The sequence below is a fragment of the Formosa sp. S-31 genome, assembly GCF_051172795.1.
Lineage (GTDB): Bacteria > Bacteroidota > Bacteroidia > Flavobacteriales > Flavobacteriaceae > Formosa.
In genome coordinates, this window is the sequence record NZ_JAENDK010000008.1 from 92,874 (window position 1) to 150,544 (window position 57,671).

Annotated in this window: 54 protein-coding genes and 1 tRNA gene (1 of these 55 only partly in view); 4 read left to right on the top strand and 51 right to left on the bottom strand. The window is 34.3% G+C overall.

What is annotated here, in order from left to right; all coding sequences use genetic code 11:
* The 38 genes from I3217_RS10025 to I3217_RS10210 all read right to left on the bottom strand — a co-directional run.
* A partial coding sequence (locus tag I3217_RS10025; protein WP_435049623.1) for a GumC family protein occupies positions 1-2,389 on the bottom strand: 2,389 nt, incomplete at its 3' end.
* Between the two features lie 3 nt (positions 2,390-2,392).
* Positions 2,393-3,157 (bottom strand): polysaccharide biosynthesis/export family protein, encoded by a 765-nt coding sequence (locus I3217_RS10030; RefSeq protein WP_435049624.1) that lies wholly within the window; start codon positions 3,155-3,157, stop codon positions 2,393-2,395.
* 79 nt (positions 3,158-3,236) lie between these two features.
* A complete protein-coding gene (locus tag I3217_RS10035; RefSeq protein ID WP_435049625.1) occupies positions 3,237-4,385 on the bottom strand; it encodes a glycosyltransferase family 4 protein in 1,149 nt (382 codons plus the stop codon).
* Between the two features lie 190 nt (positions 4,386-4,575).
* Positions 4,576-5,331, bottom strand: coding sequence for a glycosyltransferase family 2 protein (locus tag I3217_RS10040; protein WP_435049626.1), 756 nt, complete (start codon positions 5,329-5,331; stop codon positions 4,576-4,578).
* Positions 5,331-5,876, bottom strand: a complete 546-nt coding sequence (locus I3217_RS10045) for a WcaF family extracellular polysaccharide biosynthesis acetyltransferase (RefSeq protein ID WP_435049627.1) — start codon at positions 5,874-5,876, stop codon at positions 5,331-5,333. Before I3217_RS10045 ends, I3217_RS10040 begins: the two co-directional genes overlap by 1 nt.
* A gap of 39 nt (positions 5,877-5,915) precedes the next feature.
* Positions 5,916-7,010: an acyltransferase family protein gene (locus I3217_RS10050; protein WP_435049628.1), complete on the bottom strand. Its 1,095-nt coding sequence runs from the start codon at positions 7,008-7,010 to the stop codon at positions 5,916-5,918.
* A 367-nt stretch (positions 7,011-7,377) separates the two neighbouring features.
* Positions 7,378-8,316: a UDP-glucuronic acid decarboxylase family protein gene (locus tag I3217_RS10055; protein WP_435049629.1), complete on the bottom strand. Its 939-nt coding sequence runs from the start codon at positions 8,314-8,316 to the stop codon at positions 7,378-7,380.
* A gap of 18 nt (positions 8,317-8,334) precedes the next feature.
* Positions 8,335-9,474, bottom strand: a complete 1,140-nt coding sequence (locus tag I3217_RS10060; protein ID WP_435049630.1) for a glycosyltransferase — start codon at positions 9,472-9,474, stop codon at positions 8,335-8,337.
* Positions 9,467-10,459 (bottom strand): glycosyltransferase family 4 protein, encoded by a 993-nt coding sequence (locus I3217_RS10065; protein ID WP_435049631.1) that lies wholly within the window; start codon positions 10,457-10,459, stop codon positions 9,467-9,469. Before I3217_RS10065 ends, I3217_RS10060 begins: the two co-directional genes overlap by 8 nt.
* An 87-nt stretch (positions 10,460-10,546) precedes the next feature.
* On the bottom strand, positions 10,547-11,944 hold the full coding sequence (locus I3217_RS10070) for a hypothetical protein (RefSeq protein WP_435049632.1): 1,398 nt from the start codon (positions 11,942-11,944) through the stop codon (positions 10,547-10,549).
* Between the two features lie 10 nt (positions 11,945-11,954).
* On the bottom strand, positions 11,955-12,674 hold the full coding sequence (locus I3217_RS10075; RefSeq protein WP_435049633.1) for a sulfotransferase family 2 domain-containing protein: 720 nt from the start codon (positions 12,672-12,674) through the stop codon (positions 11,955-11,957).
* Positions 12,675-12,682: 8 nt separating this feature from the next.
* Positions 12,683-13,681, bottom strand: a complete 999-nt coding sequence (locus I3217_RS10080) for a glycosyltransferase family 2 protein (RefSeq protein ID WP_435049634.1) — start codon at positions 13,679-13,681, stop codon at positions 12,683-12,685.
* Positions 13,682-13,684: 3 nt separating this feature from the next.
* Positions 13,685-14,851 (bottom strand): glycosyltransferase family 4 protein, encoded by a 1,167-nt coding sequence (locus I3217_RS10085; protein WP_435049635.1) that lies wholly within the window; start codon positions 14,849-14,851, stop codon positions 13,685-13,687.
* A 91-nt stretch (positions 14,852-14,942) separates the two neighbouring features.
* Entirely contained in the window at positions 14,943-15,998 is a 1,056-nt protein-coding gene (locus I3217_RS10090; RefSeq protein ID WP_435049636.1) for an acyltransferase family protein, read from the bottom strand.
* Between the two features lie 63 nt (positions 15,999-16,061).
* Entirely contained in the window at positions 16,062-17,306 is a 1,245-nt protein-coding gene (locus I3217_RS10095) for a hypothetical protein (RefSeq protein WP_435049637.1), read from the bottom strand.
* 81 nt (positions 17,307-17,387) lie between these two features.
* Positions 17,388-18,494: a glycosyltransferase gene (locus I3217_RS10100; protein WP_435049638.1), complete on the bottom strand. Its 1,107-nt coding sequence runs from the start codon at positions 18,492-18,494 to the stop codon at positions 17,388-17,390.
* Between the two features lie 23 nt (positions 18,495-18,517).
* Entirely contained in the window at positions 18,518-19,489 is a 972-nt protein-coding gene (locus I3217_RS10105) for a glycosyltransferase family 2 protein (RefSeq protein ID WP_435049639.1), read from the bottom strand.
* Positions 19,479-20,231, bottom strand: coding sequence for an acyltransferase (locus tag I3217_RS10110; protein WP_435049640.1), 753 nt, complete (start codon positions 20,229-20,231; stop codon positions 19,479-19,481). Before I3217_RS10110 ends, I3217_RS10105 begins: the two co-directional genes overlap by 11 nt.
* The gene (locus tag I3217_RS10115; RefSeq protein ID WP_435049641.1) at positions 20,228-21,100 is read right to left on the bottom strand and encodes a glycosyltransferase family 2 protein; all 873 of its coding nucleotides are present in this window, start codon (positions 21,098-21,100) and stop codon (positions 20,228-20,230) included. Before I3217_RS10115 ends, I3217_RS10110 begins: the two co-directional genes overlap by 4 nt.
* Positions 21,101-21,111: 11 nt before the next feature.
* Complete coding sequence (locus I3217_RS10120) at positions 21,112-22,038, bottom strand: sulfotransferase domain-containing protein (protein WP_435049642.1); 927 nt, start codon at positions 22,036-22,038, stop codon at positions 21,112-21,114.
* Positions 22,035-22,982, bottom strand: coding sequence for a glycosyltransferase family 2 protein (locus I3217_RS10125; protein ID WP_435049643.1), 948 nt, complete (start codon positions 22,980-22,982; stop codon positions 22,035-22,037). Before I3217_RS10125 ends, I3217_RS10120 begins: the two co-directional genes overlap by 4 nt.
* Before the next feature lie 10 nt (positions 22,983-22,992).
* Entirely contained in the window at positions 22,993-24,102 is a 1,110-nt protein-coding gene (locus I3217_RS10130) for a glycosyltransferase family protein (protein WP_435049644.1), read from the bottom strand.
* Positions 24,096-25,118, bottom strand: a complete 1,023-nt coding sequence (locus tag I3217_RS10135; RefSeq protein ID WP_435049645.1) for a glycosyltransferase family 2 protein — start codon at positions 25,116-25,118, stop codon at positions 24,096-24,098. Before I3217_RS10135 ends, I3217_RS10130 begins: the two co-directional genes overlap by 7 nt.
* Complete coding sequence (locus tag I3217_RS10140; RefSeq protein ID WP_435049646.1) at positions 25,097-25,855, bottom strand: glycosyltransferase; 759 nt, start codon at positions 25,853-25,855, stop codon at positions 25,097-25,099. The genes I3217_RS10135 and I3217_RS10140 overlap by 22 nt, the downstream gene beginning before the upstream one ends.
* Before the next feature lie 15 nt (positions 25,856-25,870).
* Positions 25,871-26,662, bottom strand: coding sequence for a glycosyltransferase family 2 protein (locus I3217_RS10145; protein ID WP_435049647.1), 792 nt, complete (start codon positions 26,660-26,662; stop codon positions 25,871-25,873).
* 33 nt (positions 26,663-26,695) lie between these two features.
* Complete coding sequence (locus I3217_RS10150; RefSeq protein ID WP_435049648.1) at positions 26,696-27,907, bottom strand: glycosyltransferase family A protein; 1,212 nt, start codon at positions 27,905-27,907, stop codon at positions 26,696-26,698.
* A gap of 20 nt (positions 27,908-27,927) precedes the next feature.
* Positions 27,928-28,704: a putative capsular polysaccharide synthesis family protein gene (locus I3217_RS10155; RefSeq protein ID WP_435049649.1), complete on the bottom strand. Its 777-nt coding sequence runs from the start codon at positions 28,702-28,704 to the stop codon at positions 27,928-27,930.
* A 304-nt stretch (positions 28,705-29,008) separates the two neighbouring features.
* Positions 29,009-30,145, bottom strand: coding sequence for a polysaccharide pyruvyl transferase family protein (locus tag I3217_RS10160; protein WP_435049650.1), 1,137 nt, complete (start codon positions 30,143-30,145; stop codon positions 29,009-29,011).
* Entirely contained in the window at positions 30,146-31,228 is a 1,083-nt protein-coding gene (locus tag I3217_RS10165; protein WP_435049651.1) for a nitroreductase family protein, read from the bottom strand. It lies immediately after the preceding gene.
* On the bottom strand, positions 31,228-32,499 hold the full coding sequence (locus tag I3217_RS10170) for an ABC transporter ATP-binding protein (protein WP_435049652.1): 1,272 nt from the start codon (positions 32,497-32,499) through the stop codon (positions 31,228-31,230). The genes I3217_RS10165 and I3217_RS10170 overlap by 1 nt, the downstream gene beginning before the upstream one ends.
* A gap of 27 nt (positions 32,500-32,526) precedes the next feature.
* Positions 32,527-33,387, bottom strand: a complete 861-nt coding sequence (locus I3217_RS10175) for an ABC transporter permease (RefSeq protein ID WP_435049653.1) — start codon at positions 33,385-33,387, stop codon at positions 32,527-32,529.
* An 8-nt stretch (positions 33,388-33,395) separates the two neighbouring features.
* Positions 33,396-34,439: an NAD-dependent epimerase gene (locus I3217_RS10180; RefSeq protein ID WP_435049654.1), complete on the bottom strand. Its 1,044-nt coding sequence runs from the start codon at positions 34,437-34,439 to the stop codon at positions 33,396-33,398.
* A gap of 137 nt (positions 34,440-34,576) precedes the next feature.
* Complete coding sequence (locus I3217_RS10185) at positions 34,577-35,968, bottom strand: UDP-glucose 6-dehydrogenase (RefSeq protein WP_435049655.1); 1,392 nt, start codon at positions 35,966-35,968, stop codon at positions 34,577-34,579.
* Positions 35,969-35,974: 6 nt separating this feature from the next.
* Positions 35,975-36,931: a GDP-L-fucose synthase family protein gene (locus I3217_RS10190; protein WP_435049656.1), complete on the bottom strand. Its 957-nt coding sequence runs from the start codon at positions 36,929-36,931 to the stop codon at positions 35,975-35,977.
* Positions 36,932-36,958: 27 nt separating this feature from the next.
* Positions 36,959-38,077 (bottom strand): GDP-mannose 4,6-dehydratase, encoded by a 1,119-nt coding sequence (gmd, locus tag I3217_RS10195; protein ID WP_435049657.1) that lies wholly within the window; start codon positions 38,075-38,077, stop codon positions 36,959-36,961.
* A 126-nt stretch (positions 38,078-38,203) separates the two neighbouring features.
* Positions 38,204-38,674 carry a UpxY family transcription antiterminator gene (locus tag I3217_RS10200; protein ID WP_435049658.1) on the bottom strand — a complete coding sequence of 157 codons (471 nt, stop codon included), beginning with the start codon at positions 38,672-38,674 and terminating at the stop codon, positions 38,204-38,206.
* Positions 38,674-39,162 carry an ArsR family transcriptional regulator gene (locus tag I3217_RS10205; RefSeq protein ID WP_435049659.1) on the bottom strand — a complete coding sequence of 163 codons (489 nt, stop codon included), beginning with the start codon at positions 39,160-39,162 and terminating at the stop codon, positions 38,674-38,676. Before I3217_RS10205 ends, I3217_RS10200 begins: the two co-directional genes overlap by 1 nt.
* A 347-nt stretch (positions 39,163-39,509) precedes the next feature.
* Complete coding sequence (locus tag I3217_RS10210; protein ID WP_435049660.1) at positions 39,510-40,199, bottom strand: zinc-dependent peptidase; 690 nt, start codon at positions 40,197-40,199, stop codon at positions 39,510-39,512.
* A gap of 475 nt (positions 40,200-40,674) precedes the next feature.
* On the opposite strand from I3217_RS10210, the gene I3217_RS10215 reads away from it, so the two are divergent.
* The 4 genes from I3217_RS10215 to I3217_RS10230 are packed head-to-tail and all read left to right on the top strand — an operon-like array spanning position 40,675 to position 45,431.
* Complete coding sequence (locus tag I3217_RS10215) at positions 40,675-42,900, top strand: T9SS type A sorting domain-containing protein (protein ID WP_435049661.1); 2,226 nt, start codon at positions 40,675-40,677, stop codon at positions 42,898-42,900.
* A gap of 38 nt (positions 42,901-42,938) precedes the next feature.
* On the top strand, positions 42,939-43,205 hold the full coding sequence (locus I3217_RS10220) for a hypothetical protein (RefSeq protein ID WP_435049662.1): 267 nt from the start codon (positions 42,939-42,941) through the stop codon (positions 43,203-43,205).
* Positions 43,206-43,218: 13 nt separating this feature from the next.
* Complete coding sequence (locus I3217_RS10225; protein ID WP_435049663.1) at positions 43,219-44,349, top strand: hypothetical protein; 1,131 nt, start codon at positions 43,219-43,221, stop codon at positions 44,347-44,349.
* Between the two features lie 11 nt (positions 44,350-44,360).
* Positions 44,361-45,431, top strand: a complete 1,071-nt coding sequence (locus tag I3217_RS10230; protein ID WP_435049664.1) for a nucleotidyltransferase family protein — start codon at positions 44,361-44,363, stop codon at positions 45,429-45,431.
* 16 nt (positions 45,432-45,447) lie between these two features.
* Here I3217_RS10230 and I3217_RS10235 read toward each other — a convergent pair whose 3' ends face one another.
* From I3217_RS10235 to I3217_RS10295, 13 genes are all read right to left on the bottom strand, one after another.
* A complete protein-coding gene (locus tag I3217_RS10235) occupies positions 45,448-46,149 on the bottom strand; it encodes a thioredoxin domain-containing protein (RefSeq protein WP_435049665.1) in 702 nt (233 codons plus the stop codon).
* Positions 46,150-46,267: 118 nt separating this feature from the next.
* Positions 46,268-46,341, bottom strand: a tRNA-Arg gene (locus I3217_RS10240).
* A gap of 107 nt (positions 46,342-46,448) precedes the next feature.
* The gene (locus I3217_RS10245) at positions 46,449-46,580 is read right to left on the bottom strand and encodes a GIY-YIG nuclease family protein (protein WP_435049666.1); all 132 of its coding nucleotides are present in this window, start codon (positions 46,578-46,580) and stop codon (positions 46,449-46,451) included.
* Positions 46,581-46,660: 80 nt separating this feature from the next.
* The gene (locus I3217_RS10250; protein WP_435049667.1) at positions 46,661-47,110 is read right to left on the bottom strand and encodes a GatB/YqeY domain-containing protein; all 450 of its coding nucleotides are present in this window, start codon (positions 47,108-47,110) and stop codon (positions 46,661-46,663) included.
* A gap of 98 nt (positions 47,111-47,208) precedes the next feature.
* A complete protein-coding gene (gene ftsZ, locus I3217_RS10255; protein ID WP_435049668.1) occupies positions 47,209-49,188 on the bottom strand; it encodes a cell division protein FtsZ in 1,980 nt (659 codons plus the stop codon).
* Between the two features lie 91 nt (positions 49,189-49,279).
* Positions 49,280-50,626: a cell division protein FtsA gene (gene ftsA / locus I3217_RS10260; protein WP_435049669.1), complete on the bottom strand. Its 1,347-nt coding sequence runs from the start codon at positions 50,624-50,626 to the stop codon at positions 49,280-49,282.
* Between the two features lie 3 nt (positions 50,627-50,629).
* Positions 50,630-51,355 carry a cell division protein FtsQ/DivIB gene (locus I3217_RS10265; protein WP_435049670.1) on the bottom strand — a complete coding sequence of 242 codons (726 nt, stop codon included), beginning with the start codon at positions 51,353-51,355 and terminating at the stop codon, positions 50,630-50,632.
* Complete coding sequence (gene murC, locus I3217_RS10270) at positions 51,345-52,697, bottom strand: UDP-N-acetylmuramate--L-alanine ligase (protein WP_435049671.1); 1,353 nt, start codon at positions 52,695-52,697, stop codon at positions 51,345-51,347. The genes I3217_RS10265 and murC overlap by 11 nt, the downstream gene beginning before the upstream one ends.
* Positions 52,697-53,794 carry an undecaprenyldiphospho-muramoylpentapeptide beta-N-acetylglucosaminyltransferase gene (gene murG / locus I3217_RS10275; RefSeq protein ID WP_435049672.1) on the bottom strand — a complete coding sequence of 366 codons (1,098 nt, stop codon included), beginning with the start codon at positions 53,792-53,794 and terminating at the stop codon, positions 52,697-52,699. The genes murC and murG overlap by 1 nt, the downstream gene beginning before the upstream one ends.
* Position 53,795: 1 nt before the next feature.
* Entirely contained in the window at positions 53,796-54,989 is a 1,194-nt protein-coding gene (locus I3217_RS10280) for an FtsW/RodA/SpoVE family cell cycle protein (protein ID WP_435049673.1), read from the bottom strand.
* Positions 54,989-56,320, bottom strand: coding sequence for a UDP-N-acetylmuramoyl-L-alanine--D-glutamate ligase (gene murD / locus I3217_RS10285; RefSeq protein WP_435049674.1), 1,332 nt, complete (start codon positions 56,318-56,320; stop codon positions 54,989-54,991). The genes I3217_RS10280 and murD overlap by 1 nt, the downstream gene beginning before the upstream one ends.
* 1 nt (position 56,321) lies before the next feature.
* On the bottom strand, positions 56,322-57,554 hold the full coding sequence (gene mraY, locus I3217_RS10290; RefSeq protein WP_435049675.1) for a phospho-N-acetylmuramoyl-pentapeptide-transferase: 1,233 nt from the start codon (positions 57,552-57,554) through the stop codon (positions 56,322-56,324).
* Between the two features lies 1 nt (position 57,555).
* A protein-coding gene (locus I3217_RS10295; RefSeq protein WP_435049676.1) for a UDP-N-acetylmuramoyl-L-alanyl-D-glutamate--2,6-diaminopimelate ligase crosses the window boundary here: on the bottom strand, positions 57,556-57,671 show its 3' portion. The gene runs 1,348 nt beyond the window's last position; the window shows 116 of its 1,464 coding nt (coding positions 1,349-1,464); its start codon lies off the right edge, out of view; its stop codon occupies positions 57,556-57,558.

Genomic DNA, 57,671 nt, shown 5'->3' on the forward strand with positions numbered 1-57,671 from the left:
TTCTTAGCTTGTTTTTTATTACCGTTTTAACCCCTGTCCAGGAATATTTATTAACTACGGTCTCATTGTTATACCCATAACCATACCCGTAGTTATAGCCATAACCACGAGAGGATTTTGCCTCACTAATATCATTTACCACGTAGGCCATATTATTCAATTTATTGTGATTATATATTTCTTTGGAAAAACCTAACAATTTTTTCTCCGTATACCCCGCACGAACAACATATATAGAAACATCAGCGTACTGAGAAATCAATAGTGTGTCTGTTACTGGCACTACTGGTGCTGTATCTATAATAATATAATCATACTCTAATTTAGCCTCTTCTATTATTTGTTTCAATTTCCCATTAGACAATAATTCAGCTGGGTTAGGAGGTATCGTCCCGGCAATCAATACATCTAAATGGCTCTTGTTATAAGAACTATCTTGTAAAACAGATTTCCAATTTAACTCACCGTCATACAATACATCCGAAAGCCCTTTATCATGTTTCTTTTGTCCCGTTACTTTAATTTTAGGATTACGCAAATCAGCTCCGATTAAAAGAACTTTTTTACTTATACTTGAATAGGCTAAAGCTAAATTTACCGACACAAAGGTTTTCCCTTCCCCTTTAATAGAAGACGTTACATATATAACTTGTGCCTCCGCTTTATTTTCATTAACTGGCAATATAAAATTTAAGTTTGTACTTAAAATCCTGAAGGATTCGGCTAACATGGTACGATCATGTGGGTTTGAAAATAATTTATCATTTCCAATCATTTTAGGAATTTCTCCTGCTATAGGTATATTTTTAGAAGATTTTACAACATCTGATTTATCATGTACTTTAGTATCTAATTTAAATAGTAAAAATATAATTCCAAAAGGAATAACAAGCGCTCCTAAAATAGATTTTATGTAGATCCCCTTACTATCTGGACTGACAGGTTTTCCCGAGCTAGCCGCATATTCTATCACCTTTATTGAAGGCGCAGTAATAGCCAGATTTATAGCAGCCTGTTCTCGTTTCTGAAGTAATAACAAATATAGGTTTTCTTTTAAGTTTTGCTGTCGTTCAATAGATCTTAAAATCTTTTCTTTTTCCGGCATATTCTTCACCAATCCTATAGCTCCTTCTTCAGCTATTTTAAAACGTGTTAAAGATAGATCTAACTGCTTTTGATAAACTGCCAGCGATTTATATAAATTAGTCCTCAATTCTTCTAATTGTTCATTAAGCGCAATTACTTTAGGGTTATTATCACCTGCACTTGTAATTAAAGCTTCTCGCTCTAAAATCACTTTATTATATTGATCAACTAATCCATTAGCACCAACACTACCCAAACCAATACTTTGCGGCAGTAAAGTTCCTAAATCGTTATCAGATAAAGTATTTATCAATAATTTAGATAAAGCAATTTGATTTTCGACATCCAGTACAGCACTTTCAGTTCCCGTTTTCTTCGACATGCTATAACCTATATCGGAATTAAAAGACACCATATTATTGTGTTGCTGAAATTCTTTCTTATCCACTTCGATAGAGTCTAATTCTTCAGCTAAAAACACAAAACGTTCATCTACAAAATCAATAGTCCGTTGAAATACCAATTGACGATCTTCTACTCCATCTCGATTAAATTGTTCTGCTACCTTATTTAAAATAGCTTCGGAACGCTTTCTATTTTCTCCTACTAGATTAAGTTGTAATATATCGGTAGCTCCAACGCGATTAATACCTATTTGATATGATAACGCCGCTGCAGCAGAAGCTATTGATTGCACGTCTATTCTAAATAAAAAACCTATATAATTTTTAATATTAGGATTTGAAGTAATTAAAAAAGGAAAATCTTTTAAAGGGTTATTTACATTATAGCTATCTGTTATAAATTCGGTATCAAAATCCTCACCTTTTCTTATTTTAAATCCGTGTTCTAATACTTCCACATAAAACCTTCCACCCCTTATTGCTTCATTAGGTAAAACACTTATAAATTTAAAGGGTATTCCCCAGGCCTCCTGCTGTTTGAATTTTCCTTCGAAAAAATATCTGATATGTAAATCTAAACTATCAACAACTTTTTCCAATAGCCGCTTTGATCGAATCACCTCTATTTCGTTATCTAGGTTTTTGGTATCCGAAAACAAACTTCCTCCCTTTCCTGTAGACAATTCCAGACTAGACGATTCATCCAAAATTTTAATTTTGGCAAAAGATCTATAGGTTTCTGGCGTAAATCTTAAATATACAAATGCCAGCAAAGTGCCAATACAAGCAGCCAAGACAAACCACTTCCAAAACTTTAAATATTTTAAAATTTCATCTTTAATATTAACGCCTGTATCCTGAGCCTCTTGCTCTAATTGAACCTGTTGTTGTCCACTCATATATTATCTTTGGATTAATAAAATTAAAGTTATGATAAAGGAAATAGCCCCCATTAAACCTCCAATATTGGAAATATATCCTGCAGATTTCACTTTAGGTCCATTAGGGTTTACCACTATAACATCATTTTGTTTAATATTATAATATGGACTCGTAAACCAATCTGTTTTTGTCATATCAATATGTCCAACGGTTCTCACTCCATTTACTTCACGAATAATCATGATATCATTTCTAACACCTGACATTTGTAAATCTCCGGCTATACCGATGGCCTGAGGTAAAGTCAAAGTTTCTTCATCAAATTCTTTAGTTCCAGGACTTTTCACCTCACCTAAAACTGTAAATTTTGCATTTATAATGCGAACGATTACAGTAGGTTGCTTTAAATGTCCTCCATCTACTAATAAATCGTGAATTAACTCCTGAAGTTCTTTAGTAGTTTTATTACTCACATGTATATCTCCTAAAATAGGGAATGTTATTCTCCCATCTGGTCGTACTAAATACCCTTGTAATTTCATCATCCCGGTATTATTACCTCCTCCACTGGTTCTATTTGATCTATTATAAGGTTCAGCTGCCTCTGCATCTATAGTTTTAACCGTAATATTTAAAATATCATTAACTTGAATTCGTGTCATATTTCGAATAACATCTTCCGGTATATTTTCATAATCCTGAAAATATAAAATTTCCTTTTTTGTTGCACAAGACGTAATTAAAACAAAACTGAATAAGAGTTTGAGAGCAGATTGTATTCGCACAGAAAATAATTTTGGGTTCACTTACAAATATAGATGGATTACCTATATAAACAAATGTTTAGAATTAAATTGGATTGATTTATTTTACCTTAGAATAACTTAAAAGATTAAGTTTTCGTAACAACTTATTTAGTTTAAATCGTCGGTTAAAAACACTGTAATTGATAAAGAATGGTAAAGAAAACATAACAATACCGGTAATTACTACGACTAATAATTGCCAGTTTACCGTTAAGTATTGAGACATTAAGGCAAAAATTAATACTGAAGTCGAAGCTATAGATATTACCAAAGTCACCTGCCAGTGTTTAAGTCCTAATTGCAGCATTTGATGATGGATATGATTTTTATCAGGACTAAACGGATGCTTTTTGTATATAACTACGCGTACATAAAAAATACGTAGGGTATCTAAAAGCGGAAAAAACAAAATAGACAATACTATTACTGGTGCATTATAATGAAACTGCGCTGTCGTTTGCAATTGATTCATATTAATAAATGCAATCGCTTGAAACGCCAACAAAAAGCCAACAACCATGGATCCTGTATCACCCATAAAAATTTTACGAACCTTGGAAAAATTAAAATATAAAAATGAAATTAAGGCCCCTACTAAAGCTAAAGAAATAACTGAAAGTGTCAGGTTCTCCATTTTAAAAAACAAAAAACCAAAAAACATGGAAGAAATTAACCCCACCGAACCGGCTAAACCATCTAAGCCATCAATTAAATTATAAGCATTGATAATTAAGATGAATACAAAAAGTGTAAAAGCTACAGAAATAAAATAAGGTAAATCATGTAACCCTAAAATCCCCGAAAACGTTGTAATTCTGATATCTGTAATTAAAATGACTAAAAGCGATGCAATAATCTGCCCCATCATTTTTTTCTTAGGAGATAAAATTAAGATATCATCTTTAACACCTAGGAAAAACAATATGATTAATGCCCCAACCACAGGCATTAAAATATTTGATTTCAAAAACGCGCCGAACAACGTTAAAACTACCGCTACAGCAAAGAAAATTCCTATTCCACCTAAAGTTGGAACCGTTTTAGAATGCACACTTCGTTTATCAGGAACATCTACCAGTTGTTTGGCATGGGCAATAAAAATAATGGTTGGAAAAGCCAGAAAAGCTGTAATTAATGCCATCAAAAAGGGAAACAACAACAGGGTTTCCGGATTAGAATAGCTTATAAGTTGGTTAATAAAATTCATTAATAGCAGTTTATTACAAAAGTACAACATATAAATTTATGTGCAACACATGAATTTTTAGTTTAATGTTTAGTTAATCTAATATGGAACGAATATAAAATAAAACACTTAGCCATTTTAACTCAATTACTTTTAAGTATAATCGTAAAGCATATATTCTTGAAAACTTCAATCCAATTTAATTATCCAGCTACTTTTTAAACAGCTGTGGAATTTTAGATAAATTTTTTGAACACACTATTAAGGCAGGGTTTCCTATTTTATTTCCTTTAACAGCCATGTAATCTTCACGGGTTTTTAGCCAGATATTTTTTAAACTTCTGTTACTAGCCCCACCAACTCGCATTTTTGTAATAACTTCATTCAAATATTTAAATTTAAGTGCCTTATCACTAAAAATGCGCAGCATCAAATCGTAGTCGGCTGCTATTTTAAAATTTAAATTGAACAGGCCATGTTTACTATATACCGCCTTTTTTAGAAATAAGGTCGGGTGCGCAGGCATCCAACCTTGCTTTAGTAAGACCTGCGAAAAAGGCTTACTCTTCCAGTTCCTTATAATCTTATCTACATTTTGTGCACTCACGTAATGTAAATCCCCATAAACGCCATCCACAGTCTCGTTTTTAAATGCGTTCACAATGTCGCTTATTGTATGACTGCTATTAAAAAAATCATCCGAATGTAAAAATCCGACAACATCCCCAGTTGCCATTTTTATACCTTTATTGAGGGCATCGTAAATACCGCTATCCGGTTCTGAAACCGATACGATATTTTTATTCGCATTCTTAAAGTTATTTACTAACTCTAACGTTTTATCTTTCGAAGCCCCATCCACAATTACATATTCAACATCAGAATAATCTTGTGATAATACAGATTTCATACACTGTTTTATCGTGGCTTCACTATTATATGTAGCAGTAATAATTGATACCTTCATTACCTTATTTTTCTTTTTCTTACAAATTGCGCCGGGTTTCCCTGATAAATTCCAAAGCCATTTAAATCCTTATTCGCAACAGAGTTAACTATTAAAATGGCATGCGACTGGACTTTAACCCCGGGACACACTACTGATTTCGCTCCTATCCAGGCTCCATCTTCAATAGTTATTTTACCGACCATGAGATCGAAAGTTGTTTTTTTGTAATTGTGATTCCCACACAATAACATCGCTTCCTGCGACAGGCATACGTTTTTACCTATAGTTACTTGCGTCAGATTATCTATCCATACTTTTTCTCCTATCCAGGTATAATCCCCGATCTCCAACAACCAGGGATATTTAATATTAACACCAGGTTTAATTACAACGCCTGTGCCCACCTTAGCACCAAAAAGCTTTAACAAACTAATCTTAATTTTAGATACCGGATTTAGTGGATTGATAAAAAACAAAACATTTACAAAATACCAGGCTAACTGTTTTAGTTTACCGCCAGGCTGATACCAAGCATTGTTGTATGTTGATAAATCAGTTTTCATTCTATATTATTATAATTTCCTTTTTATCCTGATATACTATCAGGAAGCTTTTATAGGCTCAGCAACTAACTGTTTTTTATTATATTCAAAATACTTCTTAAGCTTTAAAAAGGATGATTCAAAGAGATAAAAACTAATAACTGAAAGTAAAAATGAGAAACTAATTCCAAAAATGAATCTTAAAAAAACATTTTCTATTTCAAAATAATGTTCACAAAGTTTATAAACTATGGGATGATAAACATATAGACCATAACTAATCTTTCCTGTAAATGAGAAAAACTTAGTCCTTAAAATTTTATTCACAAAATGTTCCTCTTTTAGACATAATAACATTCCAATTAAAGAGAAGTAAATCCCTGATAAAAATAAAAATTTAAATATTTGAATATAAACATCTCCTGTTCCAGTAAAAACAGTCCACATTATTACAGTTGGTACTATTAAACTCATTAATAAAACAGCAAACTTTTTAGCAGTCCTTTTCTTAAAACCTCCTTCTATTTCAATAATTGCTAATAAAGCTCCAATTGCTAATGAATCAAATCTAGTAAATGTAAAATAAAAAACTTGGTAACCTTCAGAGAGCATTAACCATCTTAAAGCTAAGGCTCCTATTATTATTATTAAAATAATTTTAATCAAATTTTTATTTGAAAACAAATAGACTATAAACGGCCAAAACAAATAAAAATGTTCTTCTACAGCTAAAGACCAAAAATGACTAGGACCAATTGCGTCCCAATTAAAGGTTGAAGCAAAGTTTTGCAAATAAGTATAATAATATAACTGTTGATTCAGTTCTGGAATTTTAGTCCCAAAAAGTATTGGTATAATATAATATGATAAGAATAGAAATAAATAATATAGAGGAAATATTCTTAGTGTCCTTCTTAAATAAAAATTTTTAAAAAAACCTTCTGTATTCTTAGTTGCTATTAAAATCCTAGTTATCAAAAATCCAGATAGCACAAAAAATAAAGTGACTCCTGTCTGTCCAAAAACCGAAATTTTAGTCAAAAATCTTAAGAAACCATCTGTTGATTCAATTCGAATGAAGAAATGAAAAAACATAACCATTAAAGCTGCTATGGCTCTTATTCCATCAAGATTATTATAATATTTTAATTTCATGCTTTTTTTATATTTTAAGACAATTCAACTTAGCGTTTTGTTATCTAGACAGATGTAATCATCTTCTTATAATACAAACAGCTATGTCGGGCACATTTGATTTCTTTTTTTTAAAAGTAGTTATAAGGTGTTTTTTTTTACTTTGCTTAACAACATTATCTTGAATATTCATTGCTAACATAATGAAGTAATATTATCAAATAATCAAAACGTTCAAAATTCTAGTTGAGCGTTACTTCCTCACTCTTCGAAAACTTAACAACCGCTTTGGTTAATAAAAATTCCTTACCGTAAATCTCAAATTCCAACTAAAAAGAACTTTTAACTTTCAACTGAATAACCGTTTCACCGAGTCACGGTATCACTATCATTTTAACAAATTATCAAAATAAGCAATGGTCTTAACCAGACCTTCTTCTAAATGTACTTTAGGTTCCCAGCCATTTAATTCTTTTTTAGCCAGATCAATCACCGGTTTTCGCTGCATCGGGTCATCTTTAGGCAAAGGCAAATGGATTAATTTTGACTTTGAATTTGTTAGCTTAAGAATCTTTTCTGCCAGTTCTATCATGGTAAATTCTCCCGGATTTCCAATATTTACAGGTCCCATAAATCCGTCACGGCTATTCATCATGCGTATCGTACCTTCCACTAAATCATCTACATATTGAAACGAACGGGTCTGAGTACCATCACCAAAAATAGTAATATCCTCACCTTTTAATGCCTGAACGATGAAATTAGACACTACACGTCCATCATTCGGGTTCATATTCGGTCCGTACGTATTAAATATTCTAATAATTTTTACATCAACCTGATTCTGAATATGATAATCCATAAATAAGGTCTCTGCACAACGTTTTCCTTCATCATAACACGAACGTAAACCAATTGGATTTACATTCCCCCAATAGGTTTCGGGTTGGGGATGCACGGCAGGATCTCCATAGACTTCACTAGTAGAAGCCTGTAATATTTTAGCTTTTACACGTTTCGCTAACCCCAGCATATTAATAGCTCCCATAACCGATGTTTTAATCGTTTTTATAGGGTTGTACTGGTAATGTACAGGTGATGCCGGGCAAGCCATATTGTAAATTTCATCTACCTCAATCATATAAGGTTCTGTAACATCATGGCGCACCAATTCAAAATAATGATGATCCATTAGGTGTTCAATATTCTTTTTACTTCCCGTAAAATAATTATCTAAACAAATAACTTCATTACCTTCTTTTAATAAACGTTCACACAAATGCGATCCAACAAAACCGGCGCCTCCGGTGATTAAAATGCGTTTCATATATAGCTGATTATATTTTTAATTAATAAACAATTGTCGGTTATCTTCTAATAGTTTTGGATTCTCACAAATCGCTTTTGACAACTCATACGCCTTTTTTGAAAATATATTAAAATCGTTCTGAGACATCGCTGCCAAGGTTTCCACACTTTTCACAAAATTATTATTCTGATCTAAAGCATACTCCCATCCAACACCTTTAGCTTCTAAATGCCTCCAAGGCGTCTGATCAGAAATGAGGGTTAGGCATCCATACTGCCAGGACTCCACAATTACATGACCATAATTTTCATTATGCGTGGGTAAAAATAAACAATGTTGTGAATTTAACACGGTCCCTAAGTTAAAATGAGGCACTGCTCCAAGAATATTTATCTTGATATGATCTGGTAGATTTTGAATTTCAGCTTCACATAAGCTCCAATACTCATCTCCGTCTAGTGGACCAATAATACTAAATTCAATAGTATATTTTGGATTAACCTTAGCTAAACAGTTTAAGGCTTGTAATAAATTTTTCTTGGGATTAATTCGAGACAAAAAAAACAATTTTGCATTATTTTCTTCTTTTAGACGCGGGGTTAGATCTATTGTTTTCTGAGGTAAATTAGAAGCTAACTTAAATCTCACCTCTCTACCAAATATGCGATTAACATCCTCAACTTCCGAACCTGAAGTTACATGCCAAACCACCCTTTTATGAATATTTAATATTTTAAAAACTGCTAAAAACAATTTCTTTTTTGATGCTTTCAACTGTAGTGCACCTACTCCCAACATGCCTCTCGGCGCTAAAATCACTTTAGTTTTTGAGGATAAAGAAACAAACAAAGGCAGCATGGAAAATCGAAATGAAAATAATGAATTAAGATAGACGAAATCGTAGTTCTTCTCTTTTAAAATAGAACTAAATTGTTTAAAATTTTGATGTGTTCCATCCAAATACATGATGTTGTACAGCCCTTTATCGATCCAGGTATTGCAAACGATCCCCGAGTAAGGTTTCGTTTCACCCAAATCGGTATTGGACGTCACTATACTAAATTGGAATTCGTTTCCTAAATTTTCGACCAGATTTTTTATGGATTGTATAGGGCCTCCTGCCTTATACCCTGGTATAAACCAGTCTACGAAAATCAGCACTTCTTTTTTACCCATGCATTACTGTTTTATAAACTGCCTTATAATCATTAACTATTTTATCGAGCTGAAAACGTTTCACATTTTCTAAACCTTTTTCTACTAAGGTCTGTACGGCATACAGATCTGAAATTAAGCTTTGAACTGCCTGAGAAATTTCCGCTTCATTATAGGGATCAACTAATAGCGCTGAATCGCCAGCTACTTCTTTCATTGCTCCAATATTGGAAGTAATAACCGGTCTACCAACCGCCTGAGCTTCTATAATGGGCATACCAAAACCTTCATAAGTAGATGCAAATACTAAGAGGTCGCAATCAACATAAGCTTGTACGATATCCTCGTATGGTATATGGAATCGATTCTCAAATTCAATATTATAGCGTTCCAGTAATGCCATTTGCTCATGGCTAAGTTTACCTATAATAGTAACAGAACAAGGTATATATTCTAGAGCTTTCAAAGTACGTTCCAGATTTTTATTTGGTTTGGTACCTATTAGCAGAATCTTTGGTCTTTCTGCATTAAAAGATTTAGAAACATAGCGTAAACTATAATTCACCGGATTATAGACGACTTCTATTTTTTGCTTCGAAAACGGAATCACTTTAGACAATTCCTCTTTAGAAAATTTCGAGATAACAGTAATTTTATTAACACATAATGCCGGTAACCAAAACCATAACATTTTAATAAGTTGCTGTTTTAACCAGGGGCCTTTTATTATAGATTTTACATCATGAATGGTTAAAACTGTTTTAGAACCTGTTACAAGAGCCATGTAATGCACATCGCCAGTAATATGAGTAATCGTGTTTTTTACAGGTTTAAATGCTTTTAAGTTTTTTAAAAGTGATGATAATCCTGCACCCGCATGCGGGACCTCGACTACAGTTACCGTATTCATTTTAGAAAGCTGTTGTATAACGGTATCATATAATTCCTCAATACTGTTGTATTGTGGGAGTTTTTTTCTAAAAAGAAAATGAAGCTTTAAACTCATACTACTCTAAAAAATCTCAATTCTCTCTTAATAAGAATTATTATAACTAAACTCCAAAAAAATAAAAAATTAATCTGTATGAGTAATTTATAGAGTTCTTAAAAGTCTTTTATCCACAATAGGTAAAGCAAAACTTATAATTAAACTAAATACAATCAAATACATAAATGTATATCCTGAAATTTTAACTATATTTTTACTAAAAATATTGAATAAAAAATACATGGGTATCAAAAAACCGTAGGCCCAGAGAGGGTTATCTATTTTTTTTATAAAGAACTTATACACAAACCCCAATAAATATCCTAATAAATAGATAGGGATATACATATAAACGGGTCCATAATCCGCATAAGCGGAAGCGAAATAACCAGTAGTAATAGACACTCCTGATTCCGCACCCGAAACTTCTTGAATCCCTGTTAATTCTCTAGTTTGTTCAGAATCATCAATTGATTCCTTATTAGGAAAAAGTATCCTAGGCATAAAAATGTGTTCTAAAGCACCTATCCAATATTTACCTCCAGTATGCGGTGCACTTTGAGGTATATTTTTAACTGTCGCAGAAAAATATTCCAGAAAGAAAAACCGCTTAATCATCCCCTCTATACCCTCTGAATAATCTTCTGATGTAACATTTGAAACTAAATCAGTAAATTTATTAAATGCTTCTAGCTTCGACACCCTTACTACTTGGCTATCCCTACCTCCTGAAAGATATTCACGATACTCTTCTTTTACTGCGGTCCAAACAACCCCCAAATTGAATAATAAGATTGCAATAAATACAATTTGCATTATATTCTTAGGATTATCTATTCTCTGATTTGTTATAAAAATAATTGGAAATAAAATTAGGATGTCTTTAAAAGACGAGAAAAACCCCGTAAAACCTAATAAAACCTCAAATAGTATAATAGACAACACCATTTTTTTATACTCATTCTTTACAAATGCTAAATTAACTACCAAAAATAGTAACACCCATTTAAAATATAATAAGGTTGTAAGAGGTGCTGCCAAACCAGGAACTATAGAAGTCAGAATTTTCAAAACTATTCCAGCTCCAAATGAAAAAGCGGAATACATAATTATTGCCTTTTTAGTATCGTATTTTTCTAATAATTCCCTACTTATTGAACTATACTTTATATTTTTGGTTGCGTGCCATGTGCCAATCGAAAAAATAATTATCCCCACTATACTATAATAATACGTCTCATTAATGAAATCTAGAGAATATTCTGGTCGCCACAACAAATCCACCATTTCTGCACTAGATAAAGACAAGTAAATATAACCTGAGGTAACCGCAAACCATTGAAAAAAAACCCCAGCTAATATAACTGGTGGCACACCTTTTTTCCAAAACAATTTAAATATGAATATAAGTGTTAAAAAAGCTGAACTTATTTCTATTAAATAATTCCCAAATGCAGAAATAATAACAAAAACTGCAGAAATTAAATAAACCTGCTTGGGCATACGTCTTGTTTTATCTATTACTAAAAATTTTTTCAGAGGCAAATTTATATAATTCCATATCTAAAGCATTAAGCTCTTTTAATTTATTTATTTCCTTTAAAGACAGATCTTTTTTAGCTATTCTTTTATGTGTTTTAGTTACATTATTGTGAGTTATATCTAATTTTAAATTATAAGTTTTAGACATAAGCTCTAAATCATTAGTATAATTTTCAAATTGCCCTACAAAATCAAATCTTTTAATTAAGTTTTGTTTAGCTTTATTTAATTGAATCTTCGACCCTGCCCTCGACGTCCTCCTGAATAATTGCTCGTAGAAAACACCGGCGCAAAATTTAGTTTGAAGATTTAATGCTCTTGGAACACTCTCATAAAACTCAACTATTGATTTATCGCCTATTTCTTGTTTGTAAGCGGAATATCCTATTTGCTGCTTTTGAAAATAGAAAAAGCTAATTAAATGATCGATTGGTTCCCTAAGAAATGTTATATGTAGCTTTTTTCTATTTCTTATCGGGTTTTTAAAATGACAATAGTTTTCTATACCATAGGGCCAATGTCCTATTATATATCTAAAATCCTTTTTATGATTTATTACTTCTTTAAAACTTCCCGATCGATAAATTAAAGAGGATTCTATATTGTTAACTATAATACTCTCTCTAAGAGATGTTCCTGCACATTTTGGAATATGTGTAAATATTATAGCTGTTTTTTCGTTTAAAAACATAATCAAGTTTATTTTTCAATTTTATTTGGTACAACAAACGCCTTTCTATAATACAACCAATGCAAAAATTTCTTATCCTTTTTAAAAACACTCAAGCCTTTTAAAAAGCTGTACCGAATATAAAACCCAGGTACAGTACTATATTTTTTAATCACCTTTAAAAATGCTTTGGCTTCCTTATAATCTCCAGAGCGTAGTAAATTTAAATATAAACCAAAGTACTGATTATACACACGCCATAACAAACCACGTTCTAAATACTTCTTATTTCCTTTAGGTACCCGCTCCATAAACGTTTTAATGATGTCATCATTTTCCTGAATACGATAGATCCACATTTTCGGGTTTCTACTCAGTTGTCCCGTATGACGTCTTAACTGTATCAAGTGTTTTTGAATAATGCCTGCGGGTAATTGATCTGTTATACGACACCAGAATTCAAAATCACCTGAATATTTTAAATCTTCTCTGAAGTATCCGTATTGTTCAAAAACAGTTTTCCTAATGGACACATTGGCTATATTGCCCGGTACACTTCCTGTAAGAATCGATGTTAAGTCGTGAGTCAACCTACTCATCGTTTCATTTGAACCAATAGGCATTTTTTCTATAAGCTTACCATGTTCATCAATCACTTCTACGCGACAAAAGGCATAGGCAATATTGGGATACTCTTTATGAAACTTCACCGTTTCTGATAAACAATTAGGCATCATTATATCATCTTGAGACCATAAATGAATAATTGTACCTTTTGCTTGTTTAAGTAAAAAATTAAGGTTTCCAAAAAGTCCCAGATTTTTGGGATGATGAAATACTTTTAATCTTGAATCTTGAACTTCACCCAAGTATATCTTGGTAGCTTCATCTGTCGGACAATCATTACCAACTATTACTTCAAAAGAAACATCAGTCTGCTGTAATAACGATTCTAATGATTGTTTCATTAAAGGCATGCCCTTATAAGTTGGCATCACTACCGTAATATCTACACGTTCGTCTTGCATTGCTTAAGATTTCATCTGGTTAACGATAGCGGTAACAATACTATCAAAATTCCATTGCTTTATATAATTTTGAGCATAAATTCCAAGCTCCTTTAATTGAACTTGATTAATTCTTAAAAGCACCTGTTCTAAACTACTACTTTCAATCGCGTCAATAACAAAACCATTTTTACCCTCTTGCACCAAATCTGTGGCACAGCCTACCTTATTACTTACAATAACAGGTCGCTCGCAGGCCATAGCTTCATTTACAGCCAATCCCCAGGTTTCGCCAGGGCCTATAGAAGGCAAACACATAATATCTCCCAAACGATACAGTACTGGCATTTTAGATTGATTTTGAAATGGTAAGAATGTTATATTAGTATCGTCTTTTGCCTGTTGTTGCAAATCAGCTTCTAAAGGCCCATGCCCCACGAAAAGCAATTTCACAGGCTGTTTTCTTATTTTATTTACTTTCTGTACAGCTTTTAATAAAACATTAGGCTGCTTTTTGTTTTCAAACTTCCCTGCAAATAATACCACCAAATCGTCAGCCTCATAACCTAATTCTAAACGCCATTCTGCTGCCTGTGCTTCATATTGCTTCACATCGGAATCAAAAAACCGGTCATTATCGATAGCATGTGGTGCATAAATTAATTGCTTGTCTTTAAGTCCTACAGCTTCAAAATATTTTTTATTTTCAGAACCAACATAGAATGCCTTATCGATATACCTGTAAACATAGGTTAGGTAATATTTTCTAAGTTGTTGTTTAAATCCTGGATAATCATCCAAAAGTGTAGAATCGCCCCGAAACCAGACAGGAATTTTGCCCTTAAAGTGTTTCATCACTTTAAAATGACTTTTCAAATACCAGCCAAAAACCAAAATCGCATCAGGCTGCCATGCATTAAGCTTAGCTATAATTTCCGGACAATCAATCCCATGTTTATGATGTGTTCCTGGATCTTTGGAAACATTCTGCACAAATTCGTAATCGTAACCATCCAGCAAAGGAATATCCCAGGTTATACTCTTTCCAAAAGTTTTATCCTTTACATCCTCTGCTGCCTGAGACCAGGTGTAAAACACCTTTAGATTTATATTTTGACACTCTGCCAACAACTTAAACCAAGGGGCATAATACTGAATAGGATGCGAGACGACTATTCCTAATTTTTTCATTAATCAATTAATTAAAATAATTACACAAAATATTGAGGTAACTATTGTTTTCTTCAAACTTTTTAATTATGAAACACATAAATCTAGTTTCCTATTTAGAATATAAAGTGCTATCATTAGACTTGTTACTTTCCAATTGGAATTTAAAGCGAATATTTTTATAAAATTTTCTTATAATTTTACTGCTAGGCAATTCAATTAACTTATACGATATGTATGAAATTACAGTGACTATTATTGCCGCAAAAAAAACAGAAATCAAAGGGTTAATCCCTATTTCATAACCTTTATTAATTATAACATAACCGATGTTTTGGTGTAATAAGTATAGTGAATAAGAAATTGAACCAATGAAAACTAAAACTTTACTAGACAAAACGGATATTTTACCTTTAATTCCGAAGTAGAATATAATTGTAAATGACAAATACAAAATAAATAGCTTAACTGAATATAAAAGTAATATTACTGATAAAGCTAAAATTAAAGTAGCTATAGTTAATTGATTATACTCCTTATAAAAAATTTTAAATAAACAAATACCAATAGCAAAAAAAGGTAAATGGCTAAATAAAAGAGCATCTCTTAATTGAACAACCAAATTAATATCTGCAAAATAAACAAACACATTCATGAACATTAGCAATATTAAAAACAATTCTATTTTTTTTAAACCATTAAATAAATATGAAATAAACATCCAAAAATAAAATGTCAACTCAACTTTAAGTGTCCAATAAACACCATCAATACTAGACACCTTAAAGTACCCTTGAAGCATACTCATGTTTTTTAAGGCTGTAATCGGCGAAAATTGTCTACCTGGCAACCCAAATAAATATACAACTGAAAATGTACACGCTATTGCCACCCAATAGGGAGGATACAATCTTGAAAACCGGGAAACAACAAAGTCCATTGGTCTTTTTAAATGATTTAATGATAAAAAAATAACAAACCCACTAATCATAAAAAATAATTGCACTCCATGGCTACCAATAGAAAAATTATACTTACCTAATAAACCTTCATGACCATATAGGGTATTATACATACTTGTATAATGGTACAAAACCACAGACACTGCTGCAATTCCTCTAAGCCCATCTAACTCTACTAATCTTTTTCTCTTGATTTGTTGATTCACACTGTAAAATTGAAATAAAAATTTAAATAGTTAATTGAACGAATATTAATATTTAGGTCATTTTTACTTAATCACGACATTCATCACCTCAACCAAAGCTCTTGCCGATTCTTTGGACGAATATTGATCTAATTCACTTAAATCGGGTTGCCAGATTAAACCTTCTTTTTGAAAAGCTTTTAAGGTATCAACCATAGCTTCTGAAACGTTTTCGTTAGTATCACCTTCATGATAAGGCACTAAAAATGCGTCTGCTTTCACATCTTTAAGCACTTGTACGGCTTGACTTTCGCCATGGAGGACCGTAAATAAAGGGCGTTCACTTAATAAACACTGATAGGTTTTAGATGCCGTATAATGCTTTTCGGTACTTCCAAACAACATCACCCTATCAGCTGCACTTAAATAATTTAAAATGTATAAAAACGGTTGACGCTCACGCTGTTCGACAACGATATCTTCTAAACCATAATCTGCGGCATACGCGGTAATAGGTTTTGCTGGATACGGCCCAGTACCTATAAAGAACAAACGTACTGCTGGATCCCAGTTTCCCGCTTGCTTAAGTGTTGCTATCGCTTTAAAAAAGGAATCCATAAACACATGCGAATTGGGTAAAAACGCACCAGCGTAAATCCAGGGTTTGCAATCAGGCATGGCATCCCAAGGCATTTTCAATCCGTCTAATTGTATTTTATGATCGTTAGGATCAAAACCATATGGCATCCCCACATGGGCTGGAGTTGTTTTAAAATTGCGTTCTATAACCGGCCAATAATACGGCGTGGAAACTCCTGTAATAAACGATGCTTTTTTTACAGCATAAGGTTCTAAATTTCGAGCAACCAGCTGACTTAACTTGGCACGTGTATCATTCTGGTTGGTAATATCCCGCACCCAAGGATCGATATAATCTATCCCATACGGAATACCTGTTTTATCATGAATAATACGCCCCAACAGCGCCGTATAAAACGAAGGTATCGGAATCCAGATACAATCTATTTTTCTGGTTTTACACAACTCCAAGGCCTTAGCCTTCAAAAACGGAAAAGCTCGCAAGCCAATATCGCCTATAATACGTGGTTTTGAAACTTTATACGCCTTAGCATAAACAACTTCAATATCCTTCGAAGCCGTTTTAGCAATAACAGGATCTGGTGTTTCTTCGTAATATTGCGAATCGACGGTTAACAATAATGGATGCCACCCAAACGCCTTTAAATAATTACCTATTAACCTTGGTCGTTGGACGCCTGCTAAGTTAGCAGGCACCCAATGCGGATATATGATTAGTACGGTTTTCAATGGATTAAATTTCTAATTAATTTGGATCATGGGGAAATTAAAAACACACTAAATTATCATTTAAAAAAATCATTTTAATAATTATAAAGACTCAGAGTATTTTGAATAGCTATTATTATGTTTCACATTTTCCAAAACAACATTTCTAATTTCGCAGGCTTTACCCTTATCCGAACTTATTTTTAATAGTATGTCTGCAAATTCTTTCACATTTTCTGCTGTAACATGTTCAAGATCTTTAAGTAAATACCCCCTATTTCCTTGAACCGTTGTGACGATAGGCAAACCCAAATTCATACCTTTTGCTAATTTCGTACTTACACCTTTAGAGTAATATAAAACGATATTAAGATATAACATCCAAGAACTTAACTCCGTTTTCATCTCAAGCTCATCCAAATACCCCAAACGATCTATAAACGGATATTTAGATACAACGTTATCAATGCGATTATCACCTAACCCAACTAAAACAAGTTTTAAATTACTAGGAAGCGATCTTGTATTTAATTCTTCACATAAAGTTTCTATGCCGTAAAGGTTTGGTAAATGCGTAAAATCTGCTAAAAAACCAACCCGTCCTTCAATAGGTTTCCAATCTAAGAAATCACTCTCAAAAATTCTTGGCACATAAACAACTTCTTTACTATGCAACCAATACTCTAAATATTTTTCTATTTCTGAAACCACAACTACCTTATCTATAAATTGTTTTCGATACTTGGCTTCTAAAACTAATTGCTTCCCTAATTTATACAAGCTTGAAATTGAAGTATTCCGCTTAGAATTTACGATTTCATGCATATAATCCCCTGACTCATTTCCATGAGACAAAAGAACAGTTGAACATGATGTGGTTATTTGCTTACATAGCTTAGCAAATTCCATAGCCGATGTATGATTTATAAACACCTTTTTTATTCCCTTTTTGGTAATTAAGTCCTCTAAAACTTTGCTGTATTTTTCGACATCGTAATAATCATAAACATCTATGCCTAATTTAAATTTTAACTTTTTAAAAAAAACTGAGGTAAAATCAACCTCTACAAATTCTAAACTATACTTAGTTTCAATAGCTTTAATGAAATCTTGTGTACATAATTTGACCCCCCCATTTTTCGTTTTAGTAGACACATACCTGTAATTAGTAATGAAGATGGCTTTGGGTTTAGTTTTATTTGAATTCATCGATGTTGTTACTAATAATTAATTTATTTTTTAATCATTACATGTCCATAATAAGATAATGCTTTTGCTATTTTCCAACCAAAAACTGTATGTATTAATTCTATAATACGTCCCCCTAAAACTGGTTTATAAGGACTTCCTCCGAAAGATTCAGATTCTAAAAGAGCCCGTTTCGTAATATCCTTAAAATTGGGCCATGCTTCCATAGCTACAAACTTAAATTGTTTTGCCAAAGCACTTTTAGCTGCTTTGGAATCTGTTTTTGACAATAAGTATTTGGCTTTTAAACCAGTCGCTTTTAAATTACTTTCAATGTGTTTCCGTTGCTTCTTTGAGGCTATATTTTGTCCTAATCTATGTTTTCTATAATAGTTTTTTATTTCAGGCACGTATACAATACCCTGGCTATGCAGCCCCATTCTAGCAAAAAACTCCCCGTCCTGATCTTTGGCCAAAGTCTCATCCCAAAGTCCATAAGTTTCTATTAAATGCCTAGGGGTTAACCAAGCACTGGTTTGTACCATATAAAATGTGGTGGCTGGACCACCCCATAACTTAATAAAAAAGGCTTCGGGGTTTTCTGTTGTAATTAAAAAATCAGCATCATGACTTGTTCCTGTTTCTGGAGAATCATAAAAGTGTACCGTATCACATACCGCTAGTTGATTTACTGTATTTTGAAGTACTTGAACCTGTTTTTCAATTTTATCCGGACTTAACAAATCATCAGCATCTAAAAATTGAATATAGTCGCCCGTACTCATCTCAAAGCCATAGTTTCGGGCAGCACAAGCACCTTTGCCTTTATTCTTTACGACTTTAACAATAGACGACGCAAATGTTTTAGCCAATTCAATACTACCATCTTTAGAGTCATCGTCTACAATAATAACTTCAATATTTTCATAAGACTGGTATAATACAGATTCTATAGTTTCGGCTAAAAAGGAAATAGAATTGTATAAGGGGATAATAACTGATACTTTAGGTTGCATAAATTGGTTTTATCAGTTTAGCAGGTATACCTCCATATATCGTTTCTTCTGGCACATTTTTAGTCACAACAGATCCTGCTGCAATTACAGCACGTTTACCAATAGTTATCCCCGGTAAAATCGTTACATTAGAACCAATCCATGCACCATCTTCTATTGTCACGGGATTTGACACTATACCACCTTTCCAAGCAGGTTTGTCTTTTTCTGTATAAACATGATCATGGGTATAAACTGTACAATTTGGGCCCAGAGCAACGTCATTTCCTATTGTAACATCTGCTACCAAATCAATAATAATATAATCACCTATACTAGAGTTATTTCCAATTTTCAATCTACCTTTAAAGCCTGATTCTCTCGATGATATTGAAGCATAAGACTGAATAGTCACATTATCACCAATTACCCAATGGTCATTAACATAAAATTTTGATTTTTCACCAAGTAAAAATTTATCTCCAACGATTATTGAGCAATCACTGGCAACTCTAATTAAACTGTCTCTCTCTATATTGGTCCAATCACCAAAGGATATAGACGCACCTTCACCTGACCCCAGATTGATATATTTTCCAAAAACCGAATAATCTCCAACACTAACTTTCCCTTTTCCTTCTATGATTACAGGAAAATTAATTGAGCATTTTGAATAACCTTTTATTTTTGACAGTCTAAGTAACCAATACAAATTACGTATAAATGTCCTTATATAATGTGATATTATCTTATATAAAATCAACTTAATTTATATTTTAGAATATTAATAAAACTCAAATTTGATACATTCTTCATTTGCAAAGATTTTGCTATAGAATGATGTTTTACTGCTGATAATATAGCACTTGCTTGTTCTTTTTTCACCTTCTTAATCGCATATTTTAAATTTTCAGCTTGTAGCGGACAATTAGAATCTTCTAATAACTCTAAAGCTCGTAATTTATATTTGAAAGGCACATAAGGATCGGTGCGATTATCATTCATCTGCTGGTCATCATGCTCACGATACCAAACCATGCCATGAGGCATTAATACAACAGGATATTGTTGCGATAACAAATGCCACAATTCAAAATCTCCCAAATGTTGTTTTCCTGTAAATTTACCGATTACTTCAAAAGCCTCTCTCTTTATAATCGCTGATAAAGGAGCCTTATAAAAAATTTGTTGCTCTAAATAGTGCCTTTTATATGCTTCCTCAGGGTGTAATTGAAACGGATATATTCGAGCTTTATCTTGAGCTAATGAACATAACCCATAGCCCGCTTCTGGAAACTGCTCCATATAATACACCAATTGCTCTAATCCATATGGATAAATCATATCGTCGGCATCAACATATTTTAAATACTTGCCTTGCGCATAAGAAGCAGCCTGATTTCTGTTAGGATAATCACCTAAGTTTTTTTCGTTAATAAAAACTTTTACCCTTTTATCTTTTTGTTCAAAAGATTGCGCTATAGCAACAGATTTATCCTCAGACCGATCATCTACAATAATCAATTCCCAATGCTGATAGGTAGAATGTATAACAGATTCTATAGCTTCAGCAATATATTTTTCACGATTATACACCGTCATAAGAACGGATACGAGTGGAGTCTTAACCATCTATTTCAAATTTATATCCAACTATCATTAGTATAAAATTTACTAGCAACTGCTTCTGTGCCCTCTTTAATTTTTTGAACCTCATCGTTTGTTAAAACACTCTTCCATGACTTTATATTTTGTAAAGCATTTCTATTGAGATCATTTTTCACTTGTCCCGAAGTACTTCTTTCTATTTGTTGAATAACTTCATTGCTGAAGTTTAAGTCAAGAAATTTAAACATATTTTCAAATTCTAAAAATGGGCTTTTAGACATGGCTTCATGAGTGATAAAATAAAAATTAGAATTATTATTAAGTTTTAACTGATAGGCAAAATCATACATAATATTCCACAACAATATGCCTTGATCTATAAGGGGATAGTTAGTGTTGCTATAATTAATGATCATATCTTTATATTTAGACAAGTGCAATTCCATTAATCGCTCTTGTTCCAACAAATCATTAAAATTAAACTCCCAGCTTTTTCTAATAATACTTGCAATAAATGCCAAGGGATGTCTAATCGAAATTATGACTTTACAATTTAATTCCTTTGCCAAAAATGCCGATGAAAAAAAAGCAATAGGGTCCTTTAATAACGGACGCTTAGCCCTACTTTTTATTTCATTGCAGAATATGGAAATATCCTTACGCCCTCTAATTTTAAAAAGCTCATGAGCAATAGTTAGTGAATTCAATTCATAAAAATTGCGAATAAATGTAAGCACCTCTCTTTTCCTCTTTTCGGAAGTTTGTTCATCAAAATATTCAAACCAATAATTAAATGGTGATACTCTTGTTTTAAGTCCAATTTTCCCCAATGGATTTGCCCAATCCATAATTATATTAAACGGTTCATGAATATATTTAACATCTTTTGATGCTGAAATTGTTTTACCAATCCAGGTAGACCCCGACCTATGTATTCCTGTAACTAAAATAGGCTGTTTCATACACTTTGCTTATCTTTTTGTTGTCCTATAGGTACATTTATTGCTAATTCTTTTAATAAATCCTCAATGGCATTCGACTCTACAGCAGATATCAACTTACGGGTCGCCTTATTCTTATTTGTTAAAATGTTAAAATTATGTCGTATCCACTTGGGGTGACACTTCCATTTAAAATTCCTATATATAATCAGTAAATAATCCTTTAACCCGTATGTCTTATTTTTTAGTAATTTAAAATTATGATAAATAAATGCATGAGCTATTAAAACACGCTTATACGTATATTCGGGGAACTGATAATGATAATGATTTACTCGAGCTGTAGTATCATAAACTATAGTATAGCCTTGTAATAAAACATCTTTTGCCCATAACATATCTTCTCCAAAAACGACGTGTTTAAAAGGTATATCCAATAAAACAGATTTTCGATACATCGCAATTACATCATCCCAAATGCAGGCTTGTCGTTGCTCTTTTGGTGTTAATTGTTCAAATTCCTTATGTGCTTTAAAATGAACAAAACGGGGTTTTGGTTTAGAAAAGGGTCTAAACCATTCATGAGGATTTTTATCAGTGTCATGAGGTACAATTTGTTGACCACATACCCCCGCTACATTACTATCCTTAAAATGAGATAACATCGTTTCTAACAATTTTGGGTCTTCGGTCCACGCATCCTGTACAGTTAAAAGTACAAACTCTCCTTGAGCTCTTTGCACTCCTAAATTTCTGGTAGCTCCATGATTAAAATCAGTTTTACTAATTTCAATTAATATAACGCCGTTTTCTTTTACATATTCTAATGTTCCATCTGTACTTCCACTGTCTATTATTATAACTTCAATTTGATTGTAAATGGTCTGTTGTTTTAGACCATAAAACAACTTCGGTAAAGTGGCCATGCCATCCAATACCGGAATTACTACTGATAATGTTATCAACTTTCCCATTTTAAAGCTGTTCTAATACATTTTGAATACGTTTATCCCAAAGACTCTGACTTAAAAAATGATTTATTTTTTGATGACTTAGTACAAAAGGAGTAGCTACCATCTTTTTAAATTCCTCATAATTGACTGCTGTTGAGACAAGGCTTTGAAAATCCTCATTTAAATAATCATGATACTTATTAATTACAACTGGTATATTTTGCGATAAATAATCATAAAGCTTCATACTGTTTACGTCTAATGCCGGATTTTCATTATATAAACCTATGGCTACATCTGATTGTTTTAATATTGCACTAACTGCTTTGGGCTTTAAAAACCCATGCAGTACTACATTAGAATATGCTTCTAAAGTTTCAGACAACTCTGTTTTATAATTAGCTCCAATAATATTAAACTGCCAATGTGGATGGTCTTGAATTAATTGTATTAACCACTCACTTTTAATCCATTTTGATAAGGTCCCACAATACGTAACTGTGTAGTTAGCACCTTTAATATTTCTGGTTTCAAGATTTATTCTTTCACTAAATACTCCATTCAGCATTAAACACGTGTTATTAAAACCTTGTTTATTATACCATAAAAGCATAGATCTTGAACTACTTAAAATAAGATCACTTTTTTTACCAATTGTAAGTAGTTCGTTTTTTCTATTCAATCTAAATTCAGGACTAATATTGGGGTCTTCAATGATATTATGATCGGTGTCAAAAACAAATTTCCCTTCAAATTTCAAGTAATTCCAATCATAATAGGCTTTTGGCCAATAGCACCAGTTTATCACCTTAGCTTTTTTTAAAAACCTATGTGTTTTTAAATTAATACATTTTAACAAAAACCGGTTTATGGGTCTAAACAACTGCCTTAAGTCCCCTTTTTCTGGTAAAATCGGCGCTATATAATAATTAATATATTTAGACTGTTCTTTATCCCGCTTAAACAATTCTTTTATTACTCTGGTTCGCGTCGTTCTAATACAATTTATTACAACATGTACTTCTTTCATTTGAGTTAAACCATAAAGTACAGCCATATTTCTCCTGTTCAAAGTAAAAGCATTATCAGCTTCAAGAAGTGCTCGGTCAGCACCAAAATAAGCAATTACCAAGACAAGAGTTTTTTTAGTTTAACACCACGTTTCACCATATCTTCCCCTATAAGTGGAAAAAAAAGAGCCTTCCAAGTCTTAGGTAATTTCCAACCAACTACTAAACTTTCTTTAGCAAGCTGATTGGCCAACTTCCAATCTTTGGCTGCTACCGCTACCTTATATAAAAAATTCAAATGATTCCCTGCAAAGACTTTCCCTACTTCTGGTGTTTTAAAAGCTTCTTTCTGTTCTGTCTTATCTGTTAGGGACTCTGTTACACCTTTACCCCTCATAATCGGATCATCTCCTTTTGCCATACGCTCATCCGCATAATCTAAAGCTAATTGCCTATAAAATCCTATACTGGCTTTATGCATTTGAGTGGCCGACCCTGGACTCAATCGTAATTTATAGGGTGCCTTATTTAGAATAGCAAAAGGGTATTTTTCTATAATACGCAACCACAAATCGTTATCCTCACTAGTTAAGAATTCGGTACGATAGCCTTTAAACTCCTCGAATACTTTTGTACGACAGAGTACCGTACCATGCACTACAGGACTAAACGGTTCAAAATGCTTACGGGCTGCAAAAATCAGTTCCTGTCCTTCAAAAATATCGGCTTTGGGTTGAAAATGTACTGGCGACACCTTACTATTTACTGTCATAAAATGACAGCGTGTTGAGACTGCAGCAACTTCAGGATTTTCTTCCAGATAGTTTACCTGCCATTCCAACATCCAGGGCTCTGAGATATCATCGGCATCATGTCTACGCACATATGGGGTTTGAATCATAGACAACCCCTTATTAAGCGACCGGGACACCCCCATATTATCCTGCTTCACAGCAATAATACGTGGGTCACAATAACTATCTATAATGCTTTGCGTCTTATCTGTAGAGCCATCATTAATTATAAGTAATTTGAAATCCTTAAAAGACTGGTTTAAAACAGAATCTATGGCTTCCTTTAAATACTGTTCACCATTGTAAACAGGCATTAAAATAGTTACTTTACTAGATTGTTCCATAACTGAATTAAAGACAATTTTGTCGTTCCTGGAATCCTAGACCATAAATTCAAGGAAAAAGGATTCTTTTTTAAATGTTTCAGTAGAGATTTAAATGCACCTATATGATTTTTCACCCTTGTATATTTGAACATATCATTTTTCCAAGATTTATACCACAAATGAATCGTATATGTGTTTTTAGTTTTATAAGAAATCGGATTTACTTTATATTTATAACTATCAGAGTATGGGAAAGGATAAAAATAGTCTACCGGATAAATTTTAATAGTCTCTATTCCATCATATTGCTTTAATAGTTTTGTAATAATAATAGGTATAGCCTCAACCTCATCTATAGAAATTGTCCTATAATAATCGATTAACATTTTTATAAACTCAGACTCCTTTTTAGCGCCTATTATGGCTCCATTTATCAAAGTTTCTGATTCCTTTCCAAAAAAAACATCATAACACAAGAGGTCTTCAAACCCTTTTACTACCAACATATCAGTATCTAAATATACACCTCCATATTCGTATAACTTTTTTAAACGCACATAATCACTTAAAAAAGCCCATTTTTCTTGTTCAAATGCCTGTTTTGCAAAATTACAATCCAATTCAATATTATCAATATTCCAAAAATGAAATTGAAAATCAATCAATTCCTTCTTCCAAGAATCTAAACATTGATTTACTACTTGTGGAAATTTGTTTGTACCAAACCAAACATAATGCAAGTGTTTAGGTATCATATTGTTTTATCCATTTTATACTTTCTTCTCCAATATTGTTAAAAGCCAAATAAACAAATTGTACAATCGCGGTCGCGATTTAAAACGTTTATCAAGAACTCTTAATTCCTGTAACTCTTCCATGTCCTTTTTTAGAAAAGGAAAATAGGTATTAAAAAAAAGAGCCTTATCTAACTGTATCTGTCTTTCAGCCTTTTCACCATCACTACTTATCCCGGTGGTATCATAATATGCAATCACCACATCTTCATAATATTTATATGAGGCATTAAACTTTGTAAACGCCAACGAAATAAAAGCCCAGTCTGCAATAAGTTTAAAACGTTCATCATAGCCTCCCATTTCATCAAATAATCTTTTTTTAAAAAACACGGCCTGATGACAGAAAAATGAGTGGTATAACTGACTCATACGAACTTCTTCCGGGTGCCCACCAATACGTTCCTTATGTTGGGACTTAAATACGATTTTTCCACATATTATATCAGCATCCGGCTGATGATCACATAAATCTGTAAGGACGTGTTCGTTATAAAAATAATCGCCTGAATTTAAAAAATACAAATAATCTCCAGTGGCCTTTTCAATACCTTTGTTCATGGCATCATAAATGCCTTTATCAGGTTCACTTATCCAATACGTTATATTTGATGTCTGTTTTTCAATAAACGTTTTACTCCCATCTGAAGAGCCCCCATCTATAACTATAAACTCTATTTGCGTATACCTTTGATGAATAACCGAAGGTATTGTTTTTTTTAGACCCTCCAGATTATTATAATTTATCGTAATGATAGAAACTTTCATATAATAATAATAATTACACTTAACTCTAGTATACTACGAGTTTATTTTAAAAAGATTAAATATTAATCGCAACCTCCTATGAATCCTAAAAGGTAACATCCGTTCATACTCCTTCCGTGTTTCCTTTTCTAAAGCAGAGATGATACCTGTAGGTATAAAATCCAAATTTCGCTTTAAACGCTTTATCCTTGGATTATGATCTGTAAAATCTTCTGTTCTCCCTAAACTATAAAACTGCCCTTCATTATCCAAAATAATATTTAATTCCTGTGGTAGCAAATCGTTGGAAAATGTTCGGATAGGTGCTTTACAATCTTTCATAGAAATAAGATAGTCTGCATTTATTTGAGTTAACTCTTTAGTTCCATTAAGATCGAATTCCACATTATATTCTCTCAATTCATCACTTAAATAATGACTATATACCATAGGATGTAGTTCAAAATTGTAATCATAGACTGACTTAGAGTTATCCAAACTTGCAAACTGAAAATTCTTAGTATTATAAGCTAAAGCGGAGTGCGTAAACTTTACTCTTTGTTCAAAGTGTGTTCCAACTTCTCCAAAATTTGTGCTCAATGAAGTATATGGATATACAACAAATAAATTTTCTTTAATGAGATAATGATATAAATATTTCTTCCAAGACGATTCCGGCCAATTCCGCTTTACTATTGTTGGCAGAACACAATTTTCTGTTATATCCAACTCATTTCTTTTATACGACTCCCTGAAACTAATCCATTGATTTTTGGTCCAAAATTGTCCCCAAGAACTAGGCACTTGCATAAAAAAATTATCCGCATTTTGACCTATTGGATTAAAAATTGAAGAACTATATTCGTCGTATCTGTAATTATATAATGAAATTTGTCCAATTCTCGTATCTTTTTGAAAAAATGAATTTGACTCTACGACATATTTATAAAAGTTTGGCGACACAAATAAATCATCTTCAAGCATGATAATTCCATCATAGTCTTTAACCAAATCACCACAAAAAAACACATGTTCACGTAAACCTAAATTTATGTCATGTACTATTACTTTTTTGCGACCGAATCCCCATATAAAATCATCCGCAACTACTCTACAAAAATCTTCACCAGAATAATCACAACTTATAATAAGATCAACATTATTATTTCCCAAAAAATTACTACATGAGATACTATTTAAGAGACGTTTTAATGCTATTGGTCTATTATAAGTAGGTATTATTATTGCTATATTTGAAAAACTCATTTTTGATTAACAATGATATTTTATTGCCATTTATCTAAAATTAATTTAATTTCTTCCTTAGTATAGAAATGATTTACAAACTTGGAACCAGAAATTTTATTAACTGTCGATTCTTCTGGTTTATAAAGTTTCTTAAATTCCTTTTGTATTTTATATGAAGGCTTATCTTCAATTGTATTTTCAATTTCTAAATTAGGAATCTCGCAGCCAATAAATTCTTCTAACGCTTGCTTACCAATTGAATTCAAACTTTCCATTTTAAGGAGAAGAATTTCATATCCATTCGTTTTGCTGATTGAAAATCCTTTTTGTTTATCAAAAGGTAATTCGTAAACATCTACCCCTGTATATTCCTTGAATTCCTTATCAAACCAGTTTAGCGTGTACGAATGACTTTCTTTTGAGTTATAACTATGAATTAGTTCTAGTACATCCACATCATCCAAAGATCTATTCCCAATAAAATCTATCGGATTCTGAAAAATATTTGAAATGTCCCTGCTAAAAGGCTCACGCACCATAGAAATAATTTTTATCCGATGTCTTGGAAATGCTTTAATAGTATTTCGAATCTTTTCAGCTAATCTCTTGTTAGACTGATAATTATATCGATTAGAATCCGTTTCATTGATATATCGATCAGATAAAAAATGAACATGGAATACAATGGCTTTAGGTCCATGTTTTTTTATAGTTTTATAAATAGTACTGCTACCCACCTTACCCATTGTATATACTAGGATAATATCTTTAATGAATAGTCTTCGCTTCACTTTTTTTAATACTTCTATTAGCATTTTTTTTCGGTATTTATAAAAATTATTTTGGTTCTATTAATTATTAAAAAAATTTAATAGCTGTTTTTTTTAATACTTTATTCTATATGCCATATTTTATAAACGATATATTATTTTAGATTTTTATTGGTTAGTTATGACTTCAATAAATAGCCCCCTATCATTAGAAATAATTAATTCAGGTGAATTACTGATAAAATAATAAGACAATTGAAATTTTATGATAATATACAGTGTACTCGATTGTATACAAATAGAATTATAGGAGTCACTGTCACTTTTTCAAAAAGTGTAATTAAAACCATTAATTTATATAATTCTTTATTATATCAGTCCACATGTTATCAACGTTTTCCTTTAGCTTATCAATTATTTCTTTAGACTGGATATGATTACTGTTCTTCCCCTCTAACACAGAAGAAAGTTTAGCAAAAGATTCAGAAAAACTATTAATAGGTAGATAATTATTTTTAACCTGATAATCATTTAGTAACTCTTCATATTTATGGCTCCATCCGGTACAAAATGTAGGTATGCCTTGAGATAATCCGCTTACCACACCATGAAACCTGGAAGACACAAGCAGTTTAAATCTTGAAATAACAGCTTTTACTTCAGCTGCATTTAAATCTGTTAAAGTAATTACTTTTTCCGGTAATTTTGAATTCAGCTTTTTTATTATTTCAAAATCGCCCTTACCTTCATGGTTTAACAAAACTATTTTTTCTCCATTTTCAACCAGCTTGTTGCATAACTTTAATAAAAAATCAAAATAATTGTTAGAAACACTACTATCTGTATGGGTTATCATCTTTTGGTTTGGAATTATGCCAATATACTCGCCCTGAGGTAATAGATTAACTAATGGTACAGACGGTTTGTATAAATTAGTGAAATCTGATGCTAATTTTATTTTAGAACTTACCCCCACTATATCTGTTAAATACTTCAAGGAAGTATTATCTCTGGCATACATTAAATCTGCATATTCATGAATAATCTCTATGCGTTCTCTTGAAAGCTTTTCATTAAACGGACCAAAAGCCTGAGGTAAAAAAACAATTTTTGCTCCCTTAGATTTCAATTTCCTATAATATTCTCGTATTACATCGTTTGTATTTCCTTTTTCAGCATATCTATTTTCCCATAGATCTGAAAACTGAAAACCCCCAGCATCAAGAACCAAATCAATATTAGAGGGTCTTATTAAACCTAAAAAGTGAGTAAAACGATCTGGTATCATTTTATATTTACCACTATCAAGATTTTTTAAAACATAGAACCCCTCTTGTTTAATCTGCTCTAATGAAATTGAAGCTATTCGCTCTCTAATTACAAATTTAGTATTGGGATAAGAATTCTTAATTTTTGCCTTTACAGCAAAAAGCATTAATTCAGCGCCTTTATTTACGAAACCGGCATTATCTATTAGTACATTCATTTAATTTAATTCTTTAAAAATTTCATCAACATTCTTTTTGGCTGAATAAGGAATTGGACTATCATCATTGGCATAGCCTATAGACATTAACATTACCCCTTTTTGGTAATCTTTTAGACCCAAAATTTTCTGAACTTTGTTATCTAACTTTTTTTCATCTGGAAAATTTATCGGACAAGAAGATATTCCCAAGGACTCCAGAGCCAACATCAAAGACATGGCAAATAAACTTCCATCTATATAAATAAGGTGCTTATCCCGTTCTTCTATATAAGAACTTAAATCTCCTACAATAAATAAAAAAGATTTTATAGTACTTGAAAATATGCCAAACCCAAGTTTAAGAGCTTTTAGTTGTTCCAATTTAGCACCTGTTATATACAATACTTCGAAAGGTTGTCTGTTACATGCACTAGGAGATTGTAAAGCTGCTTGAACAGCATCTTTGACTAACTTAACATTTACTTCCTTTTCATTATACCAACGTACTGAATGTCTTTTTTTAAATAAAGCATTCAATTCTGGGAAAGTAACATTAGAAACAGGCAAATCTCTGTAGTGAAATGGAGCATGATTTTTAGTTTCAGTATTTGTTAATGGGTATTCTTCTACGATTAACTTCCATTTAGCGTTCAAACTATCACAAAAATCATCCTTTTCTATCACAGAAAAATAATTATTTAGTACATCAAAACTCCATTTATGAAATGGTGTATTTAAATAGTTACTCTTTAATAAATCCCCGACGCCTTCGATAGTCTCTTCTATATACTCTAAAGCAAATACATTTTTTTTAGCAAGAAAACTTGCTGATATTCCCTTTTCTATGCGATGAATATTTCTTCTCGTTCTTGCATAGATACCAGAAGATGCTTTATTTGATTTGAAATTGTGCTTCCCGCTTAACACCCTAAAATGCTCACTATCAAAACTATCATCTATCAAAGTATAATACACCGTACTTTGTACCGGACTTTTCACCGCCCATTCTAGTAAAGACTCTTTTTTGCTTTTAAATCTTTGCCTTAATCTATAAACTAAAGATGTATAAAATTTTAACAAATACAGATCCGTATTCTTCATTATAATACCTGCCAATTTTGTTCAACAAAAAAGATATTCTCTCTATTATCAGGTAATTTTCCGGTACCATAAAAATCTCCATTTTCCACATTTAGGGTGAGCGCATTTTTAACTCTATCTACTGAAATACCATCTCTATGAAACGACAAATTAATAAAATATGTTCCTTCCTTTAAATTACACTTCGGTATTGAACAAACTATCTTACCTTCCTTTTTGGAACTAAAGGAATCTATACCACCATAAACATTCCCTAAATGAAGTAGCTTTTGATCACTTTGATTATAAACACCTATGAACAGTCTACAATTTGTATTTTCCTCTTTTGCTATATATTCAACGTGAATATCAAATGAATCACCTGAAAACACATTATTATTTTTTACACCTAACGAAGATATATATGCTTTAGATATTTTTATTGGTTTTTCATCTAGAAATTTGTCTTTAGCAACATATTCTATATTATTGGTTTTGCTTATATTGCCTTGTATGTATGTTTCTATTACATTATCTATTGGTCCTGATGTACTTACTGTACCATTTTGTAATAAAACACCACTAGTACAAAGATTCTTTACAGAAGCCATATTATGACTCACAAACAGCACGGTACGTCCTCCACCCTGGCTTACATCTTTCATTTTACCAATGGCCTTTTTCTGGAATTCGGCATCGCCTACAGCTAAAACCTCATCAACAATTAAAATTTCTGGTTCCAAATGTGCCGCTACCGCAAAAGCCAGACGCACATACATCCCAGAAGAGTAACGCTTTACTGGGGTATCGATATACCGTTCGCAACCTGCAAAATCAACAATCTCGTCAAACTTAGATGCGATTTCACGCTTAGTCATTCCCATTATGGCACCATTCAAAAACACATTCTCCCGACCTGTCAATTCCGGATGAAATCCAGTACCAACTTCCAACAGTGAAGCAATACGACCTCTAGCCTTTATACTCCCTGTAGTCGGTGCTGTTACTCGGCTTAACAACTTTAACAGCGTAGATTTACCCGCTCCATTTTTACCAATGATACCAAGGACTTCGCCCTGTTGTACTTCAAAATTAATATCACGTAAAGCCCAGACATACTCTGAATTCCCCTTACTGGTACGATCGTTAGTTTCGCCAATTTTTAAATACGGATTTTCTTTACCTCTAACAGTATGCCACCAACGATTCATATCGCTTGCAAAACTCCCTGTTCCTACAGTTCCCAAACGGTACTGTTTACTTAAATTTTCTATTTTTATTGCAGGTTTCATGCGTTTTTTATCTTTAATTTTATTTACCTAAACGGTGTCCATAAAGTTTTTCTCTACTTTATTAAAAGTAATTACACCTATAAAAATTAACACAATCATTACTATCGTACTATAGGCCAAAGCCACCCAACTAAAATTACCAACTCCTAAAAAAGCATACCGGAAAGTCTCTATTATAGGACTCATAGGATTAGCCATAATTATCATTTTCATTTTTCCTGACACCGAACTGGCCGGATAAATAATAGGCGTGGCATACATTCCTAACTGGATGGCAAAGGCCAAAAGGAAAGTGAAATCGCGATATTTTGTTGTTAAAGAGGTAATAATTAAACCTAAACCTAGAGCTAAACCTGCTGTAATAATTATTAATACAGGTACAAACAACACCATAGCATTAGGACGAATTGGAGCTTCAGTAAAAAAATAAAAGTAGGCAAACACTACTAGGAACAACCCAAACTGTACACCAAATGTTAAAAGTTTTGATACTATTAAACTAATTGGGGTAGCCATTCTTGGAAAATACACCTTGCCAAAAACCCCCTTGTTATTGACAAAAGTAGTAGATGTTCTAGATAAAGCCGTTGAAAAATAATTCCACAGTACAATACCCGAAAGATAAAACAATGCTTTAGGCATCCCATCGGTGCTCATTTTGGCAATACCTCCAAATACCACCATAAACATAATAGTCGTTAAAATAGGTTGTATAAAAAACCAGAGGGGGCCAAAAATAGTTTGCTTATACACCGCTACAAAGTCTCTTCGCACAAACAGAGCTATCAAATCCCTATAACGCCAGACTTCCTTTAAATTTAGATCTAATAATTTCGACTTTGGATAAATTTCAATGGTCCAGTCGTCGTTTTGAATGCTTTTCTGCATAATTCTAATTATAAATAAAATGATTTATACCAATCTACAAAGGCTTTTACACCAGCCTTGACATCTGTTTTAGGTTTGTAATGGTAGTATTTTTCTAAAGCCGAAGTATCGGCATAGGTTTGTTTCACATCACCGGGCTGCATAGGCAGCATCTCTTTAAGAGCAGTCTTATTAAGAGCCTGCTCTACGGCTTCTATATAATCGAGAAGCTGTACCGGTTGGCTATTACCAATATTGTACAACTTATATAAGCCTGTATCATCTGACGGTTCTAAGAGCGTGGCCACAACTCCAGCTACAATATCATCGATATATGTAAAATCTCTAGAGAGATCACCATTATTAAAAACTTTAATAGGTTTGTCGTTTATAATGGCATCTGTAAATAAAAACATGGCCATATCGGGTCTGCCCCAGGGTCCATACACCGTAAAAAAGCGCAAGCCTATCGTTTCAAAACCGTATAGATGACTATACGTATGAGCCATCAGTTCGTTAGCCTTTTTAGTAGCTGCGTATAAACTAATCGGATGATCTACATTGGCTGTTTCTTTAAATGGGATATCATCGCTGTTACCATACACACTGGAACTACTGGCATACACCACACGTTTAATATTATGATGTCGGCAACCTTCCAAAACATTTAAAAACCCAATTAAATTACTATCGGCATAGGCATTGGGGTTTTGTAACGAATAACGCACTCCCGCCTGAGCAGCCAGATTACAAACCGCATCAAATTTAAAATCCTGAAACAGCTGATCCATAGCACCACGATCTTCCAGATTCATCTTTACGAATTGCATTCGATCGCCAAATACTAAACTAAACGTTGTGTTCAATTCCTGTTCTGCTTCGTTTCTGGAAATGCCTAGTTGCTCTAGACGGGCATATTTAATGTCTACATCATAATAATCATTGATATTGTCTATACCAATAACTGTATGTCCCAGTGCCAAAAGTGCTTTCGTCACATGAAATCCAATGAACCCGGCTACTCCGGTAACCAATATGGTTTGCGTTTCTGATATATTATTTTGTGCTTCCATAGTAAATATTGTGTCCTCGGTTAAATATGATATCGTTAACGTACCCGATTACTTCTCGACTCCGCTCGAAGTGACAAACCAATCATTAACTAAATTAGATTGTTTCACTACTCAACCAACTGCTATATCACCAAGTTTTATTGTCCAATTACATATACCTGAAAGCCTATTTGTTCTAAGGCTGCTTTATCTAAAACACTACGTCCGTCAAACACAAAGGCTGGTTTCTGCATGGTATCGTAAATCTTTTGCCAGTCATAAGTTTTAAATTCATCCCATTCGGTTAGTACAGCAATGGCATGAGCCCCTTGTAAAGCCTCATATGGATTCTTAACAACAGTTAAGCCTTGTTCGTTAGCTTCAGAAGAGCGCGTTTGTAAATAATCCAGATCGGCATACATCTGCTGCGCTGTTACTTTAGGGTCATATACTATTACTTTAGCCTGTTCGTCCAATAAAATATCGGCCACATAAATCGCAGCAGATTCACGGGTGTCATTGGTATCCTTTTTAAACGCCCAGCCCAAGAAAGCTATCTTTTTACCTGAAACCGTATTATAAAGGGTTTTCACCATATTCTTAGCAAAACGACGCTTTTGATGGTCATTCATAATAATAACCTGTTCCCAATAATCGGCTACAGCATCTAAACCATACGATTTTGCTATATACACCAGATTTAAAATATCTTTTTGAAAACAAGATCCTCCAAAACCTACAGACGCTTTTAAAAACTTTGGCCCGATACGACTATCCTTTCCTATAGCATTAGCAACTTCGTTTACATCAGCACCTGTAACTTCACATAATTCAGACAAGGCATTAATTGAGGACACACGCTGCGCCAGGAACGCATTTGCTGTTAGCTTCGATAATTCTGAAGACCATAAATTAGTGGTAATAATGTTCTCTGTCGCCACCCAGCTACCATATACATTAACTAAAGCCTCTATGGCTGCTAATCCTTCCGGAGTCTGCTCGCCTCCGATTAACACACGGTCTGGCGCTTGTAAATCTTCTACAGCAGTACCTTCTGCCAGGAACTCTGGATTTGATAATATCTGGAATTTCACGCCATTTCCTGTATTATCCAGAATACTTTTAATAGCCTGAGCTGTACGTACCGGTAAGGTTGACTTTTCTACTATGATTTTATCGGTTTTAGCCACACGTGCAATCTGACGCGCACACAATTCGATATATTTTAAGTCGGCCGCCATACCTTTACCCACACCGTAGGTTTTTGTTGGTGTATTAACCGAAATAAAAATCATTTCAGCGTTATCGATAGCTTCATCTACTGCTGTTGAAAAGAACAGGTTTCTACCACGCGCCTCTCCAACAACCTGATCTAAACCCGGCTCGTAAATTGGTAAATTATCTAAATTCTCATCATTCCAGGCGGCGATACGCTTTTCATTTAAATCAACTACAGTAACGTTTATATCCGGATTCTTTTGAGCGATAACCGCCATAGTTGGTCCGCCAACATAGCCAGCACCGATACAACAAATATTCTTGATGTTCATTATAATTTATTTAGATAATTTAACTTGTTTAATTGTGTTCTGGTTTTCTAAAAACCAGACATATGTTTTTTCTATACCTTCCAGCAGTTCCGTTTTATAAGACCATCCTGCTGATTTTAATTTGGATACATCCATTAATTTACGTGGTGTACCATCTGGCTTTTCCGAATCCCAGATAATGTCACCTTCATGACCCGTAACCCTCTGAATGGTTTCTGCTAATTCCTTAATGGTAACATCGGTTCCTGTACCTACATTATATAAATGTTCCGGAAGCACATTATTTACAGCAAACACTACGGCTTCAGCCATATCATCTACATATAAAAATTCACGCATTGGTGTACCGCTGCCCCATAACGTTACTGGCGCATTTCCATTTTCTTTAGCTTCATGAAACTTACGAATCATTGCAGGAAGCACATGCGAGGTCTGTAAATCAAAGTTATCATGCGTACCATATAAATTAGTAGGCATTAAACTCACAAAATCCTTTTGATATTGTTTTCTAATGGCCTCACAGGCTTTCACGCCCGTAATTTTTGCAATAGCATACCATTCGTTCGTTGGCTCTAAAGCATCTGTCAACAAACAGTCCTCTTTTAACGGTTGTGGAGCAAACTTTGGATATATACAAGAACTTCCTAAAAAGATAAACTTTTGTACCTCCAATTTATGAGCCGCATCTATCAAATTATTTTGAATTTGCAGATTCTCCATTAAAAACTGATACGGATAATCATTATTGGCTAAAATGCCTCCAACACGAGCTGCAGCATCGATAATTACATCCGGTTGTTCGGTTTTAATAAATTCGTAAACCTCATTTTGGTTACGCAAATCTAACTCGGAGCTCGTTCTTCCTATTAGATTAGAAAAACCTTCACTTTCTAAGGCTCTCCAAACTGCAGAACCAACCATACCGCGATGGCCAGCGATATATATTTTTGAATCCTTTTTCATAAAAATGTGACTTTTGATTTCTTTAAATTATTCGAAATAATTTAAAATTTCATAATCTCCATCTTTAAGATACTGATCCTTTTGCATTAGTTTCACGTCACTTTCCATCATATCTTTTACAAGATCCTTCAATTCGTATTCTGGAATCCAACCTAATTTAGTATTAGCCTTAGTTGCATCACCAATTAATAAATCCACCTCTGTAGGTCTGAAATATTTAGGATCTACTGCTAAGACTTGTTTTCCTTCTTCCAACTGAAACTCAGGGTTACTACAAGACACCACATAAGCTTTTTCATTAACACCTTCCCCTTTAAATTCCAAAGTAATACCTACTTCAGCAAATGCCATTTTAACAAACTCTCTTACCGGAGTCGTTTTTCCTGTAGCAATTACCCAGTCTTCAGCTTCTTCGGCCTGAAGAATCATCCACATCATACGTACATAATCCTTGGCATGCCCCCAGTCGCGTTGCGCATCTAAGTTTCCTAAATACAATTTATCCTGTAATCCTAAAGCAATACGAGATACGGCACGCGTAATTTTACGGGTTACAAACGTTTCCCCACGAATTGGAGATTCATGATTGAATAAAATACCATTACACGCATACATACCATAAGCCTCACGGTAGTTTACAGTAATCCAGTACGCATACATTTTAGCAACGGCATACGGGCTACGTGGATAAAACGGGGTTGTTTCTGATTGAGGCACTTCCTGAACTTTACCATATAATTCAGATGTTGATGCCTGATAAATTCTGGTTTTCTTTTCCAGTCCTAATAAACGAACCGCATCTAGAATACGAAGTGTCCCTAATCCATCTGCATTACCCGTATATTCCGGAACTTCAAAAGACACATGTACGTGACTCATTGCAGCCAGGTTATAAATCTCATCTGGTTGAATTTCCTGAATTAATCGAATTAAATTTGTACTATCGGTCATGTCACCATAGTGCAAAAAGAAATTACGTCCGTCAACATGCGGATCTTGATATAAATGATCGATACGATCTGTATTAAACAAAGAAGACCTACGTTTTAAGCCGTGAACCTGATATCCCTTTTTCAATAAAAATTCACTTAAATAGGCTCCATCCTGCCCCGTTACTCCTGTGATTAAAGCTACTTTCTGTTTCATAAGACTGATTATTTTTTTTTAATAGTACAATATACTATATTTTTATTAAGTTTTACTCACGGCTTCGCCGTGGTGCGCCCCATTTCCAGTCGCCCCAACAATTAAAAAAATTAATTAAAATATTCTTTACTGCAATTGCAGTTTTACTACATACCCTAAATCCTTCAACACCACCCAACACTGATTTCCAGATACATACTTCACCGTACCCTGAGCGGCTTCAAAACCTAATTCAGACAGATTTATTTCTGTCCCCGGCTTTAAACTTTCCACTTTTGCACTGTCAAATCCTTTTCCTGTTTCCACCTCGCGAAGCGCATCGACTTCCTCATTTCTCACTACAACCGGCACTCCATTCCAAAACATATAGCGCACTACTCCCGGCACATCAAACACCAGATGACGTTCAGTTTCGCTTACATGCACCAACACCATACTAGGCAACATTGGCACTAATACTTTTTTCTTTCTATCACTCCACTGACGCACTTCCGTTAAAACCGGACAATACGCTTTTACTCCTAAACGCTCCAGTTTTTCGGCAACCTTTTTCTCATTTCTGGATTTTGTATACACCACATGCCATTTACGTTCCATCAGCCCTCCTTTTTACCTTCCACTTCCTTATCGTAAATCACAAAACCATCCGTACGGGTAAAATTGCTGGTCAATGTAAAATTCACTTTACGACCAATTTCCTTTTCTATTTTACTCGCCATCTGGTTAATGTATACCGTATTTAAATCAGCACCTTCTACCACTACATCTATAGTCCCACTATCAATCCCTTCGGCATAATCGCCAATAACAATTACGCGAGCAACATCGCCCATACGGTTCAAAACCGTTTTCACAATAGTATCCAAGCCCACATATTTTCGAACCATATTTTGCAATGGCACAAAAAGCGGGTGCTTCGTATTTGCCTGATATGTTACTTTATTTTGTTCTTTACCCTTACCTAGGTAACCTGCTGAAGATAGTTGATTGAGTTCTTTGCGAACTGCATTAGTAGATTCATTAAACTCCAAAGCCAATCCACGCAGATACCCACTGGTATTTGCATTAAGGAATAACTTAACCAAAATACGGATCCTTGTCTTTGAGGTGATTAAAGATTCTAACATTCGGAGTGATTAATAACGAGTAACAAAACTACTCTTTTTAAATTCCTGACAAAACAAATTCTAAAAAGAATTTCACGAAAACGTTATTGTTAAACTTAAATTAACAGATTCGTAAAATACCCCCTAGAAAAATCAAGGAATTCAAAACTAACAAACTAAAGAAAAACCCCGCTTAAAACTGTATAATCTGTAGACCGAAATCACTCCAAAAAGATATGAATCAATTAGTTAGACTGACAAAAAATATATAACCTGTAAAAAAAGAGTAAAACAACAAAACACAAACGAGTACCAATACTACAGTATTAATACCCTAAAAAATCGAAGTTAAGCATTTGTTTCGCTTTGCTGTATATTTGAGGGAATTGCTGTTTAAACTCCATGGGGCGCTCTATAAAATGCTCCATAACAACAGCTAAAAATTCAAACTGGTTTAAAAACGCATAATCTCTGAAAAAACGGGATTCCAGCAATTCCTTCCGTAAAGACTCATCTTTGGTCAATAAATTAGCGAGTTCCTTAAACGAATCGGCAAAAATGGTAGAACTCACATCGCCTTCCTTCATACTATTTAAATGTATGGCGTGCGTAAATTCGTGAATCCCCAGATTAATATTATCGTTAGTCACCTCCAGCCCAAATTTAAAATCCTCCCAGGAAATGACCAGTGCACGCATTCTCGGATTCATTTCTCCTTTATGATACGCGGCATTTGCCTTGGAATAAAATTTATTCGGGTAAATAAAAATCTTATCTATAAGTCCGATAAAGAAATCTCTAAAACCAAAAGTTAAAATTACCGCATGGGCCGAAATAAGTAATTTCATGTCTTGGGTAACCTCCAAACCTTTACGCCCTATAAACTCTTTATCCTTTATAAAAGACACCACCCGATGATCGAAATACAAACGCTGTTTTGTATTTAAGCCCTTGTAGAAATTAAAGCTTTTATACAATAAATCCTTATCGGCCTGCTCCAGTTTTTTAAGCTTCATATAAAAATGCACATATAAGGGCTTTTTAAATAGAATGACATACACCATTTCCACCATTTTAAAGGAATAGTATATCATTATACAAATAAGCACACATAGAAATATTCCCAAAATCACTTTACTGGGTAGCGTAAATTGCTGTATCCAAGGCACACCTGAAACCATTCAAGAATTAATTTAAGTTAATATAAGTGAGGGAATTGAAACACTAAATTACACATAAACCGCTGAAATACAACACTATTACCCATTTACTAGTTAAAAAGTAAGAAATTTCGCTAAAACACTACTCCCACTCTTACCCCCCTCCGTTAATCTAAGGAAACACACCGTTTAACAAAAAAAATAAAGTTTGTGCGTAATGTAAAACTCACAAACGAAATTTATATATCTTTGTAGCACCTAAACTATCAATTCATTTAAAATCATTAACTTACTCCGTGTAAGTTTGCTATGAATCTTAAAAATTTTAACTATGAAGAAAATTTACTTTTTATTATTAATAGGCTTGGCCTTTACTACTTTGGGGTATGGGCAGACATTCACTATTGCTACCCAAAACTGGGATGGAGCAGGCAACAATTGGCCTAAGCTAGCCACTTCCCCTAGTGAAACTGACCCAAACGACACATCCTCTCAATATTTATGGAGAGAAACTGATCAATTAACTTCGGGCTTAGGATCTATTGGAGGAGCAGGTTCTTCGATAACTGGAAACTTTTTTGGATTAAGAAGCCGTTCTAATACATTTAGCGACTACATGTTATATATGGAACCCATAGATATTTCTGGATATGAAAATATTGAAATAAGTTTTGATTACGAATATATTTCAGCAAATAACACATATACCCCTACAATTTCTTATCAAATTTATGAGTATGACTCAGATGGAAACCCATCTCAGCTAACCGACATCGATATAGTTAGCCAAGGAGCAAACAATAATATAAACGCAAGAACAGTTACGATTCCAATCAATACTTTAAACCCAACCGAGACTACAATTGATTTAAGGATTAATATTAATTTCCATAGAACTCATCAAAATTTTGACGACTTCATAATTGGTCTTGACAATTTTAAAATAATTTCAAACGGCAATTTCAGTGGTTATGTGTTACAGGACGGGACGTGGACCGCACCTCTAAATGCACCCCCAGCCCCCGACTTTTCCACTGGTGGATATAATGCTCTAATCGTCAATGGCACCTACGAAATTTCGACTGATATCGAATTACAAAATATATTTACTGAAGCTGGAGCAGGTATTTCTATTCAATCAACTGGTTCATTAACAGTTAATGACATTAACACTGCTAATAACTTAATTTTAAACTCAACTTCTACAAATTACAGCTCATTAATTGTAAATGGCTCTGTTACTGGCAATGCAAAGTACAGTAGACACGTAAATTCTACTGGTAATGATTTGATTTCATCTCCACTTCCTGGAGAGACCTTTATTGACTTTATCGATACTGACGATAATTTAAGTAACCTAGTCCCTGTTGGTATTAATCAAGTTTTATTTGGTCCATTTGACAAAGACTTTGGAGATTATAGAGATTGGAGTACAGCGGACTTAAACAATGAATTAGAACCTGCGGTTGGATACAGAGCTTCCACATTATCTCAAAATTCTAATTTAGTGTTTTCAGGTAACATTTTAACATCCAGCATATCTAGCTTATTAACATATACAAGTAGATTGGCATCACAATGGAATTTAGTAGGAAATCCTTACACATCATACTTAGACATGAGTAATTTTGTCTCAACAAATATCAGCCTATTCCAAACTGGGAAAGAAGCTGTTTATGGATATGATGGAAATAATGGATGGGTTATCTTTAATCAAAGTACAGACATATTAATGACACCTGGGCAAGGGTTTTATGTAGCAATCCCTTTGGAGAATTCCGGACAATCTTTGATATTTAACCCGAACATGCGTACAATTGGTTCAGATGATGATTTTGTAGCTGGGAGAACCGCTGATATTCACAAAACACATTTTACACTTGCCCTATCAACAGGAGAAACCAAAAGACACACAACTGCTGTTTATTTTAATGATATAGCATCCTTAGGTTTTGATAAAGGTTACGATGCCACCATTTATGGCAATAATTATTCCGGTTTTACTATGTTTACCCAGTTGGTGGAAGATTACTCTAATTTTAAAATTGGTATTCAGACTTTACCAAACAGCAATTTAGGAACTGGTATTGCTATTCCTTTAGGTATTATTGCTCCTAAAGGTGAACAAATTACTTTAGATATTATAGAATCTACGCTTAACGAGGGCGCGACGGTATATCTAGAAGATACTAAAACCAATACCTGGACACTATTATCGGATAAACCTTATACGTTTACTACAGATACGAAATTAAGTGGATTAGGACGTTTTATACTACACACTACAGACCAAAGCAGATTATCTGTAGAAGAAAATATTTTAGAAAGTATTCAAATTTTCACAGGTAGAGAGTCTCTTAGAATTAAAGGCGACTTAGGCAAAAACACAAAGCTAAGTCTTTACGACATTCAAGGTAGACAAATTACCAATACGATCTTAAACAACACAGTAAGAGAATACACATTAAGTACGGTAGGTTATACTAGCGGTGTTTACATTGTTAAAATTGAAAATGAGTTAGGTAACCAAATTTCGAAACGCGTTATTTTAAAATAATATTTTGATTACAAAAAACTTATTTTATATTTACAACTATGAAAAAGGAAAATAAGCATACAGAAATTACTCGTAAAGAGGCCCTGAAAAAAATGGGTAAATACGCTGCTTTTACAGCCATAGGTACGTTTGCAGTATTAAATCCTTTACGTGCGCAGGAAACCAGTTTACCTGTGAATCCGGGAGGAAATACACCTAACGGAAACGCAAACGGTCTTGATAATGGAAACGGAAATGGTAATAACCCAGCAGTAGACAATTCTAATTCCCAAATCGACAAAAATCAGGTTAAGAATAATTTTTAAGTATTAAAATACTTTGAATAGGTCTTTAAAGCCTAAACATACACAATCCGTTAACGATGTAACGATACTTTGGTTTGAAACTTCAAACCGGTATGCCATAATCGCTAACGGATTGTTCTATTACATACAACTCTATTTTACTTCCGATTCCGAAACAGCCTTTATACAGCACTGCATACAGGAATCAAAGCTTCCAACTACACAAGCAACAACCTTACTGAATGATATAAAGGGATTTCTGAAAGATCTTAATCGGCCTTTAAATTCAGAAGAACCATATCCAGAGACTACTTTAACCCAACAGTACTTATTTACTACCTATTATAGATGTCTGGGATTTCAATTTGAAATTAATTTTGAATCCGAATCCTTAAAGGAATATATCCATCCACAGATTGCCCACTTAGAAACTGAAACAAATACAAACGCCGATTTTAGTTTTCAGATCAATACTAAACACAGCACATTACAGCTGTTCAAAAACAAAAATTTTATAAAAGCATTCGAACAACGCTATTACAATAAACTGCAGGGCAAGTTTAACATGGAGCTCCTTTGCTCCCTTTATGAAAACACAGAACATGACTGGATAGGCCTTTTACACGCCTCCACGATTTCCAATGGTCAATCCTCCGTGACTCTTATTGGCACTTCCGGAAGCGGAAAAAGCACGTTGACGAGTTTATTAGCTTTTAATGGCTATGAGCTAATGGCGGACGATACCACACCTATTTTAAGGGAAAATTTACACAGCTATTATTTTCCGGGAGCCATTTCCATTAAACAAGGTGCCTTCGACATTTTAAAACCGTATGCGCCTCAAATAGACACTTTGCCATCTTGTTTTTTAAGATCCTATAAAGGCCCTATAAAATATCTTCCAACTCCGGAACCCACAAAAACCCATTTGCCATGTAATACAGTCGTTTTAGTAAATTATCAAGCCAAAGCAGAAACCAGTCTTGAAGCACTTTCCATAAAAGAAGCTCTGGAAATTCTTATTCCCGATTCCTGGCTTTCACCAAAGCCTGAAAATGCAAAAGCCTTTTTAAACTGGATTAGCACACTTACCTGTTATAAATTAACTTACAGTAACAATACCGAGGCTATTGCTGTTTTTTCTACTATATTTAAAAACGAATAGGATTTTCGTTTATGAATAGCACCGAGCAGACTTTACAGCATTTAGCTAAAATTTTAAATTTTGAAAACAATGCCAAAGCATTACAAAAGGCTATTCAAACTAATGAAATAGACTGGGAAGCAGTTATAGCATTTGGTAGCAACCACTTGGTAATACCAACGCTATACTCCAGATTATGCTCCAAAGGCCTTTTAAAGGATTTACCAGAAGACTTATACCAATATCAGAAATATATTTACGATTTAAACCTGGAACGGAACAAGGCGCTTTTACAAGAAGTCCACATGATAAATAACTGGTTTAATCAGGCAGATATTCCTCACGTCTTTCTAAAAGGAGCCGCAATGATCGCTTCAGACTATTATAATAATATTGGGGAACGCATGTTGGGAGACATCGATGTACTCGTTCCAAAACATCTTTGCCAGAAAGCCTTTGATTTATTACTCAGTAAAGGTTATAACTATGCCAAAACGCCTACCATAAACCCGAAATATTTTGAAGACAAACACCTCTTGCGTTTAGCCTCTGAAGCATTTTTAGGGGCGGTAGAAATCCATTTTAAGTTACTGGACACCGATCAGGATATTTTACAGCCACAGGCCGTCTTGGACGAAAGGATATTGACAAAAAACACGAACATCCCGATACCTTGTACGAAGCATTTACTGATTCATAATGTACTTAATTTTCAAGTTAACGATTTAGGATCGTATTACAATTTTATTGGTCTGAAAAACGTTTACGACACGCTGGTGCTTTTACCTCATGTTTCAGAACCTGAGCATAAATATGCCCTTAGCAACAAACACATTGTAAATAATTTCAATTTAGGACGGCTTTATTTTAATGTGTTTCCAAAACCTAAGACCACTGCTTTGTTAAAATTAAAAGCTAAGGTTTACCGGCTTAAAAACAGGTATCCGAAATTCAGAACGCTGCATTATAAAACATTATCATATCTGCAGTTATCGCAATTATTAAGCCATAGAATCTGGTTTTTTATAAAGAATAAGCATTACCGAACTGATGTGCTTAATGACAGAAAACGAATTCTTAAATTTATTAAATCGAAGTTATAAACTTAAAATTAAATACTTACTGCAACTGTTTTAAGACGTCGTCTTTTTCTATAAACCCCGAATGATTCCAGATAAGTTCTTTGTTTTTATACAACTGAAGCACAGGAAGCGCATCCACCTTTAAGGTTTTACACAGGCTTCGATTCTTATCGGCATCTATACGAACAACCTTTACAGAACCAGACATATCTTCAGTGATTTCCTTTAAATAAGGTTCCATTTTTTTACAGGGCAGACACCATTCTGCATAAAAGTCGACCAATACCTGTTTATCTGAATTCAACATATGCTGAAATTCCGCCATAGTCATCCCCGAATCCACTCCAACAGCTTCTTCCGGCAGGTTTTCACTACGCCATTTTACAATACCACCTTGCATTTCATACACTTTTGAAAATCCTTCGGCTCGCATTTTCTGAGCTGCTTTAGCACTACGGCCACCACTTAAACAGTATACAATTACCGGTTTCGATTTATCTAAAGACGCAATCTGATTCTCAAAATTAACAGCTTTGTAATTGTAATTTTTTGAATTTGCCAAATGTCCGCCAGCATATTCTTCCGGTGTTCTTACATCTATAATTTCCATTTCAGGATGTTTTTTAATAACATCAGCTATAGCGCCCGGAGTCAGCATATCATTTTTATCCTGAGCACAAGCTGAATTACCAATGAGCAAAAAACATAAACAGATGATATATATATAACGTGTTTTCATAATATAAAGTTACTGAAAATATAAAGTGATTATTTTATTTATAATATTTTTAACCAAAGTTAAGACTCAAAAATAAAAAAGCGCAATTAACAGAATGCTATTAATTACGCTTGTGTTGTGACCGCGGAGGGATTCGAACCCCCAACCCTCAGAGCCGAAATCTGATATTCTATCCAGTTGAACTACGCAGCCTTTTATAATATACTTTTTAAAAACTCTCTTCCTACACCAGTTTTTAAAAACTTTTCATAGTTTCTCGCTTCAATTCTACTATTAAAACTTTTTTGAAAAACCAATTCTCACGGCATAAATCCCTTAGTAGATCTATTTTTACCCTGATTATGTTCCTTGATCCTTCTAACTAAATCTTGTGTCATTCCTTTATATAAACGACCATCCTTTGAACTCCTTATGACATAAACAAAATACACTCTATTCGTGTTACTTGCCGAAACCTGCCTGTCGGCAGGCAGGTACGCAGCCAGCTCCTGAAAATATTCAGGATTATATGTTAAGCTAAGTTTTTCTTTACTATGGCAGAAATGGTTTTGCCATCGGCTTTACCAGTAAGCTGTCCACTTACAACGCCCATAACCTTCCCCATATCTTTCATACCTTCAGCTCCAAGATCTTTAATAGCAGCAAGTACAACAACCTCTATTTCTGCTTCAGACAAAGCTTCTGGCAAAAACTGACTTATAACTTCTGCTTCAGCCAATTCCGGATCGGCTAAATCCTGTCTGCCCTGCTCCACATAAATAGCAGCGCTATCCTTGCGTTGTTTTACCAACTTCTGAAGTAATTTAAGCTCCTGCTCTTCTGTTAATTCTGTTGTAGAACCTGTTTCTGTCTGAGCTAATAAGATAGCCGATTTTACTGCACGTAATGCGGTAAGAGCAGCCTGATCTTTAGCTTTCATGGCAGTCTTAAGCGCTGTCATGATATCTTGTTGTAAACTCATAATTTAAATTTGATGCGAATATAAAAAGAAAAACCCGAAAATCTCAAAGAGTTTTCGGGTTTAAAAGCTAAAAACACTTAACTAAATTTGCTATTAATCTAATCAACGTTATCGTGCAAAAACGAATTATTACTTCTTAGCTGAATATCATTATTGTCGTCTACGCCTAAACTGGTTTTAGACATATTATTTTCCGATGAATGCTGAGTTTCATTAAGATTAATTCCCAAACGTTTGTACGCCGGAATTTTCTCGATTTCATCAATTTTAGAATTATTGAATTTATAGTTAAAATCCTTCATCTTACGTCTGCGCTCTTCAGCACGTTCTTTAAGCATATCAGAAATCGGGCTGTTCATAGGATCTACATCTTCTGCCTTCTGCGGTTGCGATGTTAACTCCTTATATTCCTCTTTCTTTACAAAGCTGATATTGTTATTGAATTGACTTAAAGCTCTGTCTTCTACCGGCTTTTGAGCAGGCTTTCTTACTTCTCGAATAGATTCGCTGTGATCGTCTAACACATATCGAATTTCACCTTTATCTGTCGCTTCAGTCACATTAACCAATTCTACATAATCGTTTACCGGTAAATGTTTAATTCGGCTTTCTTCTTCAAGACTATGCTTCACTACCTTATTCTCCTCTTCTTCAACTTCAGGCTTATTGGTTAAAGGTAAATCGAAAGACAAGGTAATCTGTTTTTCTTCTTCGGCATCAAAATTCTGAACCGGTTGTCTGGTTTCAGCTTTTACCTCGGTAAACACAAAATCATTAGCATCAACTTCAGAGATATCTTCATACTGTACCTCTATATTTTTTATCGCATCTGTGGTCTGAATTAAATCAGATGGCGTTACTTCCGGTTTAACAGATACTGGCTTTTTTGGTTCTGCATGAGCTTCAAAAGCATCTAAATCGTTAAGATCTAAGGTGTGTCTTACCACTTTAGGTTCTTCTTTTTTAAGCTCAATATTAGGAGTGATTATTGCAGGCTCCCTTTCTTTTTTTGTTTCCTGTTTTTCTTTATTCTGATCTTCTTCTAATGAATGAATAACGCGCTTTGCTTCGGTATTCGAAATTTCATCCTGCTGATCTAAGTTAAAACCCGTAGCGATGATGGTTACAGCGATTGATTCTTCTAAAGAGTCATCTTCACCAACCCCCATAATAATGTTTGCTCCATGACCAGCTTCACTCTGAATGTGATCGTTAATTTCTCCAATCTCATCAATAGTAATTTCCTGAGCACCCGAAACGATAAGCAACAATACGTTTTTAGCACCCGAAATTTTATTATCGTTAAGCAACGGAGAATCTAAAGCTTTCATAATTGCATCTTTAGCTCTGTTTTGACCAGAAGCTACAGACGATCCCATAATAGCTGAACCACTATTACTTAATACAGTTTTCGCATCACGTAAATCGATGTTTTGCGTGTAGTGATGTGTAATAACTTCGGCTATACCACGAGCAGCTGTAGATAGCACTTCGTCCGCCTTAGAAAAACCGGCTTTAAAGCCTAAATTTCCATACACTTCACGAAGTTTATTATTATTAATAACAATTAAAGAATCAACAACATTTCTTAATTTTTCAATACCTTTTTGAGCTTGTTCGTTACGCATTTTACCTTCAAACTGAAAAGGCATAGTAACAATACCAACGGTTAATACATCTAAATCTTTAGCCATTTTAGCTATTATAGGCGCTGCACCTGTACCGGTACCACCTCCCATACCAGCGGTAATAAAGATCATTTTTGTGTTAGTATCCAACATACGTTTGATGTCTTCGTAGCTTTCTACGGCAGACTGTTCACCAATTTCAGGGTTTGCTCCCGCTCCTAAACCTTCGGTAAGGTCTAAACCTAACTGAATTTTGTTTGGCACACCACTGTTTTGTAAGGCTTGTGCATCTGTATTACAGATTACAAAATCTACACCTTTAATGCCCTGCTGGAACATGTGATTGATAGCATTGCTACCTCCTCCTCCAACACCAATAACCTTAATGACATTGGATTGGTTTTTTGGTAAATCAAATGAGATACTTCCGAATTCTTTGTTGCTGCTCATAAATTCTTATTTACTGGTTTTGTTCTTTACTTTTAAGTATTGATTCTTTTGTTTAAATATTCCTGTTTTTGAATATTAGTGGTCGTTAGTATTATTCTGCGTTATCCAGAAAATCTTTAATTTTATCTGTAAACTTGTCTAAAAAGTTTTTACGTTCTCTTCTTACTGGTGGTATTTCCTGTTTCGGCGCTTCTGTTTCCTCTTGCGCTCCGCCTTCTGCACCTGAAATCTCCTCCGGTTTTGGCTCTTCCTTAATAACAGCTTCTTTGCGCTTACGCTCCTGATGCTTTAATCCGTCTAAAACCAATCCAACACTGGTAGCGTATAACGGACTTGTAATATCTTCGTTACTATCGCCTGCCAGGTGTTCGTTAGGATATCCTATTCTGGTATCCATTCCGGTGATATATTCCACCAATTGTTTTAAATGTTTTAACTGAGCCCCTCCTCCGGTTAATACAATACCCGCAATTAATTTTTTCTTTTGTTCTTCATGCCCGTAATTTTTAATTTCTAAAAATACCTGCTCAATAATTTCTACTACACGAGCGTGAATGATTTTAGATAAATTTTTAAGGGTAATTTCTTTTGGTTCACGACCTCTCAACCCAGGAATAGACACAATTTCGTTATCCTTATTCTCTCCGGGCCAAGCCGATCCAAACTTAATTTTTAATAATTCAGCCTGCTTTTCAATAATAGAACAGCCTTCCTTTATATCTTCGGTAATGACATTTCCTCCGAAAGGTATTACAGCGGTATGTCTGATGATTCCATCTTTAAAAACAGCTAAATCGGTAGTACCACCACCGATATCGATCAAAGCTACTCCGGCTTCTTTTTCTTCCTGACTTAACACCGCATTAGCTGAAGCTAATGGTTCAAGTGTAAGACGCTCCAGTTCCAGATCTGAACTTTTAATACAACGCCCGATATTTCTTATTGAAGACACCTGCCCTACAACCACATGAAAATTAGCTTCCAGTCTGCCACCGTGCATACCAATTGGCTCTTTAATTTCGGACTGTCCGTCTATTTTATATTCCTGTGGTAAAACATGAATAATTTCTTCTCCAGGAAGCATTACCAGCTTGTGCACCTGATTGATTAACTTATCGATATCGCTATCGTCAATTACCGTTTCAGAATTGGGTCTGGTAATGTAATCGCTGTGCTGCAGACTTCTAATATGTTGACCGGCAATACCCACGGTTACGCCTTCTATTTTTGTTCCGGAAGCTGCTTCTGCTTCCTGAACAGCCTGTTGTATAGACTGTATGGTTTGGGTTATATTACTTACCACACCACGATGCACACCCAAACTCTTAGAGCGGCCAATACCCAGTATTTCTAATTTTCCATAATCGTTTTTACGCCCAATCATGGCCACAATTTTCGTGGTTCCAATATCTAATCCAACTGCTATATTATGTTCCATAGTTTAGTTTTTGGTGCACACCACTTGATTGTCGAATTGCAAATTAATAGTACTATAATCATTAAGCGTATGTTCCTTCATAGCCTTTTTGTAAAACACTTTTAGATTATTTATTTTTTTATCTAATTGATTTAATTGTCCTAAATACACGTTAAAACTGTATTGTCTTAATTTTAAAGAAACGGATTGGTCTTTATTTTGATGGATCTCGACCACATGTTTCTTTAAGAATGCATCATTATAAACTTTCTGAGCAATTTTAAAAACGTTACTCAAGTTATTTTTTTCAACATGACCAACAACAAAAGGTACTCGAGCTGTATAATTAGACGATAGCGGCATATAACCTCCTTCATCGTCTAAATAATAAGACGTAGCAGCGCGAACGCGCGCAATAGGTTTTTTCTGTTCAATTTCTGCTTTAAGTAATCCGTCTACACCTACATACACTTCAGCAGTTTTTATCATAGGGTTAGAATTCAGGGCAAACTCCAATCTATTCAAATCTAAAGCTTCTTTCTCCAAGTTTAAAGGGTCTGCTTCATTTTGTATTAACAACTTACTAACAGTTTCATGGGTGATAAACAGATTGTTGTCTCCTAAAAAACTAATTTCCGGCTGCGACACTTTTCGCTGTCCGTTTCTTACCGAAGCAAAAGCAAAAAGAGACAGCACCACCACAAGCAATACTACCAACTTAACAGAACCCCAATGTATTTTAAATGCCATTTAATACCTGTTTTATGCGTTCTACTTCAGTTCCTATATCGCCTGCTCCAAGGGTTATTACCACCTGAGCATCGCTTGTTTTAATCGTATTTACCAGCTCATCCTTTGTAACCAGCTGCTTTTTATCGTTCTCTATTTTATCTAATAGCCAAGCCGATGTTACGCCTTCTATAGGCAATTCTCTTGCAGGATAAATATCCAGTAACACCACTTCATCAAACTGAGACAAGCGTTTTGCAAAATCCTCTGCAAAATCTCTGGTTCTGCTAAATAAATGTGGCTGAAAAACTGCCAGCACTTTTTTACCCGGATACATTTCTCTTACCGCCTGATGCACGGCATGAATTTCTTCCGGATGATGCGCATAATCATCTATAAAAACCAGATTCTCGGTTTTTAAATGATATGTAAACCGTCTTTTAACCCCTTTATAGAATGCTAAAGCTTTGGCGAGCTGCTGGTGAGGGCAACCATACTCGACAGCCATCGCCAAGGCTATTAATGCATTCGACAGATTATGTCTACCAGGCAGGTTAAATTGCAAATCTTTAATTACAGTAGTAGGTGTTTTTAAATCGAACACATAACTACCGTTATGTACACTAATATTTTGAGCCACATAGTCTGAATCGTCTTCCAGACCATAGGTTAATCCTTTAATTGGTAATCCGTTTTTAACAAACAACTTCCCCTTTGGCTTTACTCTGTTAGAGAAATCAACAAACGATTCCTGCAAAGCTTCTGCCTGACCATAAATATCCAGATGATCGGCATCCATAGATGTAATACAGGCCATATCCGGAGATAGCGTTAAAAACGATCTATCAAATTCATCTGCTTCCACAACTGAAACTTCAGTGCCTTTAGAAATGAAGTTGGAATTATAATTCTCGCTAATCCCGCCTAAAAACCCTGTTAACGGCACATTACATTCATATAGCAAATGCGCCAGAATACTGGTTGTTGTGGTTTTACCATGCGTCCCCGCAACAGCAAAACAAAATGTATTTTCTGTAATCAGCCCTAAAACTTCTGATCGTTTTAAAACCGTAAAACTCTTATTGTTTTTAAAATAAACCAGCTCTTTATTATCCTTTGGAATCGCTGGCGTATACACTACCAAAGTTGTATCGTAGTTTAAAAAGCGGTCATCTATATTAGCAACTGAATCGTCAAAATGTACAGCTATACCCAAAACCTCAAGGGCTTCGGTAACCAGCGATGGTGTTTTATCGTAACCAGCAACCTGTTTTCCATTGGCATGAAAATAGCGCGCCAAAGCACTCATGCCTATGCCGCCTATACCAATAAAATACACGTTATGTACACCTTTTAAATCCATTACTTCTGTAACAACTTTTCTACTTCGTCTGCTATATCTTTTGTAGCATTTACCAATGCCAGCTTTTTAATATTCTTTCCTAACTGCTCCTGCTTTTCCTTCGATTCTACCAGCAGTGAAAACTTATTTTCAAAATCTACTTCGAGATCACTTTCTTTTATTAAAACGGCAGCATTTTTCTCAACTATAGCCATCGCGTTTTTAGTCTGATGATCTTCTGCCACATTTGGTGACGGAATAAAAATGACAGGCTTACCTACAATACACAATTCTGAAACAGAACTTGCTCCAGCTCGTGATATGATAATATCTGCCGCCGCATATGCTAAATCCATATCGTTTAAATAGGCATGCACCTGTACGTGCTTCGTATGACTGTAAATTTTATAGGTCTCGTAATACAACTTACCACATTGCCAGATAATCTGAACATTACGCACTTGCAAATAATCCAGTTCCTTTTTCAACAGTTCGTTAATACGTTTCGCTCCTAAACTCCCGCCAATAACTAATAAGGTCTTTTTATCAGGAACCAGATTAAAAAAGGCCTTAGCCTCTTCGCGTTTTGAAGCGATATTCAACAAGCTCTGACGCACCGGATTTCCGGTTTTTATAATTTTACCCGCAGGAAAAAAGCGATCCAACCCATCATAGGCCACACATATTTTCTGCACCTTTTTTCCCAGTAGTTTATTTGTAATTCCTGGAAAAGAATTTTGCTCCTGAATTAACGCTGGTATACGTTTACCTGCAGCCGCCTGTAATATAGGACCACTGGCAAAACCTCCGGTTCCTATAACCACATCCGGTTTAAAACGTTTAACAATTTTTCGGGCATTAAACAAACTATTAATAAGCTTAAAAGGAAACATTAAGTTTTTTAAGGTCAATTCCCGTTGTATTCCAGAAATCCACAAGCCTTCAATATCATACCCCGCCTGAGGCACCTTTTCCATCTCCATTCTATCTTTAGCCCCCACAAAAAGAAATTTAGCATCGGGATACCGTTGCTTCATTTCGTTTGCAATAGCTATAGCCGGGTAAATATGCCCGCCTGTGCCACCTCCTGATAATATGATACGATAGTTTTTACTCATTTTATACTGCCTCCGCCAGAATATCTAACGGATTATCTTCATCTAATTCTTGTTCTTTTACTTCTTCGCTCTTAGTGCTTACACTTAAAATTATACCTATAGCAAAACAGGTCATCCAGATTGAGGTTCCCCCACTACTTATTAAAGGCAGTGTTTGCCCTGTAACCGGAAACAACTCTACCGCTACAGCCATATTAATTAAAGCTTGCACTACAATTGGCAATCCTACACCAAGCACCACCAGCATACCAAAAACAGTCTGTGCCTTTTGTGCCACAATTATTATTCTAAATAATAACCACATATAAATAACCATAAGAATAACACCGCCAATAAGCCCGTATTCTTCAATAATTATGGCATAAATAAAATCTGAAGACGACTGAGGTAAAAAATTCTTTTGAATACTTTTACCCGGGCCCATCCCCTGTATTCCTCCAGAAGCTATTGCTATTTTTGCTTTTTCTATCTGATAATCTTCTTCGGTATCCTCACCGTTGCTAAAATTTTCAATTCGGCTTATCCAGGTATCCACACGGTTTGGCATAAGATCTGGAAATGCCTTTGCTGTCAACACAAACAAAGCAAGACCAAGTACACCGGCACCAACAATCAGCATTAAATATTTTATAGGATAACCTCCTAAAAACACCAAAACCAATACCGTTAAAAAGATAATTGCCGTCGTAGAAAAATTAGCCGGCAAAATTAACATAAGTACAAAGAAAACCGGCATCCAAAGTGGAAAAATTGAGGCCTGAAACGAAATTTTTTTATCGGCCATTTTCGACATGTATTTCGCCACATAAACCATTAAAACCACAGCCGCAAATGTAGAGGTCTGAAAGGACATATTCACCAGCGGAATCTGTATCCATCTGCTGGCATTTGCCCCATCAATTGTGGTTCCCTGAAACATAGTAATTACAAGTAACGCCAGAACCACAGGTATCATAACTATAGACAAACCTCTAAAATATCGGTACGGAATTTTATGCACGCCATACATAATTCCGAAACCGAACACTAAATGCATAAAATGCTTAAGAAAAAACGTAAAAGTAGATGCACTCCCGCCCATATAGGCAAGATTACTAGCCGCACTATATACCGGCAAAAACGAAAATATCGCCAGTAAAGCTGCTATAGCCCAAATAGACCTGTCTCCTTTTAAGTTTCTAAAAAATTCCTGCATTATAAATTTCTAACTGCTTCTTTAAATTGTCTTCCGCGATCTTCGTAATTTTCAAACAAATCAAAACTTGCACAAGCCGGAGATAACAATACATTATCACCCGATTCAGCCAGCTTATAAGCAATCTTTACAGCCTCTGCCATAAACTGCGTTTCTACAATAACATCTACCATATTACTAAAGTGCTGTAACAACTTTTCGTTGTTCACACCCAAACAAATAATAGCTTTTACCTTTTCGTTTACAAACGGAAACAATTCTTCGTAATTATTCCCTTTATCTTCACCACCTACTATCCATATCGTTGGAGCAGTCATACTCTCCAAAGCATAATATGTCGCATTTACATTAGTTGCCTTAGAATCGTTTATATACTGCACTTTATTAATTTTTAAAACATGCTCTAAACGATGTTCCACCCCCTGAAAATTTTCCAGACTCTCTCTTATCGTTTGTTTTCTTATTTTTAATAAGTGCGCCACAGTCGAGGCTGCCATGGCGTTTTTAATGTTATGTTTACCCTCTAAGGCTAAATTTTTTGTAGGCATAGTTATATGATTGTTATCTATAGTTATTTTTATATTTTCATTTTCTAAACACGCTCCGTTTTCAATAGGTTTCACCAATGAGAACGGTAGCAAGGTTGATTTTACCGGATGTATCTCTAACCAGTTCACCAGAACTTCATCATCGGCATCATAAATCAGATAATCATCAGCTGTCTGATTCATTGCTATTCTGAATTTCGCTGCCACATAAGCATCAAAATCGTAATTGTACCGATTTAAATGATCTGGAGTTATATTGGTTATTACAGCAATTTTCGGCTTAAAAGTTTCAATATCATCCAACTGAAAACTACTAATCTCCAACACATAATTCCTGTAATTCTTTTCCAGCAATTGCTTCGCAAAACTATCACCAATATTACCTGCAAGTCCAACCTCCAGCTCCTGTTTTAAAATATGATGCGTTAACGAAGCCGTTGTTGTTTTACCGTTACTCCCTGTGATTCCAACAATAGTTGCATGTGTAAATCGAGAAGCAAACTCAATTTCTGAAATCACGGGAATGCCGGCTGCTATTAATCGTCCAACTAGATTCACGGTGCTCGGAATGCCAGGACTTTTCATTACAATATCTGCATTGAGAATTTTAGCTTCTGTATGCTGCTCTTCCTCCCAATCTATCTTATTATTTAAAAGAACATCTTTGTACTTCTGTTTTATTTTTCCTTTATCGGACACAAAAACATCGTATCCTTTTGCTTTCCCTAAAAGCGCTGTTCCCACACCACTTTCTCCTCCTCCAAGAATAACCAGACGCTTCATACTATCTTATTTTCAGGGTCACTATAGACACTATAGCGAGTATTATTCCTACAATCCAAAAACGGGTTACAATTTTACTTTCATGATAGCCCGATTTCTGATAGTGATGATGTAAAGGCGACATTTTAAAAATGCGCTTACCTTCTCCGAATTTCTTCTTAGTATATTTAAAGTAACTCACCTGTAGCACCACCGATAAATTCTCAGCCAGGAAAATCCCGCACAATACCGGTATTAACCACTCTTTGCGTACAGCTACAGCAATAACAGCTATTATTCCTCCAATAGTTAAACTTCCAGTATCTCCCATAAACACTTGCGCAGGATACGTGTTATACCACAAGAACCCTATTAAGGCTCCAACAAACGCTGTTATATAAATTGTAATTTCTTCTACTCGTGGTATGTACATTATATTCAGGTAATCTGAGAAAATTATATTACCCGATACCCAGGCAAAAATCCCTAGGGTTAATGCTATAATAGCAGATGTACCAGCCGCCAGACCATCTATCCCATCGGTTAAATTCGCCCCGTTAGATACCGCTGTGATTATAAAAATAACAATAGGAATAAAAAGTATCCAGGCATATTTTGCATACCCCGGATTAATCCAGGTAATTAAATCGGCATAATCGAACTCGTTAGACTTAACAAAAGGAATTGTAGTTTTAGTCGATTTTTCTTCAGGCTTAAACTGCCTGGTTTGCCCACTTTCAGTAACTACCACTTCCTGCTGTACCACAGGCATTTTTTCTTTAATGGTAACTTCCGGATGAAAATACAAGGTCGTTCCTACAATGACACCTAAACCTACCTGACCTAAAACCTTAAATTTCCCTTTTAAGCCTTCCTTATCGTTTTTAAATTTTTTAATATAATCGTCTACAAAACCAATAGCCCCCATCCATACCGTTGTAACTATCAGCAAGAGGATATAAACGTTATCCAGTTTTGCAAACAAAAGCACCGGAATAAGTGTTGCCAGAATAATTATAATACCACCCATAGTTGGGGTACCAGCTTTTTCTACCTGCCCCTCCAGGCCTAAATCCCTGATAGTTTCCCCTACCTGCTGTTTTTGCAGAAATCCAATAATACGCTTCCCGTAAATGGTCGAAATAAGTAAAGACAATATAATTGCCATTGCCGCGCGAAAGGTGATAAACCCAAACAGCGAAGCTCCCGGAAATTGATATTGCTTTTCTAAATAATCGAATAAATAGTATAACATATTATTTTTCTAACTGTTTTAAATAGTCTTTTACAATTTTAAAATCATCAAAATCAAAACGCTCTCCTTTAATTTCCTGATAGGTTTCATGCCCTTTTCCAGCGATTAAAATAATAT

Coding starts and splice junctions, on each gene's coding strand:
- I3217_RS10230 (WP_435049664.1), top strand. CDS start 44,361: ATGAATAGCACCGAGCAGACTTTACAGCATTTAGCTAAAATTTTAAAT.
- murC (WP_435049671.1), bottom strand. CDS start 52,697: ATGGATTTAAAAGGTGTACATAACGTGTATTTTATTGGTATAGGCGGC.
- I3217_RS10210 (WP_435049660.1), bottom strand. CDS start 40,199: ATGAAGCTTAAAAAACTGGAGCAGGCCGATAAGGATTTATTGTATAAA.
- murD (WP_435049674.1), bottom strand. CDS start 56,320: ATGAAGCGTCTGGTTATTCTTGGAGGAGGAGAAAGTGGTGTGGGAACA.
- I3217_RS10185 (WP_435049655.1), bottom strand. CDS start 35,968: ATGAACATCAAGAATATTTGTTGTATCGGTGCTGGCTATGTTGGCGGA.
- I3217_RS10190 (WP_435049656.1), bottom strand. CDS start 36,931: ATGAAAAAGGATTCAAAAATATATATCGCTGGCCATCGCGGTATGGTT.
- I3217_RS10115 (WP_435049641.1), bottom strand. CDS start 21,100: ATGGTTAAGACTCCACTCGTATCCGTTCTTATGACGGTGTATAATCGT.
- I3217_RS10100 (WP_435049638.1), bottom strand. CDS start 18,494: ATGAATTCAAATAAAACTAAACCCAAAGCCATCTTCATTACTAATTAC.
- I3217_RS10200 (WP_435049658.1), bottom strand. CDS start 38,674: ATGGAACGTAAATGGCATGTGGTGTATACAAAATCCAGAAATGAGAAA.
- I3217_RS10035 (WP_435049625.1), bottom strand. CDS start 4,385: ATGAATTTTATTAACCAACTTATAAGCTATTCTAATCCGGAAACCCTG.
- ftsZ (WP_435049668.1), bottom strand. CDS start 49,188: ATGAGCAGCAACAAAGAATTCGGAAGTATCTCATTTGATTTACCAAAA.
- I3217_RS10055 (WP_435049629.1), bottom strand. CDS start 8,316: ATGAAACGCATTTTAATCACCGGAGGCGCCGGTTTTGTTGGATCGCAT.
- I3217_RS10235 (WP_435049665.1), bottom strand. CDS start 46,149: ATGAAAACACGTTATATATATATCATCTGTTTATGTTTTTTGCTCATT.
- I3217_RS10170 (WP_435049652.1), bottom strand. CDS start 32,499: ATGAAACCTGCAATAAAAATAGAAAATTTAAGTAAACAGTACCGTTTG.
- I3217_RS10120 (WP_435049642.1), bottom strand. CDS start 22,038: ATGAAACAGCCTATTTTAGTTACAGGAATACATAGGTCGGGGTCTACC.
- I3217_RS10175 (WP_435049653.1), bottom strand. CDS start 33,387: ATGCAGAAAAGCATTCAAAACGACGACTGGACCATTGAAATTTATCCA.
- I3217_RS10045 (WP_435049627.1), bottom strand. CDS start 5,876: ATGAAAACTGATTTATCAACATACAACAATGCTTGGTATCAGCCTGGC.
- ftsA (WP_435049669.1), bottom strand. CDS start 50,626: ATGGAACATAATATAGCAGTTGGATTAGATATTGGAACCACGAAAATT.
- I3217_RS10080 (WP_435049634.1), bottom strand. CDS start 13,681: ATGCAAGACGAACGTGTAGATATTACGGTAGTGATGCCAACTTATAAG.
- gmd (WP_435049657.1), bottom strand. CDS start 38,077: ATGAAACAGAAAGTAGCTTTAATCACAGGAGTAACGGGGCAGGATGGA.
- I3217_RS10135 (WP_435049645.1), bottom strand. CDS start 25,118: ATGGAACAATCTAGTAAAGTAACTATTTTAATGCCTGTTTACAATGGT.
- I3217_RS10220 (WP_435049662.1), top strand. CDS start 42,939: ATGAAAAAGGAAAATAAGCATACAGAAATTACTCGTAAAGAGGCCCTG.
- I3217_RS10050 (WP_435049628.1), bottom strand. CDS start 7,010: ATGAAATTAAAATATTATAATAATCTTGATGGAATAAGAGCCATAGCA.
- I3217_RS10065 (WP_435049631.1), bottom strand. CDS start 10,459: ATGAGTTTAAAGCTTCATTTTCTTTTTAGAAAAAAACTCCCACAATAC.
- I3217_RS10155 (WP_435049649.1), bottom strand. CDS start 28,704: ATGCTAATAGAAGTATTAAAAAAAGTGAAGCGAAGACTATTCATTAAA.
- I3217_RS10085 (WP_435049635.1), bottom strand. CDS start 14,851: ATGAAAAAATTAGGAATAGTCGTCTCGCATCCTATTCAGTATTATGCC.
- I3217_RS10145 (WP_435049647.1), bottom strand. CDS start 26,662: ATGAAAGTTTCTATCATTACGATAAATTATAATAATCTGGAGGGTCTA.
- I3217_RS10140 (WP_435049646.1), bottom strand. CDS start 25,855: ATGATACCTAAACACTTGCATTATGTTTGGTTTGGTACAAACAAATTT.
- I3217_RS10250 (WP_435049667.1), bottom strand. CDS start 47,110: ATGAGTTTACAACAAGATATCATGACAGCGCTTAAGACTGCCATGAAA.
- I3217_RS10165 (WP_435049651.1), bottom strand. CDS start 31,228: ATGAAGAATACGGATCTGTATTTGTTAAAATTTTATACATCTTTAGTT.
- I3217_RS10075 (WP_435049633.1), bottom strand. CDS start 12,674: ATGTTTTTAAACGAAAAAACAGCTATAATATTTACACATATTCCAAAA.
- I3217_RS10040 (WP_435049626.1), bottom strand. CDS start 5,331: ATGAAGGTATCAATTATTACTGCTACATATAATAGTGAAGCCACGATA.
- I3217_RS10280 (WP_435049673.1), bottom strand. CDS start 54,989: ATGCAGGAATTTTTTAGAAACTTAAAAGGAGACAGGTCTATTTGGGCT.
- I3217_RS10180 (WP_435049654.1), bottom strand. CDS start 34,439: ATGGAAGCACAAAATAATATATCAGAAACGCAAACCATATTGGTTACC.
- I3217_RS10070 (WP_435049632.1), bottom strand. CDS start 11,944: ATGCCCAAGCAGGTTTATTTAATTTCTGCAGTTTTTGTTATTATTTCT.
- murG (WP_435049672.1), bottom strand. CDS start 53,794: ATGAGTAAAAACTATCGTATCATATTATCAGGAGGTGGCACAGGCGGG.
- I3217_RS10265 (WP_435049670.1), bottom strand. CDS start 51,355: ATGGCATTTAAAATACATTGGGGTTCTGTTAAGTTGGTAGTATTGCTT.
- I3217_RS10160 (WP_435049650.1), bottom strand. CDS start 30,145: ATGAATGTACTAATAGATAATGCCGGTTTCGTAAATAAAGGCGCTGAA.
- I3217_RS10060 (WP_435049630.1), bottom strand. CDS start 9,474: ATGGGTAAAAAAGAAGTGCTGATTTTCGTAGACTGGTTTATACCAGGG.
- mraY (WP_435049675.1), bottom strand. CDS start 57,554: ATGTTATACTATTTATTCGATTATTTAGAAAAGCAATATCAATTTCCG.
- I3217_RS10150 (WP_435049648.1), bottom strand. CDS start 27,907: ATGAGTTTTTCAAATATAGCAATAATAATACCTACTTATAATAGACCA.
- I3217_RS10105 (WP_435049639.1), bottom strand. CDS start 19,489: ATGCAACCTAAAGTATCAGTTATTATCCCCTTATACAATTCTATTTCC.
- I3217_RS10215 (WP_435049661.1), top strand. CDS start 40,675: ATGAAGAAAATTTACTTTTTATTATTAATAGGCTTGGCCTTTACTACT.